General features: G+C 59.2%; 57 protein-coding genes and 1 tRNA gene (2 of these 58 running past the window's edge). 34 read left to right on the top strand and 24 right to left on the bottom strand.

The window, feature by feature from the left end:
* From lon to tgt, 3 genes are all read right to left on the bottom strand, one after another.
* Positions 1-1,955, bottom strand: the 5' portion of a protein-coding gene (gene lon, locus ABD815_RS12375) for an endopeptidase La (RefSeq protein WP_425549859.1). The gene continues 457 nt to the left of window position 1, outside the view; 1,955 of the gene's 2,412 nt are visible here — the first part of the coding sequence; its start codon is at positions 1,953-1,955; the stop codon falls past the left edge of the window.
* A gap of 296 nt (positions 1,956-2,251) precedes the next feature.
* The gene (locus ABD815_RS12370) at positions 2,252-3,277 is read right to left on the bottom strand and encodes a Hint domain-containing protein (RefSeq protein WP_344847506.1); all 1,026 of its coding nucleotides are present in this window, start codon (positions 3,275-3,277) and stop codon (positions 2,252-2,254) included.
* A gap of 261 nt (positions 3,278-3,538) precedes the next feature.
* Positions 3,539-4,669, bottom strand: a complete 1,131-nt coding sequence (tgt, locus tag ABD815_RS12365) for a tRNA guanosine(34) transglycosylase Tgt (protein WP_344847504.1) — start codon at positions 4,667-4,669, stop codon at positions 3,539-3,541.
* 167 nt (positions 4,670-4,836) lie between these two features.
* Here tgt and ABD815_RS12360 point away from each other — a divergent pair, with 167 nt between their 5' ends.
* A complete protein-coding gene (locus ABD815_RS12360) occupies positions 4,837-5,199 on the top strand; it encodes an SUF system Fe-S cluster assembly protein (RefSeq protein ID WP_344847502.1) in 363 nt (120 codons plus the stop codon).
* A gap of 45 nt (positions 5,200-5,244) precedes the next feature.
* Here the strand turns inward: ABD815_RS12360 and ABD815_RS12355 are convergent, their stop codons facing one another.
* A complete protein-coding gene (locus ABD815_RS12355; protein WP_344847500.1) occupies positions 5,245-5,427 on the bottom strand; it encodes a hypothetical protein in 183 nt (60 codons plus the stop codon).
* 93 nt (positions 5,428-5,520) lie between these two features.
* Between ABD815_RS12355 and ABD815_RS12350 the strand changes: the two genes are divergently transcribed.
* The 7 genes from ABD815_RS12350 (at position 5,521) to tpiA (ending at position 9,731) form a co-directional block, all read left to right on the top strand.
* Entirely contained in the window at positions 5,521-6,348 is an 828-nt protein-coding gene (locus ABD815_RS12350; protein ID WP_344847498.1) for a LysR family transcriptional regulator, read from the top strand.
* Positions 6,349-6,460: 112 nt separating this feature from the next.
* Entirely contained in the window at positions 6,461-7,087 is a 627-nt protein-coding gene (locus ABD815_RS12345) for a hypothetical protein (protein ID WP_344847495.1), read from the top strand.
* A complete protein-coding gene (locus tag ABD815_RS12340) occupies positions 7,087-7,785 on the top strand; it encodes a DUF3307 domain-containing protein (RefSeq protein ID WP_344847492.1) in 699 nt (232 codons plus the stop codon). The genes ABD815_RS12345 and ABD815_RS12340 overlap by 1 nt, the downstream gene beginning before the upstream one ends.
* A 45-nt stretch (positions 7,786-7,830) precedes the next feature.
* Positions 7,831-8,205, top strand: a complete 375-nt coding sequence (locus ABD815_RS12335) for a HesB/IscA family protein (protein ID WP_344847491.1) — start codon at positions 7,831-7,833, stop codon at positions 8,203-8,205.
* A complete protein-coding gene (locus tag ABD815_RS12330; protein WP_344847490.1) occupies positions 8,205-8,582 on the top strand; it encodes a TfoX/Sxy family protein in 378 nt (125 codons plus the stop codon). Before ABD815_RS12335 ends, ABD815_RS12330 begins: the two co-directional genes overlap by 1 nt.
* A complete protein-coding gene (locus ABD815_RS12325) occupies positions 8,579-8,887 on the top strand; it encodes a TfoX/Sxy family protein (protein WP_344847489.1) in 309 nt (102 codons plus the stop codon). The genes ABD815_RS12330 and ABD815_RS12325 overlap by 4 nt, the downstream gene beginning before the upstream one ends.
* 97 nt (positions 8,888-8,984) lie before the next feature.
* Positions 8,985-9,731 carry a triose-phosphate isomerase gene (gene tpiA, locus ABD815_RS12320; protein WP_344847487.1) on the top strand — a complete coding sequence of 249 codons (747 nt, stop codon included), beginning with the start codon at positions 8,985-8,987 and terminating at the stop codon, positions 9,729-9,731.
* A gap of 34 nt (positions 9,732-9,765) precedes the next feature.
* Here tpiA and ABD815_RS12315 read toward each other — a convergent pair whose 3' ends face one another.
* Together ABD815_RS12315 and dksA are read right to left on the bottom strand one after the other, a co-directional pair.
* Complete coding sequence (locus tag ABD815_RS12315) at positions 9,766-10,926, bottom strand: FAD-dependent monooxygenase (RefSeq protein WP_344847485.1); 1,161 nt, start codon at positions 10,924-10,926, stop codon at positions 9,766-9,768.
* A gap of 119 nt (positions 10,927-11,045) precedes the next feature.
* Positions 11,046-11,468 (bottom strand): RNA polymerase-binding protein DksA, encoded by a 423-nt coding sequence (dksA, locus tag ABD815_RS12310; RefSeq protein WP_344848639.1) that lies wholly within the window; start codon positions 11,466-11,468, stop codon positions 11,046-11,048.
* Positions 11,469-11,649: 181 nt separating this feature from the next.
* Here dksA and ABD815_RS12305 point away from each other — a divergent pair, with 181 nt between their 5' ends.
* The 7 genes from ABD815_RS12305 to ABD815_RS12275 all read left to right on the top strand — a co-directional run bounded on the left by ABD815_RS12305 (position 11,650) and on the right by ABD815_RS12275 (position 17,014).
* On the top strand, positions 11,650-12,492 hold the full coding sequence (locus ABD815_RS12305) for an AAA family ATPase (protein WP_344847483.1): 843 nt from the start codon (positions 11,650-11,652) through the stop codon (positions 12,490-12,492).
* A complete protein-coding gene (locus tag ABD815_RS12300; RefSeq protein ID WP_344847481.1) occupies positions 12,489-13,835 on the top strand; it encodes a DUF2927 domain-containing protein in 1,347 nt (448 codons plus the stop codon). The genes ABD815_RS12305 and ABD815_RS12300 overlap by 4 nt, the downstream gene beginning before the upstream one ends.
* A 33-nt stretch (positions 13,836-13,868) precedes the next feature.
* Entirely contained in the window at positions 13,869-14,033 is a 165-nt protein-coding gene (locus ABD815_RS12295) for an apolipoprotein acyltransferase (protein WP_344847480.1), read from the top strand.
* A gap of 3 nt (positions 14,034-14,036) precedes the next feature.
* On the top strand, positions 14,037-15,221 hold the full coding sequence (locus ABD815_RS12290) for a vWA domain-containing protein (RefSeq protein ID WP_344847479.1): 1,185 nt from the start codon (positions 14,037-14,039) through the stop codon (positions 15,219-15,221).
* Positions 15,222-15,283: 62 nt separating this feature from the next.
* Positions 15,284-15,664, top strand: coding sequence for a hypothetical protein (locus ABD815_RS12285; protein ID WP_344847477.1), 381 nt, complete (start codon positions 15,284-15,286; stop codon positions 15,662-15,664).
* Positions 15,661-16,290 (top strand): DedA family protein, encoded by a 630-nt coding sequence (locus tag ABD815_RS12280; RefSeq protein WP_344847475.1) that lies wholly within the window; start codon positions 15,661-15,663, stop codon positions 16,288-16,290. Before ABD815_RS12285 ends, ABD815_RS12280 begins: the two co-directional genes overlap by 4 nt.
* Before the next feature lie 40 nt (positions 16,291-16,330).
* A complete protein-coding gene (locus ABD815_RS12275; protein WP_344847473.1) occupies positions 16,331-17,014 on the top strand; it encodes a M48 family metallopeptidase in 684 nt (227 codons plus the stop codon).
* Here the strand turns inward: ABD815_RS12275 and ABD815_RS12270 are convergent.
* From ABD815_RS12270 to ABD815_RS12255, 4 genes are all read right to left on the bottom strand, one after another.
* Positions 17,011-17,553, bottom strand: coding sequence for an RSP_2648 family PIN domain-containing protein (locus ABD815_RS12270; RefSeq protein ID WP_344847472.1), 543 nt, complete (start codon positions 17,551-17,553; stop codon positions 17,011-17,013). The two genes, ABD815_RS12275 and ABD815_RS12270, sit on opposite strands and share 4 nt — an antisense overlap.
* On the bottom strand, positions 17,550-18,749 hold the full coding sequence (locus ABD815_RS12265; RefSeq protein WP_425549870.1) for an RSP_2647 family RNA methyltransferase: 1,200 nt from the start codon (positions 18,747-18,749) through the stop codon (positions 17,550-17,552). The genes ABD815_RS12270 and ABD815_RS12265 overlap by 4 nt, the downstream gene beginning before the upstream one ends.
* 50 nt (positions 18,750-18,799) lie before the next feature.
* The gene (locus tag ABD815_RS12260) at positions 18,800-19,366 is read right to left on the bottom strand and encodes a DUF6778 family protein (RefSeq protein ID WP_344847470.1); all 567 of its coding nucleotides are present in this window, start codon (positions 19,364-19,366) and stop codon (positions 18,800-18,802) included.
* Positions 19,367-19,525: 159 nt separating this feature from the next.
* Positions 19,526-19,672 carry an RSP_7527 family protein gene (locus ABD815_RS12255; RefSeq protein WP_344847469.1) on the bottom strand — a complete coding sequence of 49 codons (147 nt, stop codon included), beginning with the start codon at positions 19,670-19,672 and terminating at the stop codon, positions 19,526-19,528.
* A gap of 330 nt (positions 19,673-20,002) precedes the next feature.
* Here ABD815_RS12255 and edd point away from each other — a divergent pair, with 330 nt between their 5' ends.
* Positions 20,003-21,808 carry a phosphogluconate dehydratase gene (gene edd, locus ABD815_RS12250; RefSeq protein WP_344847468.1) on the top strand — a complete coding sequence of 602 codons (1,806 nt, stop codon included), beginning with the start codon at positions 20,003-20,005 and terminating at the stop codon, positions 21,806-21,808.
* A 22-nt stretch (positions 21,809-21,830) separates the two neighbouring features.
* A complete protein-coding gene (gene eda, locus ABD815_RS12245) occupies positions 21,831-22,472 on the top strand; it encodes a bifunctional 4-hydroxy-2-oxoglutarate aldolase/2-dehydro-3-deoxy-phosphogluconate aldolase (protein WP_344847467.1) in 642 nt (213 codons plus the stop codon).
* A 41-nt stretch (positions 22,473-22,513) separates the two neighbouring features.
* Here eda and ABD815_RS12240 read toward each other — a convergent pair whose 3' ends face one another.
* Both ABD815_RS12240 and ABD815_RS12235 read right to left on the bottom strand, forming a co-directional pair.
* Complete coding sequence (locus tag ABD815_RS12240; protein WP_344847466.1) at positions 22,514-22,807, bottom strand: hypothetical protein; 294 nt, start codon at positions 22,805-22,807, stop codon at positions 22,514-22,516.
* Positions 22,808-22,834: 27 nt separating this feature from the next.
* Positions 22,835-25,621, bottom strand: a complete 2,787-nt coding sequence (locus ABD815_RS12235) for a bifunctional [glutamate--ammonia ligase]-adenylyl-L-tyrosine phosphorylase/[glutamate--ammonia-ligase] adenylyltransferase (protein ID WP_344847465.1) — start codon at positions 25,619-25,621, stop codon at positions 22,835-22,837.
* A gap of 95 nt (positions 25,622-25,716) precedes the next feature.
* On the opposite strand from ABD815_RS12235, the gene ABD815_RS12230 reads away from it, so the two are divergent.
* From ABD815_RS12230 to ABD815_RS12215, 4 genes are all read left to right on the top strand, one after another.
* Positions 25,717-26,199 carry a YbaK/EbsC family protein gene (locus ABD815_RS12230; protein WP_344847464.1) on the top strand — a complete coding sequence of 161 codons (483 nt, stop codon included), beginning with the start codon at positions 25,717-25,719 and terminating at the stop codon, positions 26,197-26,199.
* A 214-nt stretch (positions 26,200-26,413) separates the two neighbouring features.
* Entirely contained in the window at positions 26,414-26,869 is a 456-nt protein-coding gene (locus ABD815_RS12225) for a DUF2852 domain-containing protein (protein ID WP_344847463.1), read from the top strand.
* A gap of 117 nt (positions 26,870-26,986) precedes the next feature.
* Entirely contained in the window at positions 26,987-27,445 is a 459-nt protein-coding gene (locus ABD815_RS12220) for an RDD family protein (protein WP_344847462.1), read from the top strand.
* Positions 27,446-27,602: 157 nt separating this feature from the next.
* The gene (locus tag ABD815_RS12215) at positions 27,603-28,466 is read left to right on the top strand and encodes an arginyltransferase (protein ID WP_344847461.1); all 864 of its coding nucleotides are present in this window, start codon (positions 27,603-27,605) and stop codon (positions 28,464-28,466) included.
* Here the strand turns inward: ABD815_RS12215 and ABD815_RS12210 are convergent.
* The 4 genes from ABD815_RS12210 to ABD815_RS12195 form a co-directional block, all read right to left on the bottom strand.
* The gene (locus ABD815_RS12210) at positions 28,463-28,861 is read right to left on the bottom strand and encodes a hypothetical protein (protein ID WP_344847460.1); all 399 of its coding nucleotides are present in this window, start codon (positions 28,859-28,861) and stop codon (positions 28,463-28,465) included. The genes ABD815_RS12215 and ABD815_RS12210 overlap by 4 nt on opposite strands.
* Positions 28,862-28,997: 136 nt before the next feature.
* Complete coding sequence (locus ABD815_RS12205) at positions 28,998-31,352, bottom strand: TRAP transporter large permease (RefSeq protein ID WP_344847459.1); 2,355 nt, start codon at positions 31,350-31,352, stop codon at positions 28,998-29,000.
* 17 nt (positions 31,353-31,369) lie between these two features.
* Entirely contained in the window at positions 31,370-32,299 is a 930-nt protein-coding gene (locus ABD815_RS12200; protein ID WP_344847458.1) for a TRAP transporter small permease subunit, read from the bottom strand.
* A 185-nt stretch (positions 32,300-32,484) separates the two neighbouring features.
* Entirely contained in the window at positions 32,485-33,573 is a 1,089-nt protein-coding gene (locus ABD815_RS12195) for a TRAP transporter substrate-binding protein (RefSeq protein ID WP_344847457.1), read from the bottom strand.
* A 410-nt stretch (positions 33,574-33,983) separates the two neighbouring features.
* Between ABD815_RS12195 and ABD815_RS12190 the strand changes: the two genes are divergently transcribed.
* From ABD815_RS12190 to ilvN, 6 genes are all read left to right on the top strand, one after another.
* Positions 33,984-35,378, top strand: coding sequence for a cache domain-containing protein (locus ABD815_RS12190; RefSeq protein ID WP_344848637.1), 1,395 nt, complete (start codon positions 33,984-33,986; stop codon positions 35,376-35,378).
* Positions 35,375-36,028: a response regulator transcription factor gene (locus ABD815_RS12185; RefSeq protein ID WP_344847456.1), complete on the top strand. Its 654-nt coding sequence runs from the start codon at positions 35,375-35,377 to the stop codon at positions 36,026-36,028. The genes ABD815_RS12190 and ABD815_RS12185 overlap by 4 nt, the downstream gene beginning before the upstream one ends.
* A 95-nt stretch (positions 36,029-36,123) precedes the next feature.
* Complete coding sequence (locus ABD815_RS12180) at positions 36,124-36,930, top strand: hypothetical protein (protein ID WP_344847454.1); 807 nt, start codon at positions 36,124-36,126, stop codon at positions 36,928-36,930.
* Between the two features lie 340 nt (positions 36,931-37,270).
* Positions 37,271-39,019: an acetolactate synthase 3 large subunit gene (locus ABD815_RS12175; RefSeq protein WP_344847452.1), complete on the top strand. Its 1,749-nt coding sequence runs from the start codon at positions 37,271-37,273 to the stop codon at positions 39,017-39,019.
* Between the two features lie 9 nt (positions 39,020-39,028).
* Positions 39,029-39,313, top strand: a complete 285-nt coding sequence (locus tag ABD815_RS12170; protein ID WP_344847450.1) for a hypothetical protein — start codon at positions 39,029-39,031, stop codon at positions 39,311-39,313.
* The gene (gene ilvN / locus ABD815_RS12165) at positions 39,313-39,876 is read left to right on the top strand and encodes an acetolactate synthase small subunit (RefSeq protein ID WP_344847448.1); all 564 of its coding nucleotides are present in this window, start codon (positions 39,313-39,315) and stop codon (positions 39,874-39,876) included. Before ABD815_RS12170 ends, ilvN begins: the two co-directional genes overlap by 1 nt.
* Before the next feature lie 178 nt (positions 39,877-40,054).
* On the opposite strand, the gene ABD815_RS12160 is transcribed toward ilvN, so the two are convergent.
* Positions 40,055-40,570, bottom strand: a complete 516-nt coding sequence (locus tag ABD815_RS12160) for a VPLPA-CTERM sorting domain-containing protein (protein WP_344847446.1) — start codon at positions 40,568-40,570, stop codon at positions 40,055-40,057.
* Positions 40,571-40,863: 293 nt separating this feature from the next.
* Positions 40,864-41,220 (bottom strand): hypothetical protein, encoded by a 357-nt coding sequence (locus ABD815_RS12155; protein WP_344847444.1) that lies wholly within the window; start codon positions 41,218-41,220, stop codon positions 40,864-40,866.
* Positions 41,221-41,484: 264 nt separating this feature from the next.
* On the opposite strand from ABD815_RS12155, the gene ABD815_RS12150 reads away from it, so the two are divergent.
* Positions 41,485-42,228 carry a helix-turn-helix domain-containing protein gene (locus ABD815_RS12150; RefSeq protein WP_344847443.1) on the top strand — a complete coding sequence of 248 codons (744 nt, stop codon included), beginning with the start codon at positions 41,485-41,487 and terminating at the stop codon, positions 42,226-42,228.
* Between the two features lie 120 nt (positions 42,229-42,348).
* Here ABD815_RS12150 and ABD815_RS12145 read toward each other — a convergent pair whose 3' ends face one another.
* The 6 genes from ABD815_RS12145 to pdxH form a co-directional block, all read right to left on the bottom strand.
* The gene (locus ABD815_RS12145; protein WP_344847442.1) at positions 42,349-42,891 is read right to left on the bottom strand and encodes a VPLPA-CTERM sorting domain-containing protein; all 543 of its coding nucleotides are present in this window, start codon (positions 42,889-42,891) and stop codon (positions 42,349-42,351) included.
* A gap of 544 nt (positions 42,892-43,435) precedes the next feature.
* Positions 43,436-47,125 carry a vitamin B12-dependent ribonucleotide reductase gene (locus ABD815_RS12140; RefSeq protein ID WP_344847441.1) on the bottom strand — a complete coding sequence of 1,230 codons (3,690 nt, stop codon included), beginning with the start codon at positions 47,123-47,125 and terminating at the stop codon, positions 43,436-43,438.
* 796 nt (positions 47,126-47,921) lie between these two features.
* Positions 47,922-47,998: transfer RNA gene (locus tag ABD815_RS12135), tRNA-Pro, on the bottom strand.
* A gap of 43 nt (positions 47,999-48,041) precedes the next feature.
* On the bottom strand, positions 48,042-48,407 hold the full coding sequence (locus tag ABD815_RS12130) for a DUF192 domain-containing protein (protein ID WP_344847439.1): 366 nt from the start codon (positions 48,405-48,407) through the stop codon (positions 48,042-48,044).
* Between the two features lie 103 nt (positions 48,408-48,510).
* A complete protein-coding gene (locus tag ABD815_RS12125; RefSeq protein ID WP_344847438.1) occupies positions 48,511-49,092 on the bottom strand; it encodes a cold-shock protein in 582 nt (193 codons plus the stop codon).
* A 139-nt stretch (positions 49,093-49,231) separates the two neighbouring features.
* Positions 49,232-49,837: a pyridoxamine 5'-phosphate oxidase gene (pdxH, locus tag ABD815_RS12120; RefSeq protein WP_344847436.1), complete on the bottom strand. Its 606-nt coding sequence runs from the start codon at positions 49,835-49,837 to the stop codon at positions 49,232-49,234.
* A gap of 216 nt (positions 49,838-50,053) precedes the next feature.
* Between pdxH and fabI the strand changes: the two genes are divergently transcribed.
* The 6 genes from fabI to trpE all read left to right on the top strand — a co-directional run.
* Positions 50,054-50,857, top strand: a complete 804-nt coding sequence (fabI, locus tag ABD815_RS12115) for an enoyl-ACP reductase FabI (protein WP_344847434.1) — start codon at positions 50,054-50,056, stop codon at positions 50,855-50,857.
* A 4-nt stretch (positions 50,858-50,861) separates the two neighbouring features.
* Positions 50,862-51,482: a LysE family translocator gene (locus ABD815_RS12110; RefSeq protein WP_344847433.1), complete on the top strand. Its 621-nt coding sequence runs from the start codon at positions 50,862-50,864 to the stop codon at positions 51,480-51,482.
* A 10-nt stretch (positions 51,483-51,492) separates the two neighbouring features.
* Entirely contained in the window at positions 51,493-51,996 is a 504-nt protein-coding gene (gene gpt / locus ABD815_RS12105) for a xanthine phosphoribosyltransferase (protein WP_344847432.1), read from the top strand.
* 74 nt (positions 51,997-52,070) lie between these two features.
* Complete coding sequence (locus ABD815_RS12100; protein WP_344847431.1) at positions 52,071-53,255, top strand: aminotransferase; 1,185 nt, start codon at positions 52,071-52,073, stop codon at positions 53,253-53,255.
* Positions 53,256-53,323: 68 nt separating this feature from the next.
* A complete protein-coding gene (locus tag ABD815_RS12095; RefSeq protein WP_344847430.1) occupies positions 53,324-55,174 on the top strand; it encodes a peptidyl-prolyl cis-trans isomerase in 1,851 nt (616 codons plus the stop codon).
* A 6-nt stretch (positions 55,175-55,180) separates the two neighbouring features.
* On the top strand, positions 55,181-56,321 hold the 5' portion of the coding sequence (gene trpE / locus ABD815_RS12090) for an anthranilate synthase component I (RefSeq protein ID WP_344847429.1). 374 nt of this gene lie beyond the right edge of the window; 1,141 of the gene's 1,515 nt are visible here — the first part of the coding sequence; its start codon is at positions 55,181-55,183; its stop codon lies beyond the right edge, outside the window.

Genomic DNA, 56,321 nt, shown 5'->3' with positions numbered 1-56,321 from the left:
TTGACCCCGATCTGCGGCGCAATCGAGCGCACATAGGATGAGGCCGCATCGATGCTTTCCTTCATCACGTCGCCGAGCTTGCCGGTGGTCTTCATGCGACCTTTTCCGGGCAATTTCAGCGCCTCGATCTGCAACAGATCGCCGCCGACCGATGTATAGGCCAGCCCTGTGACAACACCGATCTGGTCCTCTTTCTCGGCCAGACCGTGACGGAATTTTCGCACGCCGAGGTAGTCTTCGATCACTTCAGGCGTGATCTGCACCGACTCGACCTCTTTCTTCACGATCTGCGTCACGGCCTTACGGGCGCATTTGGCAAATTCGCGTTCGAGGTTCCGCACACCGGCTTCGCGGGTGTAGTAGCGGATCACGTCAAACACCGCCTCATCCGTGATCGAGAACTCTTTGGCTTTCAAACCGTGGTTCTTGATCTGTTTGGGGATCAAGTGCTGCTTGGCGATCTCGGCCTTTTCGTCTTCGGTGTAACCCGAAAGCGGGATGATCTCCATCCGGTCGAGAAGCGGTCCGGGCATGTTGTAGCTGTTCGACGTGGTCAGGAACATCACGTTCGACAGATCATATTCCACCTCGAGATAGTGGTCGATGAAGGTCGAGTTCTGTTCCGGGTCCAATACTTCGAGCATGGCCGACGCGGGATCGCCACGGAAGTCCTGCCCCATCTTGTCGATCTCGTCGAGCAGGATGAGCGGGTTCGTGGTTTTCGCCTTTTTCAGCGCCTGAATGATCTTGCCGGGCATGGAGCCGATGTAGGTCCGGCGGTGGCCGCGGATTTCGCTCTCGTCGCGCACGCCGCCCAGAGAGATGCGAATAAACTCGCGCCCCGTGGCCCGTGCAACCGATTTACCGAGCGAGGTTTTACCCACGCCTGGAGGCCCCACAAGGCACATGATCGGGCCTTTGAGTTTCTTCGATCGCTGCTGAACCGCAAGGTATTCGACGATGCGTTCTTTAACCTTTTCAAGGCCATAGTGATCGTTGTCGAGAATATCCTGCGCGCGGGAGAGATCCTTTTTCACGCGGCTCTTAACACCCCACGGAACGCCAAGCATCCAGTCGAGATAGTTGCGAACCACCGTGGCCTCGGCGCTCATCGGGCTCATGGATTTGAGCTTTTTGACCTCGGCATCGACCTTTTCACGGGCCTCTTTGGATAGCTTGGTCGCCTCGATTTTCTCTTCGAGTTCGGCGATTTCATTCGCGCCGTCCTCACCATCGCCGAGTTCCTTCTGAATGGCCTTCATTTGCTCATTCAAATAGTACTCGCGCTGGGTGCGCTCCATTTGGGTCTTCACGCGGGTCTTGATCTTTTTCTCGACCTGCAGGACCGACATTTCGCCCTGCATCAGCCCATAGACCGCTTCCAGACGTTCATCGACGCCAAGCGTTTCGAGAAGCTTCTGTTTTTGCTCGACTTCCACGCCGAGGTGACCGGCCACGAGATCGGCGAGCTTATTGGGCTCGCGCGTATCGGTGACGGCAGCCAGCGCCTCTTCGGGGACGTTCTTTTTCACTTTGGCGTAATGTTCGAATTCTTCGCGCACCGAGCGTTCCAGCGCAGCGATGGCGGCAAGATCACCGTCGATTTCGTCGAGCGGCTCGATCTTGGCTTCAAAGAACACAGGGTTCTCGACGAACTCGGTCAGACGCACGCGGTGTGCACCTTCGACCAGCACCTTCACGGTGCCGTCAGGCAATTTCAAAAGCTGCAGAACGCTCGCCAGCACGCCGACGCGGTAGATACCGCTTTCGTCGGGATCGTCCACCGAAGGGTCGATCTGTGCCGACAACAGGATCTGTTTATCCTGCGCCATCACTTCTTCGAGGGCTTTCACCGATTTTTCACGTCCGACAAAGAGCGGCACGATCATGTGGGGAAAGACCACAATGTCGCGCAGTGGGAGGACGGGGTAGGATTGGTCTTGCTCGTGCATCATATTTCCTTCTTGGCAAAAGGACCTTGTCCCGAAGATCGGCAACTGGGATCCCTTCCTGTCTTGGTTTCTATATCTGGGGCGGGTGCCCCCCAATTGCAACCAATCCAAGTTTTCCAGCGAGTGTGCCGATGCAGGGTGTATCTCGCAAGGGTGGAAATTCGGTTATCCCCACCCTTTTCACGTGGAATTTGTGAAAACGGCATGATTTCGCCTGCACAACCTTAACGCGAGCGTGCAAAATGCGGGAGTCGGGTTAACGATAATCCGAAAAATGGGGCCGCGTGCCGCGAGGACGCTCAGGCGGCGCTCAAAAGATGAGCGTGGGTGGTGCGCACGACCGGATATGCGGTCGGCAAGTCACCCAATTGCCCGTCGAGTTCGGGGAAAAGCGCGAATAGTTCAGCGCGCGCATCACGTGCAAGTCCCTCTACATTCTGCGCAGCCGGATCGAAACTCTCCGACCACAGGCCACCCGAGGAAATGACCTCATGGCTCTTGAACAGCAGGTGGACATAGGTGACCGGACCGGTTGCCTCGGGTTGTGTGACACCCACGCCATCGATCAACGCCTTGGCCGCGACCAAGACTTCGGCATGCGCAAACAGCAGCTCCGCACGCCACCCGCCAACCAACACCCGATGCTGTGGCGAAACGGTCAGCGCTTCATGCTCACCCAGCGCGTTGGCACCGATATGGACCGGCAGGAACCGTGGATTGGCCTTCAACTCTTCGAGATCGAGAGTTCTTTGCCCCTGCCACACCACCTTTTGCACCCCGTTGTCGCGGGTCAGGACCTCTGTGCCCACGGTGAGGGATTCAACCGGCTTGGGGCCATCCGGCGTGTCGATCAATGTGCCGGCGGTAAAACAGGCGAGGTCCTCAAACGCGTCTCTCTGCCCATCGAAGGAGTCGTCCAGCGTGTAGGTCGTGCCCGGTTGCGGCAGGACCGTGCCGCCCATCCCGATATTTACACCGTCAATGCGGACAAAATAGAAATTCTCGCCAGTGGTTGTGTTGACGCGGAATTCCAGTTCGACAACGGAGTCTTTTTCAAAAAGCTGTCCATTGATGGTCACGGGCTCGGCCAGCAATTGCGGTGCGCCCGTGTCGATATAGGCGTCGTCGAAGGTGGTATCGCTATCTGGAACTGGGTTTCCATCGCGATCCTCATCCACGTCGTTGACATAGATGCGGATCGGCGACGCATTGTCGTTCACCGTGAACGTGCCACTTGCGCGTTGCGTGTGGTTCGTCGTCAGGGGGTTGCCCTGGTTCACGCTCATATCTTCGAAAGCGACGATGCCGAAAGAGTACGTTGCCATTGCGCCAGACCTGATTGGGTGTCCAAAAACGGACCAGTTTGTAAAACTACGTGTCATGTGGACGCCAAAGCGGCCCGCGACACGGGGAAAACAGGGTTATTTGGCGCAAATATGACGAATATAGGTGAACGAAGCTCTATGACCTGACGTTACGGCCACAATTCGCCGATTTCATCGGTGCAGTTGCAGCAATCCGCCTAGGCCAAGGCCCCTTTGCCGCCTGTCCCGCGTTTTTTCGGGCGTGCGGAGACCGTAGCGTTGTCAGATCGGTTCAATATCGCCTTCGCCACGCTTGGCATGGAAATCGCTTTCCCATGCCGCAAAGGTGCCCGATGCGATCGCGTCGCGCATGCCCTGCATGATGACCTGATAGTAATGCAGGTTGTGCCATGTCAGCAGCATGCCGGAAATCATCTCGCCGGAGCGGAAAACGTGGTGCAGATAGGCGCGCGAATAGTTGCTGCATGCCGGACAGCTACAGGTTTCGTCCAGAGGGCGCGGATCATCGGCGTGGCGGGCGTTTTTGATGTTCACCTGACCACGATGCGTCCACGCCTGCCCCGTGCGACCGGAACGTGACGGCAGAACGCAGTCCATCATGTCGACGCCGCGCTTGACGGCCCCGACGATATCATCGGGTTTGCCCACGCCCATCAGGTAACGGGGTTTGTCGACCGGCAGTTGGTCGGGCGCATAGTCGAGACAGGCAAACATCGCCTCCTGCCCTTCGCCCACGGCCAGGCCGCCGATGGCATATCCTTCAAAGCCGATTTTGGTCAGAGCCTCGGCGCTCTCGGCGCGCAGGTCCTGCTCCAACCCGCCCTGCTGGATACCGAACAGCGCATGACCCGGGCGATCACCAAAGGCGTCGCGGCTGCGCTCGGCCCACCGCATCGACAGGCGCATCGATTCCGTTATCCGGTCACGGTCGGCAGGCAGCGCGGGACATTCGTCAAAGGCCATGACGATGTCGGAGCCAAGCAGGCGCTGGATTTCCATCGACCGCTCCGGCGTCAGCTCGTGTTTGGACCCGTCGATGTGAGAGCGGAATGTCACGCCCTTTTCCGTCAGCTTTCGCAGGTCCGCGAGGCTCATCACCTGAAACCCGCCGCTGTCGGTCAGGATCGGTTTGTCCCAGTTCATGAATTTGTGCAGCCCGCCAAGACGGTCGATACGTTCCGCCGTGGGGCGCAGCATCAGATGGTAGGTATTGCCAAGCAGGATGTCCGCGCCTGTGGCGGCGACGCTTTCGGGCATCATGGCCTTGACCGTTGCGGCGGTGCCCACGGGCATGAAGGCCGGCGTGCGGATGTCGCCACGCGGGGTGGAAATAGTGCCGGTGCGGGCGCGTCCGTCTGTGGCCGCGAGGGAAAACGAGAATCTTTGGGTCATGGCGCGGGACATACCCCTAATCATTTCTCTGGGCCAGTGTTCGGGTGGCGCAAAATATGGATCCGCAGGGTCGCAGGCTTGCGCGTAGGCAATTAGCCCCATCGCGCGGGGTGGACGTCGCCCACCGCTATCCCTATATATTCGGTCAGAAATGGACGAGGATCGACATGACCGCCGAGCAGAGCCCAATCGAGGGTGCCCCTCTCATCAAACCATCGAGCACGGATCATCCGCTTCACGAAGTGGTGGTTGAGGCATGCCGTTCGGTCTATGACCCTGAAATCCCCGTAAACATTTACGACCTCGGCCTCGTGTATACGATCGAGATCGATGACGAAAACGCGGTTCGGGTGATCATGACGCTGACCGCGCCGGGATGTCCCGTGGCCGGCGAGATGCCGGGATGGGTCGCCGATGCGATCGAACCCCTGCCCGGGGTCAAACAGGTCGACGTCGATCTGACGTGGGATCCGCCCTGGGGCATGGAAATGATGTCTGACGAGGCGCGCCTCGAATTGGGCTTCATGTAACGCCACTCGACAATGCGTGATCAAGCGGCTCCTTCGGGGGCCGTTTTAGTCTGTGCAGACTTGTCGGCCCACCTGAATGCCTCTGGGTGCGCGGCGGGCCACATGCCACCACGGTTTGCGGTCGCGTTCGATCTGGCGAAGCCTTTCGCGGTATATTTCGCGTTCGGCGGCAAAGCCGTATTTCGGGATTTCGGGCGGCGACGGGAGACGCATGGGAAGAATGTGCATTTCGTTTTCCTTGCATTAATGAAACTACTTGCCCCAATGTATGCGTCGTGCCGCCCCTGAATAGCGGCAGATTTCGCAAGGTGAGTTTCATTAATGGAAGACAATCCGAAACTGGACGATTTCCTTCTGTTCCTCGCCGTCGCAGACGGGGGCGGATTGTCAGGTGCGGTGAAATCGACGGGCACCCCTGCCCCGACCCTGTCTCGGCGCATGGCAGAACTGGAACGACGGCTGGGCAAGCGATTGTTTGAACGCGGCAAACGGGGCTACTCGTTGACCGCGGATGGGCGTGCCCTTGTGGTGCAGGCTGAACCGTTGCGCGCGGCGGCGCGTCGCCTGTCAGCGTTCAACGCCGTTCAAACCCGACCCCGCGTGCGCATAACGGCGGGGCATTGGACGTCGCAGTTCATCTCCAAGCGCATGGGGACGGTTTGGACGCCGGACGCGATCTGGATTCCGGAACTCGTCGCCTCCAATGCCATGGTCGATATCGCGCGGCGCGAGGCCGATATCGGCATTCGCAAACGCCGTCCCGATCAGCCGTGGCTCGCCGGACGGCGCACCGGCACCATCACCTACGCCGAATTCGCCACATCCGAGGTCGTTCAGGGCTATATCACCCTTCCGGAAACCGCCGCTTCGGCGCCGTCGCAACGTTGGCTTCGGGATGCAAAACCGGATGAGATTGTGACGACCGCGTCGGATACGCGCGCGGAGGCCGATCTCGCCCTTGGCGGTATCGGTCGTGTGGTTTTACCGGTTTTTGTGGGCAAATCTCTGGACGGTCTGGTTCAGGTTTCGCCTGTGATCGACGAGCTCACCCATGACGAATGGCTCGTCAGCCACCATGACGCCCGCCACGATCCGCCGGTGCGCGCGGCGTTGGAGGCGGTTGCGACAATCCTGATGGCGCGCACTTAAACGCATCCCAAATAGGGTGCATAGGGCAAATAGCATCCGCATTTGATTGCGACTTCGATACGCAACCCTTTTTGGTTGCATATTTACCATTGCACCCTATATTGGTTGCACAATGAGTCAGAAAACACACCAGATCGCCGTCTTGACCGGAGACCTCGTCGGGTCGACCAAACTCGGGGCGCAAAAAATCGAGCGCGCGTTCGCCGCGTTGGAAAATTGCGCCCGACTGCAAGAGGCATGGATGGGCGCGCCGCTCCATTTCACCCGCCACCGCGGCGATGGCTGGCAAGTGGCGCTGGCCGAGCCGAAATACGCGCTGCGCTCGGGTTTGGCCTTTCGCGCGGCCCTCAAGGCGCTGGGCCCCGAATTCGACAGCTACATCGGCATCGCGCAGGGCACGGTGACGGGCGATATAGCAACGGACCTGAACGACGCCACCGAAGAGGTATTTCAGGCATCCGGACGCTCACTAGAGGCAGCAAAATCGTCAAAACACCGCCTCAAATACAATAAGGGCGGCGCACATGAAGGCATGGCCATCCTTCTCGGGCGCGTCAGCGGTGAATGGACCGCCAATCAGGCAGCGACGATCCTCTATGCCCTGCCCCCGAACAGCTCTGTCAATTCGTCCCAAATCGCCCGCGAATTGGACAAATCCCGCCAATCCGTCTCCAAAACCCTAGAAGCCGCATGGGTCGACGAGGTTCGCGACGCCCTCATGACGATGGAGAACACCTGATGCCCAGCACCCTCGCCGCGCTTTTTCTCGCCCATGTGCTCGCCGATTATGTGTTTCAGACGCGCACCATGGTCGCCAATAAACGCGCGCCAAAAGTTCTGCTTGGCCACGCCCTCGTCGTGTTGTTGACGGCGATGGCCTGTGTCGGGCAAATGCCGGTGACGGCGTTGCTGATCGTGGCGGGGGCGCATTTGGCGATTGATACGATCAAATCGCATCTACTCGCCGATACCGCAGGGCCGCATGTGGTCGACCAGACATTGCACCTCGCAACGCTGGCCCTCGTCGCGATCCTGTTCCCTGCCCTGTGGCATGATGGTGCATGGGGCGCCGCACCGGCCTGGGTGGCGCATGCCATGTTGCTCCTCGCGGGCTTCATCTACGTCACGCGTGCGGGCGGTTTCGCGGTTGGAATGCTCATGGCGCGCTTTGACGAGACCGAAAAGCCCGAAACCCTGCCGCAGGGCGGGTTCCTCATCGGGACCCTCGAACGCGGGCTTATTTTCCTTTTGATGCTCGGCGGTATGGCCGCGGGGATCGGTTTTCTGGTCGCGGCCAAATCGGTGCTGCGCTTTGAAGCCACGCAAAACAGCAAGATGGCCGAATACGTGATTATCGGCACGCTGGCGTCATTTGGCTGGGCCATTGCGGTCACAATTGGCGTGATGGCGCTGCGAGACGCTCTGCCCTCCTTGTGAACCCGCCCTACGCGCCTTACATTAACGCCCAAAGGAGACCACTGCATGTTCGGCATTCCCGGAAAACAGGCGATCACGATCACCGATCGCGCCGCCACGCAAATCGCCAAACTTATGGCGAAAGACGGCTCTAAGGGGCTGCGCATTGGCGTGAAAAAGGGCGGCTGCGCAGGCATGGAATACACGATGGCCTACGTCAGCGACATTGATCCGCATGACGAGATTGTCGAACAGGATGGTGCACGGGTGATGATCGCCCCGATGGCGCAGATGTTCCTCTTTGGCACCGAAATCGACTACGAGGTCTCGCTCCTCGAAGCGGGGTTCAAGTTCAAGAACCCCAATGTCGTGGACGCCTGCGGGTGCGGCGAGTCGATCAAGTTCGACGAAAACATCGGACAGGCTGCAGGTCAGCCCTGATGCCCGCCTCCCCTGATCAGATCGCCCATGCGCGCGACCTATTTGGGGATCTCGGCGACATTTCAACCGGTGGAATGTTTGGCGGCACGGCGCTCTATGCTGAGGGCGACGTCATGTTCGCCTGCATCCTTGGCGGCACAATCTGGATGAAATCGGATGCGACAACGCGGGCGGCCTATGAAACCGCCGGGGCACGCCCCTTCACCTATGCCAAGGCAAAGGGAGATCAGGTCGTCACATCGCTGATGGCCCTGCCCGATAGTGCGACCGATGATCCCGATGAGGCCATCGAATGGGCACGCCTGTCCTATCCACCGGCGCTCGCCGCCGCACAAAAGAAGCGCCGAGAAAAGGCACGAAAGGCCGCGCGCGCATGAGCATCACACCTGAAATGATCGCCCGCGCGGAGGACCTCTTTGCTCCGCTAGGCCAAATCACCACGCGCAAAATGATGGGCGGCTTGGCGATCTACCACGCGGGCACCATTTTCGCGTCCCTCGATAGTGAAGGTGCCGTGTATCTCAAGGCCAAAGGCCCCTTTGCCGCAGAGTTGGAGGCCGCCGGCGCGCGGCAATTCATAACCCCGCGCGGTCCGATGGGCTATTGGACGGTGCCCGATGACGCCCTTGATGATCCCGAAATGGCCAGCGATTGGGGCCGCCGCGCGCTCGCAGCCCTCTAGGCATTGCGCCAGATCAGAGCATCCCGCGTTCGACAATGGTTGACTGCCTGCAACAGGCTGCAATGATGCGGCTGAAATTTCATTGGGAGACAGGCACATGACACGCAAACTGGCGGCGGGAAACTGGAAAATGAATGGCGTCAAAGCGTCCCTTGCCGAGGCAAAGACGCTCGCTGACATGTTTCCGACCCCCACAATCGACATCCTTTTGTGCCCGCCTGCGACTTTGGTCACAGCAATGGCCGATGTGCTCACAGGAACAAAGGTGTCCGTGGGCGGTCAGGATTGCCACATGAACACATCGGGCGCCCATACCGGCGATGTGTCGGCGCAGATGCTCGTCGATGCGGGTGCGGACTATGTGATCCTCGGCCACTCCGAACGTCGCGCCGATCATGGCGAAACCGATGCTATTGTCGCCGCAAAAACCGTGGCGGCTCTGGAGGCCGGGCTGACGGCGATTGTCTGTGTGGGTGAAACTTTGGCGCAGCGCGAGGCGGGCGAAACGCTCGACGTGATCCGCGCCCAACTCGCAGGGTCCCTGCCCGACGGGATCGACCTGTCGCGCCTCGTCGTCGCCTATGAACCGGTCTGGGCCATTGGCACGGGAAAGGTTCCTACGCTCGAACAGATCGGCGAAGTTCATGACGACATGCGCGCCACCCTCACCGCGCGTTTTGGCGGCGGCGCGGACACTGTGCCGCTCCTATACGGCGGCTCTGTCAAGCCATCAAATGCCGCCGAAATCTTTGCGACGTCGAATGTAGACGGCGCATTGGTTGGAGGGGCATCGCTCAAGGCGGCTGATTTCTCGGGCATTGTGAGTGCGCTTCAGGACGCCTGAGGGCGCAGGTCAGAAACGGGTGTGATCGCCGGGACTAACCGGCGGTAACATCAAAGTCGTAGAGCCATGCGAAACGTTCAACCACCTGTTTTGGCGCAATTTTTCCGGTCGCGCGCAGAGCCGTATGCGCCAGCGTTCGCGCCACCCCAGACAGGTGGTAGTTGCGCGCATTTGCGTTGGCGGCACCAATGACTCGTTCGACACGCGCATGGCGTTTCGCCTGATAAGCCACCAGCGCCTGATCGAGCGGCAGGGTCGCGAGGCAATCGGAGAGCACCCATGCATCCTCCAACGCCATATTCGCGCCCTGTGCCAGAAAGGGGAGCGTTGGATGGGCCGCGTCGCCTAGCAAGGCACAGCGCTGCGAATGCCATTTTCGTGCGACGGGATGGCGGAAAAGCCCCCAGCGCGAGACCTCTTCAACCCGTGACAGCAGCCCTTTGACACCTGGGCAGAAATTGGTGAAATGCGACATCATCTGCGAGACATCGCCTGCATGGTGCCACCCTTCGTCGGACCATTCTGGGCGTTCTTCGACGGCGACGATGTTGACCAGCGAGGCGTCGCGCAACGGATAGGTGACGACGTGGCGACCGGCGGCCATATGCACCATCGCGACCGGTTCTTCGGTGCCCATCGCGGGCACCGTGGCCCGCCATGCTGTTTGGCCGGTGAAAAACGCTTTCTCAGGCCCGTTCAGCATCGGACGCAGAATGGAGTGCAGCCCATCCGCGCCGAGCACCACGTCATGCCGCGCCTTTCCCCCCATCTGGAAAGTCAGCGTGACGTCATCTGCCTCTTCATCGATCGCGCGCACATCGTGGCCCAAACGGATATCGACACCCGCCTCGCGCGCGCCCTCTTCCAACAGGGCGATGAGGTCCGCGCGATGCATGAGCAGGAAATCGGACTGCGGGCGGAAACGCGCAAAATCGAGCGTCAGAACATCGGTGCCCAGATAGCCATCCATCAAACGGACAGCGCGCGATCGCATGGCGCGCGACGGCGCATCCAAGCCTAGTGCAGCGAGGACGCGTGCACCATTGGGGGTGATCTGCAGACCCGCACCGACTTCCGCAATCTCGGGCGCGCGCTCATAGAGCGTGACCTTTGCGCCGCGCAGAGCGATCGCGCGGGCAACCGCGAGGCCTGCCACACCGCCTCCGAGTATGCCGATGTCCTGACCGATAAGCATATCGGCTCCCCTTTTCGCTGCGCCCTGCCGGACGAAAAACACCGGCGCTTTGGCACCGGTGTTTTTTCATGTTTTTACCGTTCCGTCATCGGGACGAATTGACGCCTATCAGGCACCGATCAGTCGTCGCGATGAACCTTCTCGCGGCGCTCGTGGCGTTCTTGCGCCTCAAGCGTCATGGTCGCGATTGGACGAGCGTCCAGACGTTTGAGAGAAATCGGCTCGCCCGTCTTTTCGCAATACCCGTATTCACCCTCTTCGATCCGGCGCAGGGCCGCGTCGATTTTGGTCACCAGCTTGCGCTGACGATCCCGCGTGCGCAATTCGAGGGCGCGATCGGTTTCCTCGGATGCACGGTCGGTGATGTCGGGAATGTTTCGGGTGCCGTCCTGAAGGCCTTCAATGGTGTGCCGGTTTTCGTCCTGCAACTCGGCCTTCCAATTGACCAGTTTGCGGCGAAAATATTCGAGCTGACGCTCATTCATAAATGGTTCGTCATCAGCTGGACGGTAATCGTCGGACAGAAATACTTCTGCTTTCATCGTGCTCCCCACTGCTCCGTCATGGACACCCTCATTTGCGTTTTCTGCCATTTGGGGTCCTCCTTTGGCCGCCCGTTTAGCGCGTCAGCACGGGATTGTCACTACTAGATGTGCCTTGTATTCCTAACTAATACACAACGCCGGTCGCCCATTGATTTTCCCACCACAAGGCTCTGACAACATGTCATTTTCATCCACCACAACCTATATCGCCCCACCCGATCTAACGGTCGCGGTCAATGCGGCCGTGACGCTAGAGCGCCCCCTGTTGGTCAAGGGCGAGCCCGGCACCGGCAAGACGGAACTGGCACGTCAGGTGGCGACGCATCTGGGGTTGGAATTTGTCGAATGGAACATCAAATCGACCACCCGCGCACAGCAGGGGCTCTACGAATACGACGCCGTGTCGCGCCTGCGCGATAGCCAGTTGGGCGATCCGCGCGTTGAGGACGTAAAGCATTATATTAAAAGAGGAAAACTCTGGCAGGCCTTTACATCCGACGCCCGTGTTGTGTTGCTGATCGACGAGGTGGACAAGGCCGATATCGAGTTCCCGAATGACCTTTTGCAGGAACTCGACCGCATGGAGTTCCACGTCTACGAGACAGGTGAGACGATCCGCGCCAAGCATCGCCCAATCGTCATCATTACCTCGAATAACGAAAAGGAATTGCCGGACGCTTTTCTGCGCCGTTGCTTTTTCCACTACATCCGCTTTCCGGACGCTCAGACGCTCAAACAGATTGTTTCTGTTCACTTTCCCGACATCAAAGAGCGCCTTTTGACGACCGCCCTGACCCAGTTCTACGAGATCCGCGACACGCCGGGGCTCAAGAAAAAGCCGTCGACCTCCGAGGTTCTCGATTGGCTCAAACTTCTGCTGGCCGAAGATCTCACGCCCGAAGACCTCGCGCGAGACGGTGCAAATGCCTTGCCCAAACTGCACGGTGCCTTGCTCAAGAACGAACAGGACGTCGCGCTTTTCGAACGCCTCGCTTTCATGGCGCGGCGTGACGGGCGATGATATTTGCCCGCGCCATTTGCGCCCTCCTCGCCCTGACATCACTAAGCGCCTGCGTGCCGAGCACGCGCGAGGTTCCCGCAAACGGGGCTGCGCTGGACTTGCCCGCAATGGCGCAGTTCAGGGCGTTCACCCCTGCCCCCGTCACGCGTTCGAACGCAGAGCTCGCGCGCGATTTCATCGACCTGTCGTTCAATCTGGAAAACGGGGTCGCGCTGGAACGGTTCACGCGCATTGAGGGGCCGATCACGTTGCGCGTGCTTGACGCGGGGCGCATCCCGACACTGCGGGCCGATCTGGACGGGCTGCGCATGCGGCTGGCGCGGGAGGCAGGGATCGATATCACTGTGGTTGCGTCCGACCGCCCCGCGGTCATTTCCATTGAGACGGTGCCAGCCCGCGAACTGGCGCAACGCGCGCCCAATACCGCCTGCATCGTCGCGCCAAATGTGGGTTCTTGGTCGGAGTTTCGCAGCGCACGGCGCGCAGCGGTGTCATGGACCCGCGTCACCGAGCGTCGCCAACTGGCCATTTTCCTACCCGAAGACAGCCCGCCCCAAGAAGCGCGCGATTGCCTGCACGAGGAACTGGCACAGGCGCTCGGGCCCCTCAATGATCTCTACCGCCTGACGGACTCCGTGTTCAACGACGACAATATGCACTCGGTTTTGACCGGTTTTGACATGTTGATGCTGCGCGTGACCTACGCGCCCGACCTGCGAAACGGGATGAGTCGCGCCGAGGTCGCGCGCGCGCTGCCGACCGTTCTGGCCCGACTGAACCCGCGCGGTGAAGGCATGGGGTCACGGCGCATATCGCCAACGCCACAGTCGTGGGTCGAAGACATCCAGCGCGCCATGTCAGGCACTGCGACCGACCAACGTCGGGCCGCCGCCGCCCGCGCGCTACGCTATGCGCAGGATCGGGGTTGGGACGACGGGCGCATCGCATTTGCATGGTTCCTCATCGGGCGTTTGTCGCTCGGGGCGGATCGTGATGCGGCGCGCGAGGCATTGTTGAGCGCAAAGGCCCTTTATGCGCGCCACGGGGGTGACATTCAGGAGTCGCATGTGGCCATGCAACTGGCCGCGCTTGCCTTGGCAGAACGCGACTATGCCGACGCCGAACGCACCGCCGCCCGCGCAATTCCGGCGGCGCGAAACGCCCAGAACGCAGCCCTTTTGGCCACGTTGGGATTGACGCAGGCGGCGGCATTGGACGGATTGGGACGCCCCGGCGAGGCGCGTGCTGTGCGTCTCGACAGTTTGGGCTGGGCGCGATATGGGTTTGGCTCTGACGCGGCGATCCGCGCGCGGGTGGTCGAAATCAGCGGCCTTGCGCGCTAGATCGCGCATCACGATGGTGACGGAGAGAGAACTTTGATCGCAATTCTTATGACCCTACTTGGCGGCTATGTCGGATGGCGAACCGCGTCGAAACGGGGCGGCGACCGTAACGACAAACTGCAATATATTGCGGTCTACGCGCTGTTGTTTTCCATCCTCGGGCTCTTTTTCGGGGTCCTCGTAGACCGGTTCAACTAACCCATGTTCCTGCCGTTCTTTGAGCAATTGCGCAAAGATGGCGTGCCGGTTTCGCTGCGGGAATTTCTGTCGTTTCTAGAGGCGATGAAAGCGGGTCTTGTCACCTATGACGCCGAGGCGTTCTACTACCTCGCGCGCGCGACATTGGTCAAAGACGAACGCTTCATCGACCGCTTTGATCGAGCCTTTTCCAAATCCTTTGAAGGGCTTGAAGCAATTTCTTCAGAAGATGTCTTAAATGCACTCGATCTCCCGGAGGATTGGCTGCGCCGCGAGGCAGAGAAATTTCTGTCGGCCGAGGAACTCGAAGAGATCGAGCGACTGGGTGGGTTTGACGCCCTCATGGAGACGCTCAAGAAGCGGCTCGAGGAACAAAAGGGGCGCCATCAGGGTGGCAATAAATGGATCGGCACCGGCGGCACATCGCCCTTTGGCGCCTATGGATCCAACCCCGAAGGCATCCGGATCGGTCAGGACACATCGCGCCATCGCCGCGCGGTCAAAGTGTGGGACAAACGGGAATTCCGCAATCTGGCCGATGACGTGGAAATCGGCACCCGAAACATCAAGATGGCGATGAAGAGGCTGCGCAAATGGGCGCGCGATGGGGCGCATGAAGAGCTCGACCTTGACGGCACGGTCAGGTCCTCTGCGCAACACGGGTATCTCGACGTGAAAACCCGCTCCGAGCGGCGCAATGCGGTCAAGGTCGTCATGTTCTTCGACATCGGCGGCTCCATGGACGATCACGTCCGTGTGGTAGAGGAATTATTCTCTGCCGCGCGATCCGAGTTCAAACACCTCGAGACATATTATTTCCACAACTGCCTCTACGAGGGCGTGTGGCGCGACAACAAACGGCGCTGGACCGAACAGACCGCCACGAGGGATGTGCTCAACACCTTCGGTCGCGATTACAAAGCGGTCTTTGTGGGCGATGCATCGATGAGCCCCTATGAGGTCGCCATGCCCGGTGGGGCGAACGAGCATTGGAACGCGGAGGCCGGCGAGGTCTGGCTGCGGCGGGCCTGCGCGACATGGCCCGATCACATGTGGATCAATCCGGTGCCCGAGGCCCATTGGGGCTACACGCCGTCAATCAGGATGATCGGGGAGATTTTCGAGAACCGCATGGTGCCGCTCACCCTGAACGGGTTGGAGCGCGGCATGAAGATACTTGGAAAGTGACGGAATTTTCGCCTTTGGGCGTATAAGGTCGCGAGAGCGGCGGTAAAAAGAGGCCCATCTTTATGTTCACTCGTTTGCGCCGGTTCTGGAGAGCGGCCCCGATTGCCACTGTTGTGCTCGTGCTGTCGATTGCGATGGCGGGCTTTTTCACGGTGCGCAGCTTGGCATTTTGGTTCTACTGGCATGGGGCCGAGAGCCGCCAACAGCCCATCGAGCCATGGATGACGCCGGGGTATATCGCCCATAGCTGGCACGTGCCCCCCGAGATTGTGCTGGAGGCTGTCGGCGCGCCGATGCCGCCCCCCAAAGGCCCTATGAACCTCATTGATATCGCCCATTTGCGCGACGTTCCCGTAGAGACGTTGGTCGAGGCCGCGCGCGTTGCCGTTGAAGACTTTCGTGAGAACCGCCCCGAGCGTGGAAACGGGGCAAAGCGTCCATGACCGATCAATTCCTCGCACTTGTCGGCAGTTACGGCACATGGGCGGTGTTCATCTCCGCGTTCCTATCCTGTCTGCTCGTCCCGATCCCGACCTCTCTGATGATGTTGACGGCGGGCGCATTGGCCGCCGCGGGAGACATTTCGATCCCCCCCCTGCTCGCAGCGACCTTTGCCGGCGCGGTATTGGGAGATCAGGCCGGATATATGGTGGGACGATTTGGCGGCGCCCCCGTCATCGAACGCCTTGAACGCGCGCCGTCACGGCGTGCGGTTGTCGCGCGGGCGCGCAAACTGGTCGACGAACGCGGTGGCATCGGCGTGTTCTTTTCAACATGGGCCCTCGCCCCGCTCGGCCCCTATGTGAACATCGTGGCGGGCGCCACGCGCCTCCAATGGCGCCGTTTCACAGTCTGGGACATTCTGGGTGAGGCGATTTGGGTCAACCTCTATGTCTGGCTCGGCTATGCTTTTTCGGGGTCTGTGGCCACCGTCGCAGAGATCCTTGGCGATGTGATCGGCCTGCTCGTGGCAATTGTGGTCGCGTTGATCGCCGCGCTCTGGATCCGGTCGGTCATGGCGGCGCAAAGGGCCGCGCGCAGAGGTAGCGTGAAACGCGCCACCTCCTGACCCTCTTCCCCTCGGCCCCGCTCTACCCCATATAATGGGCATGCTTCGTCTGACTCCGATCCTGCTCGCCTTGGCCTATGGCTTTCTGATGTTCCATTTTTCGGCATGGAACCAGAAGCGGCAGCTTGATGCGAATTCTGTGGATCTGGTCGACCCGACCCTGAACGATGTGTTGAAACGCCTCGCAACCGCGCTCGACGTGGCCCGCGTGCAGGTCAAAATCCACGAAGTCCCGACGGTCAATGCATTGGCCGCCCACGACGGGCGGGTCTTTATCACGCGCGGGATGTACGACAAATTCCGGTTGGGGGACATTACGGCGGCTGAACTGGCCTCGGTGGTGGCCCATGAAATCGGCCATGTCGCACTGGGCCATTCAAAAAGGCGGATGGTGGATTTCTCGGGCCAGAATGCGCTGCGCACTGGCCTCGCGATGATCCTGTCGCGCTTTATCCCCGTGATCGGACCATGGATTGCCAATCAGGTGATCCGCCTGCTGACCGCCAAGCTGTCGCGCAATGACGAATTCGAAGCGGACGCCTATGCGAGTGCCTTGATGATCAAGGCCGGATTGGGAACGGAGCCGCAAAAAGCGCTCTTTGAAAAACTGCCCCGCCTGACGGGAAACCGTGGTGCCTCGATGCCTGCGTGGCTTTTGACCCATCCAAAGTCGCAGGAACGGATTGCGGCAATCGAAAGCAATGAAGAAAAGTGGCAGGGCTAACCCGCCAGCGCTTTGCCCAATCGTGGCAGGCGCGCCTTTTTGAGCAACCGTCGAACTTCCCACGGCTCGCCCGAGAGGCGTTCGGCCTGTGCGCGCACCTCTTCAACGGCACCCGCGACGACATCGGGATGATCCGACCAGATGCGCCACAAAAAGCTATCGGGATCGGCGCGGTCGAGTCCCTCTTCGGCGAGGACATGGCGTGGAAAATCTTTAGCATTCATCGTGATGATCACATCGGCATCCCCCACGACGGCGGCGGCGAGAACATGGATATCGTTTTCGTCCGATAGGTAGAGACGCTGTGCGACGCCTTCCCAATTCCCGATCGACGCTTTGGGAAATCCCGCGCGCACCATGGCGATTTCGCCCCGCGCCTGAACTTCGCCCTGTGGACCCAGTTTGCGCGCCGCGCGGGCCCATTCTTCGAGGATGCGATCGGACCACAGGGGCGTAAAGAGACCTTTTGCGGCCACGGACAACAGGATTTCGCGCATCACCGTGGGGTAAAGCACGCAGGCGTCCAGCAGTGCCTTCACGGCATCATCCGGTAGAACAGCGCTTTGAGATACCCGCTTTCGGCCAGTTGCGGCATGAGCGGGTGATCCGCCCCCGCAAAACCGGTGTGGATCAACTGCGCGGACCGCGCCGCACGACCGATGCCGCGATTGCAGGCGGTGCGGAATTTTTCCAGATCGGCGGCGTGGGAACAGGAACACAGACCGAGGTATCCGCCCTCGCGCACGAGTTTGGCCGCCATTAATGCCACGCGTTCATAGGCGCGCAGCCCCTTTTCAAGCGCGGGTTTCGAAGGTGCGAATGCGGGCGGATCGCAGATCACAACGTCGAAACGACGCCCCTCTTCAAAGAGCGCGGACATGACGTCAAAGGCATCGCCTTTGCGGGTCTCAAAACGATCTGATGCACCCATTTCATGTGCGCCGCGCGTGGCGAGGTCGAGCGCAGCAGCCGAGCTGTCCACCGACATCGCCGTGGCCGCGCCACCCGCCAATGTGGCGAGAGCAAAACCGCCGACATGGGAGAAGACGTCGAGCACCTCCCCCCCCTTGGCTAGACGCTGCGCAAAGGCGTGGTTGGGCCGTTGATCAAAGAAGAGACCGGTTTTCTGCCCCTCCATGAGATCGGCAATATAGGTCGCCCCGTTCATCTGCACAGGGATCGGCGCAGTGATCGAACCCGCCAGAAGCGAAGACTGATCCGTCAGCCCCTCAAGAGAGCGCGCCCGACCCGAGCCGTTCAGCAGGACGTTTGACACGCCGGTGACTGATTGCAGAGCTTCTACAAAAAGGTCCGCGCGCGCATCTGCCCATGCTGCGTTGGGCTGCAACACGGCAGTATCGCCAAAGCGATCGATAACCACACCCGGCAGGCCATCTGCCTCGGCGTGCGCGAGGCGATAGAACGGCGCATCATAGAGGTGGTCGCGGTGGGCCAGAGCCGCTTTGATCCGCGCCGCAATCCAGTCTCTGTCGATGTCCGCTTCTTCATCACGGTCAAGCACACGCGCAAAGATACGGCTGTTGGGATTAACTGCCACGAGCGCGAGAAAGCCGTTTTCGGCATCCGCGAGGCGCGCAATCGACCCTGGTGCCAGCGCCTTGGTGCGCCGGTCCGTGACGATTTCATTGTCATAAACCCACGGCGCGCCGTGACGAATGGCGCGTGCGTTGGCTTTGGGTTTCAGACGGATGGTGGGCAAAGAAATGGGGGGCATAGACATGCCCCCCTCTTAGCGGTGTTCTGTGCGGCCGAAAAGAGGCCGATTTAGATCGGGCGACGAAGCTCTTGGGCGATGACCGTTTTGACATACTCAACGATGCGCATGCGCTGGGTGATCCCCTGTTTGTCAGCCGCAACAGCGGTCGCGCCATTGTAGGCTTTGAATGTTGCATCAACGTGGCGGCTGGACAGGACTGCGCCGGTCGCCGCATCGCGGATTGTCAGGTTGAATTCGGTTTCATGTTCGCTGGGATAGCCGGAATAACGGACCCGATTGGTCTGTGCGTGGAACCGTGTCACCACGACATCGAGGCTCACGGCGCGGTTTCCGGTCGCCGTCTTTGCACCGGCTTCGATTGCTTCGCGCACAACACTCTCTACTTGTGCGTAGCGATCACCCATGGGGTCCTCGTGCCAGACGATATCTGCCACAGGTTTGATTGTGTCTGCCTCAGACACGGTCAAAGTGCGTGGCACCTCAACATTGACACTCACAACGCGCAGGTCCGACACGACGTCTGCGGGAACGGGTTCCTGCATTTGGGTCGTGCACCCTGCAATGGCGAACATAGTTACGAGAACCAGTCCGAAACTTTTAAAAGTGGTGATCATTGATTTTTCCTACGAACCGAATTTTCAACTGTGTAAACCGTCTTCGGTCACTTATCTACATGATGAAATGGGGGAAAAAGGTAAAAATCACACCACAAACAGCAATTCTACGCATTTTTGTCGCGCAATCGGCGCTAAACCCACCGATCCGCGCAGCAATCAGACCAGCTTTGCGCGCCGCATAGACCGGCTGCGCAGCCACGAACGCAGCGATTTGACCAAGTCACGCGCAGCTTCGGCGCGCATTTCATGCGCGCGGCGCTCAATGGCTTCAAAATCAGTATGATAGGTTGTGCGGCTTTTCATTTGATCACTCTCAGGTTGCCTCGGGTCAGTGCAATTCGCGAATCACCCGACGGAAAATTGTTGTTCGACCGGTCACGCCACGAACGCTTTTGCAGTCATGGGCGGCCATCATTCTCCCCCGCTCCAAACATTTAGGTCATAAAGATTGACATAACCATAGCGGAACGGGAAAACCCGCCATGCGCTCACATCAAGGCTGGGCGAGTGTGGACATCATGTGCGGCGCAGGTTACGTTAGCGCTAACGAGCGCTGGCCGTTTCGGGCTATCCATTTTAGATTGGGTCATCGGACCCAAAGCGCGCACCGACACATATGCATGGAGTCACCGCATGCCCCTCAACGCCCAGATCGACGCTGTCACAAAACGCATCATCGAACGCTCGCGACCGACCCGCTCGGCGTACCTCGAAAAGATCGGCCAAGCCGCCGAAGACGGCCCTGTGCGCGCGCATTTGTCCTGTGGCAATCAGGCCCACGCCTATGCCGCGATGGAGGGGGAAAAGGCGCGTCTTGCAGAGGGGCGTGCACCCAATATCGGAATCGTAACGGCCTACAACGACATGCTGTCGGCGCATAAACCCTATGAGAATTTCCCAGAGTTGATCCGCGAAGCGACCCGTGACAGCGGCGCGACGGCACAGGTTGCCGGTGGTGTGCCTGCGATGTGCGATGGCGTAACGCAGGGCCAGCCCGGGATGGAGCTGTCGCTGTTTTCGCGCGATGTGATTGCGTTGGCCGCCGGTGTGGCGATGTCGCACAACTGTTTCGATTCCTCGCTCTACCTCGGGGTTTGCGACAAAATCGTTCCCGGCCTGATCATTGCCGCCGCAACCTTTGGCCATATCCCTGCGGTGTTCGTGCCCGCCGGACCAATGACCTCCGGTCTGCCCAACGACGAGAAATCAAAGGTACGCCAGCAATTTGCCACCGGTGAGATCGGCCGTGAAAAGTTGATGGAAGCGGAGATGGCCTCCTATCACGGGCCGGGCACCTGTACGTTCTATGGCACCGCGAACACCAACCAGATGCTGATGGAAGTGATGGGTCTCCACCTTCCGGGCGCGTCGTTTGTGAACCCGCACACGCCCCTGCGCGACGCCCTGACAAAGGCGGCGGCCAAACGGGCCACCGAAATCACCGCGCTTGGCAATGATTTCCGCCCCGCTGGACGTATTCTGGACGAAAAGGCCTATGTGAACGGGATCGTCGGACTGATGGCGACAGGCGGCTCGACCAACCTCGTGCTGCACCTGCCCGCAATGGCGCGCGCCTCCGGTGTGATCCTCGATCTCGAAGACTTCGAAGCGATTTCTTCCGCCGTGCCTTTGATGGCGAAGGTCTATCCAAACGGCATGGCCGACGTGAACCATTTCCACGCCGCGGGCGGGTTGCAGTACATGATCCGCGATTTGCTCGAACAGGGTTTGCTGCATGACGATGTGGCGACTGTCGCCGGAGACGGGCTATCGCTCTACACCAAAGAACCGGTGCTGACCGAGGATGGCATTTCGTTCCGTGAGGGGCCGACACAGACCCTGAATGACCGCATCCTTCGCTCGGCTGCCGATCCTTTCCAGAAATCGGGTGGCCTGAAACAACTCGCCGGCAATCTCGGTCGCGGCGTGATGAAGGTGTCTGCCGTCGCCCCCGAGCGGCGCGTTATCGAAGCCAAAGCTCGGATTTTCCACGATCAGAAGGACGTCAAAACCGCCTTCCAGAATGGCGAGTTCACCGAAGACACGGTTGTCGTCGTCCGCTTTCAGGGTCCGCGCGCCAATGGCATGCCGGAGCTGCACTCTCTCACCCCGACCCTGTCGGTGCTTCAGGATCGCGGGCTCAAGGTCGCGCTCGTCACCGACGGTCGCATGTCGGGCGCATCGGGTAAGGTTCCTGCCTGTATCCACGTGTCACCCGAAGCCGCGATTGGCGGACCGCTGTCGCGCCTGAGGGACGGTGATCTGGTGCGCGTTGACGCCGAGGCCGGTATTCTGACGGTTCTGGCCGACGATTTTGAAACCCGCGAACCCGTCGTTGCCGATTTGTCCGCAAACAAGAGCGGCATCGGGCGCGAGATGTTCGAGGTCTTCCGCCAAAACGCCTGCTTAGCCGCCGACGGCGCGTGCACAATTCTCTAACCCAGTCTCGAAGGACATTCCCATGACCCCGCAGGAAGCTAGCCTGAAAACCGCCGAAGTCTGTGGCCTCGCCCCCGTTGTCCCCGTTCTCGTGATCAAGGACGCATCAAAGGCACGCGCACTCGCCGAAGCCCTCGTGGCAGGCGGTCTGCCCGCATTGGAAGTCACGTTGCGCACGCCCGCAGCGCTCGACGCGATCCGCGAAATGGCAAAGGTCGAAGGCGGCGTTGTTGGGGCGGGCACATTGTTGAGCGCAGCTGACGTAAGCGCGGCTATTGCGGCAGGCGCCAAGTTCGGCGTTTCACCCGGCGCCACGGACAAACTGCTCGACGCCTGCGAAGAACAGGGATTGCCATTGCTGGCAGGAACCTCCACGGCGTCCGATGTGATGCGCCTTCTGGAGCGCGGCTATACCGTGGCCAAATTCTTTCCCGCAGAGGCCAACGGCGGGGCACCCGCGCTTAAAGCCATCGGGGCGCCGTTGCCGCAGATGAAATTCTGCCCGACTGGTGGCATCTCTTTGAAAAATGCCAATGATTACCTGTCCCTATCCAACACACTTTGTGTTGGCGGCAGCTGGGTTGCACCCGCTGATCTGGTGGACAAGGGCGATTGGAAAGCGATTGAGGAAATCGCGGCAGAGGCCGCAGCCCTTTCACGCTAAGCATTTATCACCCGAAACGAACCGGCAGCTCGCGCATGGCTCTAACGTCGTGCGCGCGCTCCGCCGCGCCGCCCGAGCGGCCCGGTGGTTGCGCCGAGCCCCTCACGCAGCACCGCTGCCATGGGGTGCCCTTCCGCCGCATGTCCGCTATAGAGCGCAATCAGCCTGCGGATGGCGATATGGGGATCGAGGACGGGATCGAGCTTGATGGCCCAGTCGAGAAAGATCGTGCGCGCATCGGGGGGCGTCAAATCCTCCATCTCGAAGGCCGTGCGGATAAGTCCGCCGGGATCGAGGTTCGCGTCAACATCGGGTAGGGATTTCGAGACCGGCATGGGCCACCTCACATGTGAAGCGCGAGTTTACGGCGCGCCGAAGGGGCGGTCCAGTACCAGATCGATCACTTTCGCGGCTTGCGCGGCCTGCGTTGCGGCCAGGTCCGCCAAAGCATCCAGACTCGCCGTGCCCGTCGAACGTGCAAGGAACCCCCGACCGCCCGCCCCGATCGTGTCGGGATCGAGCTTTTCGCCCGTCAGCAGCCGCGCGCCCGATTGCATGCGCCACATCAGCCGGTAGGTTTCGCCCAAGGTCGCCGCTTCCTCATCGGTGAACCACCCTGCCCTCTGGCCTGCCGCGATTTGCGCGTAGACATCTGAATCCATGGTCGCGCTCAAAAGCGCCGCGGTCTCTGCGATCAATTCGATGTCCATCATCCGGCCCGCGCCGTTTTTTGGATCCCAACGGTCACCGGGCTTGACCTCGGAGAGGCGCAGGCGCATGGCGTTGGTTTCATGGCGGACATGGGCGTCGTCTTTCGGGGCGCCGAGCACAGATGCGCGCACCTTTTCGACCGCCACGACCAGCGCGTCGTCACCTGCCACGGGCGTCGCACGGGTGAGTGCGAGATGCTCCCAAACCCATGCTTCGTCGCGCTGATAGCGCTCGAACGACTGCAGAGAGGTTGCCACAGGCCCCTGATTGCCCGACGGGCGCAGGCGCATGTCGACCTCGTAAAGTTTGCCCTCGGCGGTTTGGGTGGTCATGGCAGTGATCAGGGCCTGCGTGAGGCGACTGTAGTAGGTGCGCGCGGGCAGCGGGCGGCGGCCATCGGAGGCCTCGACCCCGTCTGCATTGTAAATCACGATCATATCGAGGTCCGAGGCCGCCGTGAGACGCCCCGCGCCGAGCGACCCCATGGCCAGAACCATCGCGCCCAATCCGGGCGGGGGGCCGTGTTTGCGCGCAAATTCGGCGACAACTTGGGGATAGAGGGCGGCAACGCAGGCGCGCGCGATATCGCAGTATTGGCGGCCCGCCTCGTCGGCGCCGATCAGATCGCGAAGGTGATGGACGCCAACGCGGAAATGCCATTCCTTGGACCAGCGCCGCGAGAGGTCGAGTTTCTTTTCGTAGTCGTCCTGCGCTGCCTCGAGTTGCGCGCCCAAGGCCGCGGTGAGCCCCGCGACACCGGGCCAAGGTGAAAAGAAATCACCACCGATCACGGCGTCGAGGACACCGGAGTTCTGCGACAGATACCGCGCGAGATGGGGGGCCGTACTGGCCACGTCGAGGAGGAGATCGACAAGCGGTGGATTGGCGTCGAAGAGAGAGAAAAGTTGGACCCCCGCAGGCAACCCGCGCATGAAACCGTCGAGATGGGTCAGGGTTTCAACCGGATTGTCGAGCTTTTCGAGCCGCGAGAACAGCGCCGGTTTCAACCGGTCAAAGATGGTCTGTGCGCGCTCCGAGCGCAGACAGGGATAGGTGTGCCATTCCGCCGTGATCTGCGCAAAATCGTTCTCCCGTTTAACCTGCGGGCTCGGCGCGGTTGTGGGCGCAAAAAACGCTTCCGTCATCGCGTCGACACGCTCGGTTCTCTGTGCCACATCGGCGCGCAGGGTATCGGTGTCGGTGCCCATGAGCGCGGCAAGCCTGTCAAATTCATCGGGCGTTGTCGGCAGGCTATGGGTCTGCTGATCGCGCATCATCTGCAGGCGGTGTTCGAGTTCGCGGTGGGCTCGGTAGTCGTCGCTCAGCACCTGCGCAGTCTTGGCGTCAATCCACGCCTTTTGCGCCAGTTTGGCGAGTGCTGTGATCGTGCCCCTCTCGCGCAGCTCGCGGTCCCGCCCCCCCGCGATGAGTTGTCGGGTCTGCGCAAAGAACTCGATCTCTCGAATACCGCCCTGCCCGAGTTTGACGTTGTGACCTTCGAGGTGAAAATCACCGCCAAGACCTTTGTGGTCACGGATTTTGCGGCGCAGGTCGTGGATTTCCTCGATGGCGGCAAAGTCGAGGTGGCGCCGCCACACAAACGGCGACAGATCGTCGAGAAACCGACTGCCGGCGTGGATGTCACCTGCGGCGGGGCGCGCCTTAATAAAGGCTGCGCGCTCCCACGTGCGCCCGACGCTTTCGTAATACCGCTCGGCGGCCTCCATGGCGAAACAGACCGGTGTGGTGGAGGGATTCGGGCGCAGGCGCAGGTCAGTGCGAAACACGTACCCGTCACCGGTCGGCTCACTGAGCGTGGTCATCGCACGCCGTGTCGCGCGGATAAAGGCGGCGCGCGCATCCATTTGATCGGACGCCTCGAACCGGTCCTGATCAAACAGGCAAATGAGATCGATGTCGGACGAATAGTTCAGCTCATGCGCGCCATGTTTGCCCATGGCGAGCGCAACCATCCCGCCACAGGTTTCGATATCCGCCTCGACTTGCCCGGGAAGTTTTCCCTTTGCAATCTCGCGCGCGACTTCGGCGCGCAGGGCCACATGTGTCGCGGCATCGGCCAAGTCACTGAGCGCGCCGGTTACATTTTCGAGCGCCCAAATCCCACCCAGATCGCACAGAGCCGAGAGCAACGCCACGCGCCGTTTGCCCTGCCGTGTGCCCGCGGCAACATCGCCTCCTGTCAGGGCGCGCGTCTGTGCCAAAGTATGTGCCAGAGCGGCCTCCGGATCGGCGAGCGCCCCTTCGAGCCATGCGTGTTCCTTCAGGATCAATCCATGCAGATAGGGTGCGCAGGACGCCGCGCCCGTGATCAATTCGCTCACCGCCCCACTCGCCCACGGTGTCACGGCAGCTGCTTCGGCAGCGCGATCGCTCTCGTAAATGCGTGGCAGGCGTGTGATGCGGTTTTCGGTCGTCATGGGGTCTCCCTTCGGACCCCAAGCGTTGGCGATTTCCACCACCTTGTGCAAGGGCAAAGCCCATGCCAGAAACCTGTAAAACCAACGGGGAAATCATGGCAAAGAGCAAATCAAAAAGCCTGACACGTGTCGAACAGGCCCTCGCGCGGGCGGGCGTGCCTGCGCATATCCTCGAGATGGACGGGGAAACGCGCACGGCCGAACAGGCGGCGCAAAAGGCAGGGTGCGCGCTGGACCAGATTGCCAAGTCCATCATTTTTCAGGGCGAGAAAAGTGGCGCGATCTACCTGTTCATCACCGCTGGCGCAAATCGGGTGGATAGCGCGCGTGCGGCGCAGCTGACAGGAGAGCCACTCATGCGTGCGGACGGGAAAACTGTGCGCGATGTGACGGGGTTTGCGATTGGAGGCGTCGCGCCGATCGGGCATCTGTCCCCTATTGTGGCCTTCTATGATCCGCGTCTGAGCGACTTTGACACTGTCTGGGCGGCGGCGGGGACACCGCGGCATATTTTCGAGATCGCGCCTGCGATCCTGCGCGAGATTTCGGCGGCAAAAGAGGCCGAATTCGTGTGCTGATCGTTGAAAAACGGGGGTTTCCACCCCTTCAGCGCAGCGCGGATCAAAAAATACTTTATGATTAAGTAACTGATTTTATTTAGATATCACGATTTATGTGAAAAAGATTTACATAGGCCCTTGTGGTTGCAGGTTGCCCCACCCATCTTGGTAATGTGAACGGCATTCACATACCGGCACAAAGGAAACGCAACCTCAACAAAGAGATGACCCGATGACACATACCGCCACAAACTATCCCTCCACCGACACTCCCTCAGGCTGGCTTCGACGCGCCGAATACTGGCTCGACGACAAAGGCAAAGGCGCCTGGATCGCCGCAATGGTCCTCGGCTTCATCTTTGTTTGGCCAGTCGGCCTGTTTCTCCTCTTTTACATGATCTGGGGCAAAAAAATGTTTAGCAACAAATGTACCTCTCGCTCGTCACGCCATTCCTACCGTCGCTCCGCAGCCATGGCGATGAAATCCAGCGGCAACACAGCGTTTGACGCCTACAAAGCCGACACCCTGCGCCGCCTCGAAGAAGAGCAGAACAGCTTTGAAAGCTTCCTCGACCGCCTGCGTGCGGCAAAGGACAAGGCCGAATTCGACCAGTTTATGGAAGATCGCGCCAAATCGTCCCCTGCCGATGACGAAAAGGCAGAAACCGAGGAAAAAGAGGAGGCTTAACCCACCTCCTGACCAGACGGCGCGCGGTTCCCCCCCTGACCGCGCGTCGCTCCAATGTCCCGCTCCCACATCCCTAATTGCAGAGCCGCACAGATGAGTTATCAAGAGATCAACCCCATGTCAGACAATCCACATACCCATTGGGGTCTCCCCGACCCGGAACGCCAGCCCGGCTTTTATGAATCGGTGCCCATCAAGCGTCTGTTGGCCTTTGTGGTCGATTTGATCATCACTGTGGTTCTTGCCGCGCTTCTGGTCCCGCTGACCGCTTTCACGGGGATCTTCTTCTTTCCATTCCTCGTCGCGGTGGTCGGTTTTGCCTATCGCGTTGTGACCATCGCCAACGGGTCCGCAACGTTGGGAATGCGGGTGATGGGGATCGAATTTCGCACCTCGCGCGGTGAACGTTTCGATCTCGGGATGGCGATCCTGCATACATCGCTCTTTACGGTTTGGGGCATGTTCGTGATCGCGCAAATCGTCTCCGTGGTGCTCATGCTGACCTCGGCGCGCAAACAGGGTCTGTCGGACTTCATTCTCGGCACGGCCGCCATCAACCGCGCGGCTGACATCTGAGAACACGGCTGACGCGCATAGTGCGAGACCGGATTTGCCGGCGTCCCCATGAAGGGCGCCGGTTTTTCATTTGCATCGAGACTTGGCGATCCGTCGCATTGTTGTTACGCTCCGCCAAATCTAGCACCGTTAAAAAACAGTTTCGTACCCTTAGCCCATGCGACACTCGCTCCCGCTCGCGCCCCAGTTTTATGTGACGGCCCCCCAGCCCTGCCCCTATCTAGAGGGCCGGATGGAGAGAAAGCTGTTCACCGCACTGCAGGGAGAAAATGCCGAGGCGCTCAATGATTCCCTGTCCAAACAGGGGTTCAGGCGTTCGCAAAACGTGCTTTATCGCCCGACCTGTAGCGACTGTGCTGCCTGTATGTCCGCACGCATCCGCGTGGCCGATTTCAACCCGACCAAAAGCCAGCGACGCACCCTGAACAAAAACGGGAACCTCACACGGTCATCCACATCGCCCTGGGCCTCGGAAGCGCAATACGCGCTGTTCCGCGAATATCTGGAAACCCGTCACGCCGATGGCGGCATGGCGGATATGGATGTGTTCGAATTTGCGGCGATGATCGAGGAAACCCCGATCCGCACCCGTGTGATCGAATATCATGCCACCGATCCCGACACCGGCGAGCGCGAATTGGTCGCGACCTGCCTGACCGACATTCTCGATGACGGGTTGTCGATGGTGTATTCGTTCTACAAACCCGAACTCGCGCGGGACTCGATCGGTACCTATGTGATCCTCGACCATATCGACATCGCCCGTGAGGCGGGGCTACCCTTTGTCTACCTCGGCTACTGGGTGCCCGGGTCGAAGAAGATGGGATATAAGGCGCGCTTTTCCGCGCTTGAGGTCTATAACAACGACCAGTGGGATGAGCTTAGCGATCCGTTGGACTATGCAGCGGAACGCCACCCGTTGGAAAACGAACCCGTCGCGGCTCAGGTTGCAAAGATCAACCTGCCCGACATGCAGTCCACGCCGAGGACTGCGCCCCCCGACCCCAAAACCGAATACTAGTGGAGCGGCCCGCTACCGATCCGGATGTCCAGCCGGATCAGGAGCGCCAATTGCTCGGCCATGGAAACCATGAGCGGCGCGACCTCGGCCGACACGAGCATAAGCGCCATGAGGGTCGCGTCGGAACGTGCCCCCGACCCGGCGCGCTGGACGAGTTCGACGATGGTCGCTTCATCCGCGCCAAGGCAATTACAGGTTTTTGAATGGTGCAGGAGCGCGCGACGACCGTGGCTCTGAACAATTCCCATCATCTGGCCAAAGACCCGTGCGAGGTCGTCTTCCCAGTGGCCATGATTGCCGCGCATGAGCGCCACGACCATCCGCCCCTCTTCGTCGAGATGGTCAATAGTGCCAACGGGGGCGGCGCCCCGAGAGGCGAGAGATGGGTAGGACATAACAGACTCCATATTTTCCGATAGTTTTTATCGGATTTATGATTCTTGGCAAGTCCCTTCTCAAAACAGCACCAAACATGACAAAAAAGACCCCGCAAACTGCGGGGCCTTTTGGAATTTTCGTGGAGCTTGGTGGCTATCGCCCGAGGAGGTTCGGGACGATCGTCACAATGTCCGGGAAGGTCCAGAGGATCGCGAGACCCAGAACCTGGATCAAGACGAAGGGTATGATCCCGCGGTAGATATGTCCCGTCGTGACTTCCTTGGGCGCAACGCCGCGCAGGTAGAAGAGCGCAAAGCCGAAGGGCGGCGTGAGGAAGGAGGTCTGCAGGTTCACGGCGATCATGATCGTCACCCATTTCGGGTCCATCGTGCCACCGTAGATCACCGGTCCGACGATGGGGACGACAATGTAGATGATCTCGAGAAAGTCGAGCACGAAGCCGAGCAAGAACAACACCGCCATCACGAGCAGGAAGACCGTGAACTCATTGTCAAACGAGCGCAGGAACTGCTGGATATAGTGTTCCCCGCCGAAGGAGATGACCACGAGGTTGAGCAGCTGCGAGCCGATCAGAATGGTGAACACCATCGAGGTGACCTTGGCCGTTTCGCGCACCACGATGCCGAGCGTGCCGTCCGAGAAGAGCACCCAGCAGGCATAGAGAATACCGAACATCGAATAGTAGAACGCACCGAGGGCGATCAGATAGGCCACCCAATCCTCGAAGGGCACGTCGCCGCGCGCCACACGCAGATCGAAGTTCGCGCCGACCAGCAACATGATGATGATCGCGAAGGCGGCACCGAGGATGATTTTGCCGGAGCGGTGATGATCCTGGAGTTTGCGGAACGCCGCGAGCAGGATTGCGCCCCCAGCCCCGAGACCGGCCGCCGGCGTCGGGTTGGTTACCCCGCCGAGGATCGATCCGAGCACCGCCACGATCAGCACGAGCGGTGGGAAGACGACGCGGAACAATTCATTGCGCCCGAGCGCGATCGCGGCGAACCGCAACCCGTAGAGCACGAGGAAGAATGGCAGCGCGTAGATCACCGCGGCGGTGCCTGCGGTGGTGAGCGGGGAGACGAAAAGCGCGTCGAGAGCGAGAAGTAGCGCAATTCCGACGGCACCAATCACGAACGGGCGCCCGCTTTCGGAGGGGGCAACGCCGCGACCCAGCGTGAGGATCAGGGCGAAGAGCGCCATGAAAGTCATGATGCCCGACCCGATTTTGGGTGCGTTGGCTACAGCCTGCGCACTGAGGGTCGTCATTTCGTCGTCGGTGCGACGGACGGATTGCTGTGCGCCGCCCGCATCCGCGATTGCCTGTGCTTCGGCAACGGCTGTGTCCCATGCGTCCTGACCGTGGAGGTCGATCATTGCGCTCTGACATTGCTCGGACACGCTGGTGCGTAGGCTGGGCTGTACGCCACTGTCGCTGAACTGGTTCACATGGACCGATTGCGATCCCGAAATGCCCATCTGACCGGACATGATCGCGCCGCCGATGATGAGGACCGGCACGGCGAGGAACCACAGCAGACCGTCACGGCGCGTGATGGTCTCATGGCTGGTGTGGGTAAGGTGCACGGGGGGCGCTTTGTGCGGGTTCAGCAATGCATAGCCAAAGGCATAGAGCGCGTAGAGGAAGGCCAAAAAAATCCCGGGCAGCATCGCGGCCTGAAACAGCGTGCCGACGGAAACGACCGCCGGTTGACCGAGGTAGGTGAGCGCATCGGTACAGCCCACGGACTGCGCACGCGCCTCCTGAGCGGCCGAATAGAGATCACCTGCCAAAGTGCCCAGCAAAACAATGACGATGGAGGGCGGGATAATTTGCCCGAGCGTTCCGGAGGCCGCGATGACACCCGTTGCCAGTTCAGGCGAATAGTTGTGGCGCAGCATGGTCGGCAGGGACAAAAGCCCCATGGTCACCACGGTGGCGCCAACAATACCGGTCGAGGCCGCGAGAAAGGCCCCCACGATCACCACGGAAACGGCCAAACCACCGGGCAACGGGCCAAACACCCGCGCCATGGTTGTCAGAAGGTCGTTGGCGATTTTGGAGCGTTCCAGCACGATCCCCATCATCACGAACATCAACACCGCCAACAGCGTCTCGATCGAAGCGCCTGCAAAAACGCGTTCGTTCATGCGGTTGACGATAAAAGACAGGTTGCGGTTGACCGCCTGCTCCCAGCCACCTTCAAACAGCGGCTGCACCACAGTGGGCAATTCCGGATATCGGAAATGGCTGATGGTGACAGGATTGACCCCCGCATTCACGAGGTCGCGATAAGCCTGCGCGCCGGTATCGAGCGCCTGATGAACGAGGATCCCCGCACTATCGAGCGCGGCAATGATCCCGAAGGACAACAGCCCCGCGCCGCCAATCGCAAAAGCGACCGGAAAGCCCGTCAGGATGCCCGCGAACAGGCTGAGAAAAACGATAATGAGGCCAACTTCAACGCCATCAAGTCCGAAAAGCATGTCCCACTGCCCCTAAATTAGTGTGTGCCTTCAAAGGCTTCTTCGCCTTCGCCGAGCGTGTCTTTGTCGAGGTATTTGTCCGCACTCTCTTCGCCTTCGATGTATTCGAGGTAGGAGCGGTAGAAAAAGGCCAGCGCCTGCAGGATCACCAGCGACACGAAGGCGAGCATGAGCACTTTGAAGAGGAAATAGCCGTTAAACCCGTTTGCCGAGAACGACACGGTTTCCACGTTCCACTTAACAATGCGCGCTTTGCGCAGCATCGCATCGAGCGCATCGGAGGCCGACACCTTTGGCGTGATGAGATGGCGCCACAGGAAATACCACGCATACATCCATGTCAGGAACGCCACCGGCAGCATGAAGAAAAGCGATCCGAACATGTCGATTGCCCGCTTTGCACGGTGGCTTACCCCCGCGTAGATCAGGTCGACGCGCACATGGCTGCCCTGAATAAAGGCGTAGGAAACGCAGAGCGCCACAACAATGGCGTTCTCGAATTTCAACGTGTCCGAGTACCACCCGACCGACTGGGTAAAGCCCGTGCCGAACGGGGAAATGGTGATCTCGCCGACACGGAAGATCGACTGCAGGAAGATGACGATGATCTGTTGGAGCACCATCACCAGCCCGGCCCAGGCCGCGATGCGGCCAATACCGTTGTTCACCTTTTCAATGCCACGCACCAGTGCCCACAGGAAGGGACGGTAGAAAAACCCGATTAGGGTAACGACGATGATGATATCGATGAAAACGAACAGGAACTCTTTGGAGCCACCGTAGTAAACAAAGCGCAGAAGGCTTTCTTTATCCGCCCAGTTCAACCATTGGCCCGGATGGCTCAGCGCATAAAAGAGGTTGTAAAACCCGAGCGCGATATTGGTCACAAGCGACCAGAGCGCGCCAAAAATCATTCCGATTCCGTTGGTTGCGGCTACTTCTTCCATGAAGGTGCCCCCTCTCTTCCCATCCGTCGATTGGTTAGGTGCGGTTCGTTTTGGTGACCGTCTTTGTGGTGGGGTGCGCAGAGGCGCCCATGGCCCCGGCCCTCACCCGACAACAAAAAGGGTCTACAAAGAAAAACAGGGATGCGCACACGTGGCGCGCATCCCGTCGTTTCTTTATCCGCGCCTTAGAGCGTGGACAATACGCGATCGCGCTGTGCGGTGTAGACGCTGTCGGAACGACCGGACCAGCCGGAGGTTGCAGACATCGCCGATTCCGCAGAGTTACGGATATCCGCAAACAGCGTATCGTCCATGTAGCCGTCGAGCACCTCTTTGGAGGCGGACCCATAGGCGTCCCAGACATCGTCGGAGAAGGACATCACCTGAACACCGGCAGAGATCAGACGCTGCAGCGCCGGACCGTTGTTTGCCATGAACAGGGAGTAGTTGTGCTGGTGCGCATCGCCGGCTGCAACTTCGATGATCTTCTGCTGTGCTGGTGTCAGCTCATTGAACACATCGAGGTTGGTCGCAACAGACAGCGCTGCACCGGGCTCGTGGAAACCGGCAGGGTAGTAGAAGTCACAGACTTCCTGCAGGCCGAGTTTCTCATCGGACCACGGGCCAATCCACTCGGTGCCGTCAAGCGCGCCGGAGGACAACGCCTGGTAGATTTCACCACCTGGAAGCGTCTGGACAGATGCGCCGAGTTTGGAGAGCGCTTCGCCACCGAGGCCGGGCATACGGAACTTGAGGCCCTGGAAATCGGTCGCAGAAGAGATCTCTTTGCGGAACCAACCGCCACCCTGCGCACCGGTCTGACCGGCGATAAAGGATTTGAGGCCGAAGATTTCGCCCAGGGAGTGGTGCATTTCCATGCCGCCCATTCCATAGTACCAAACCATCATTTCCGGCGCGGTCATGCCGAAAGGAACGGTTGTGAAATAGGCCCAGCCCGGGTGCTGACCGGTGAAGTAGTAGTCCGCACCGTGGTACATATCGGCCTGACCTGCGGTCACGGCGTCGAAGACTTCGAGACCACCGACGAGTTCGCCGGCTGCTTTGGGCTCAACAATGAGGGAGCCGTCGGACATGGCGTTCACGGAGCTGGCAAAACGCTCAACAGAGTCCCAGACACCGGCAAGACCACGTGGCCATGTGGTGACCATGGTCAATGTACGCGTGCCTTGGGCCAGCGCAGGTGCCGCCAGACCGGTAGCAGCAGCAGTCGCACCGCCAAGTGCGGAAGTTTTTAGAAAAGAACGACGATCCATAGATAGTTTCCTCCCGAATGTTCTATGGCAATTCATCCAGCCGGGTCTCACGCGCGAAGGGTAAGATGTCCAGAACCGGCCCCTATGGGTTACCGGTCACACAGGCCCGAAAGGCCAATGCGTGTCTTTAGGACAGACTCCTCCCACGCGGGCAGGCCACGGCCAGCTCGCACTTGGACGTTACCGAGCGCGCTCGGGTGAATAAATACCCAACTCTACGCAGAACGAAGTTTTTTACGCCTAACTGCTCCTTTTCAGGCGGAAATTTCGTGCGCTGGGGGCCGATCCCCTTATAGCGCCTGATTGACCCGCCTATTGTGGCCATTATCGTGCGACTCGATATCGCGCCGCCGCCAGTGAATAACGGACCCGAGGACACCTGACAGACCGTGGATCGCCACCTGCCCCAGATGACATATGCGAGAAAGCTGTTCTTGCTGGCCGTAATTCCCTTGGCTCTGGCTGTGGCTGCCATTGCCTTTCTGGTGGCCCATCAGGCCCGCGCCATGGCGGAACGCGAAATCGCGGATCTGGAGACCCAGTTGATCACCGCCAAAGAGGAGGAGTTGCGCAACTACCTCCAGATCGCGCGCGCAGCGTTCTACGCCGAATACGCTGCGGCGGGCCCCGATGATGTGCGCGCCAAACGGGACGTGACGCATACGTTGGCGGCCATGACATTCGGATCCGAGGGCTACATTTTCGTCTACGATTACGATGGCACGAACCTTGTGGCGCCGCGCCAGACCGAGTTGATCACCCGCAACTGGTCCGACCTCGCCGACAGCGAAGGGACCCCTGTCGTCTCGCGACTGATCGAGATTGCCAAAACCGGCGGCGGGTATCATTCGTTTTTGTGGCCCAAACCCTCCACCGGCGAAGAGGCGCGGATGATGGCCTATGTGACGGGGCTTCAGGATTGGGAATGGGCGATCGGCACAGGTGTCTTTGTCGACGATGTTCTGACATCCGTCGCCGCTGCGCGCACGCAGGTCGAAACGCGGGTCCAGCGCACCTTTCTCTACATCGGTGCGATCGCCTTGGCGGCGGTTCTGATGGTCTTCATGTCCGGGCTGACGATCACGATCCATGAACGCCGCCTTGCGGATGCGAAACTAAAGGCACTCACCCAACGGGTTTTTGACACACAGGAAGAAGAACGCGGGCGCGTGGCGCGCGAGCTGCATGATGGGATCAGCCAACTCTTGGTCGGGGCCCGCTATGCGCTCGATCTGGGGCGGCGGCGGATTGCGAATGGCGACGCACAAGCCAGTGAAAGCGTGGACAAAAGCGCGCAAATCCTGCGCACGGCCATCGCCGAGGTGCGCCGCATATCCCACGCCCTGCGCCCCGGTGTGCTCGATGATCTCGGTCTGGGTCCCGCTCTCAAAACCCTGACCGAGGATTTTCAGCGCCGCACAGGGATCGTGACCGATTTCGAAACCGTGGTGTTTCGCAACCGCCTCGATGAAGAGGCAAAGACCGCGCTCTACCGGATCGCGCAGGAGGCGCTTACCAATATCGAACGCCACGCGAAGGCCACAGAGGTTTCCGTCCGCCTCGCGGGGCACCGCAAAGGTGCCACGTTGAAAATCTGTGACAACGGTTGCGGCATTCGCGACGGTGATGCGCGCGGGCTCGGCCTTCGCAATATGGCAGAGCGGATGGAGCACCTCGGCGGCACATTCACGATTCAACGCCTCACGCCGGGGACGGCAATTGACGCCTCTGTGCCACTACGCCATATCCTGCCGCCCGCAAGCAACCAAAGCCACCCGCCCGAGCCCGTGAAGGCCGCTGAATGACAAATCCCCCTGCCCCACCTACCCGCATCCTGATCGTGGACGACCATCCGATGGTCGCCGAAGGCATCCGCGCGCTTCTTGAAACTTTCCCCGATCTCGAAGTGGCGGCATGCCTCACTAACGGGCGTGAAGCGGTCGACCGACTGATAGAGCTCGCGCCCGATGTGGTGCTACTGGACCTCAACATGCCGCATATGGGCGGGCTAACGGCGACCGAGCTGATCCTCGAACGTGCGCCCGCGACCCGCATTCTGATCCTGTCGATGCATGACAGCCCCGAATACATCGGCGCGGCCCTCAGCCACGGCGCCATGGGATACGTCCTCAAAGACGTGCCCACCGAAGACGTCAAGGACGCCATCGACACCGTGATGCGCGGTGATCGCTACCTGTGCGACGGCGCGAAGGCGGCCATTGGCCCGAAAACCCGCGACGGTCGCGAGGCCCTGACCGAGCGCGAACAGACGATCCTCCTCGAACTCGCGCAGGGGAAATCGAACAAGGACGTGGCCCAGGTCCTCGGTATTTCCGTGCGCACCGTCGAAACCCACCGCAAAAACATCCGCCGCAAACTCGGCATCTCCTCAACCGCCGGGCTGACGCGCTATGCGCTCGAAAACGGGGTTCTGCAGGGCACAGGGCACTTTTAGAGCGCCTGAACGGTCGATTACCTTACTTTGCGTCAACTTTGCATTGTGCAACCCTGCCCGCGGTTCGTTTTCAAAAAAACCAAAGGGGAGAGATAATGGGGTTTCCACGTGATTATGCAAAAGCAATGGAGAAACAATTCGGCTACCAAGTGGTCTGGCCGCCAACGGCACCACTGAAACTCGGCGACTTCGGAATCGTAAAGCGCTCAAAAAGTCCGGACGGATATGCGTTCGATCGCATGGGCAACATCACCGACAAATTCAAAATCAAATTCAAAACGCTGTCGGGCGCCAAAGCCGGCGTAGAAAAGCTCGAGTCCGCGGGCGTGTCGATCACCAAGGCATCCGGCGGCGGCGCTAAAGACGGAATCGAAGTCGAGGTCTCGGTGGGTTTCGAGAAGAAAAACTCCATGGTCTATCACGGGTCGGACATGACGATCCTGACCATCGACGACATGCTCGGGGTTGGCAAGAAACTGGGCGCGCTCCTGAAGAAAGGCTCATGGGACAAGAAATGGGTGGTTGTCACATCTGTGCATGAGACCAGGGGGCTGACCGTCCTGCTGTCGGGGGCGAAAAAGACCACGCTCGGACTGGGCGGTACGGCGGAACTCTTGCCGGGAAATCTCGCGAAGGCTTCGGCAAAGGCGCAGGTCACGGCGCAAAATGCCTCTGTGGCGACCTATCTGTCGACGGGCATATGCACGCCGCTCTTGCAGGCGCGGGTTGTGCGCAAAAAGGGATTCCGCGCCTTTTCCACCGAGGAAGATCCAAACGCATTGGTCTCGGTTCAGGACACGGATGTTCTGGCGCTGGATGACGATGACGAATTCGCCCCCGTCACTTTTAACTATTGTGACATCGAAGCCGGGGCGGACGAGGTCCTGTCAATCACCGATTAAGCCGAAAACACTGCCTGTGCCGCCCATGGATCGGGCGGCGCGGAGCGGTGGCGGATCACATACATGCAAATCAGGATTGATAACATTATGTCGGAGAATGCCCCTCCCGCGACACTTTATTCACAATCAGGGCGGTTTTGCGGTTGACGCCCCTGAGGGGCAGACATAATCTTCGCCCACGCAATAAGGAGCCTGAGACCATGATTGGCCTCGTCGTACTTGTAGGATACACGCGCATGGGCCGGTAACGGACACTCCATAACGGAACCCATGCGCCCCCGCCAAATCGGGGGCTTTTTTATTGCCAAAATTTTAGTTTGACGCGCGAGAGGACCAAAAGATGACACGTCAGATGAGCGGAGCGAAAATGGTGGTTCAGGCCCTGAAAGATCAGGGTGTGGACACAGTATTCGGATACCCCGGAGGGGCCGTGCTCCCAATCTATGACGAGGTGTTTCAGCAAAATGACATCCGTCACATCCTCGTGCGCCACGAACAGGGCGCCGTTCACGCAGCCGAGGGCTATGCCCGCTCCACCGGTAAACCCGGCGTCGTTCTCGTCACTTCCGGTCCGGGGGCGACCAATGCGGTCACGGGTCTGACCGATGCGCTGCTCGATTCCATTCCGCTGGTTGTTCTGACCGGTCAGGTGCCGACATTCATGATCGGCACCGACGGGTTTCAAGAAGCTGATACGGTTGGCATCACCCGCCCCTGCACCAAACATAACTGGCTCGTACGTGATACGGACGAGTTGGCCGAAACGCTGCACAAGGCGTTCTATGTCGCGACCACCGGCCGTCCCGGTCCGGTTCTCGTTGACCTGCCCAAAGACGTCCAGTTCGCCGAAGGCACCTACGTGGGGCCGCAGAAACGCAAACCCAGCCATTACCAGCCAAAGGTGAAGGCATCGATCGAACAGATCAACGATCTGGTCCAGCTGATCGAAAAGGCCGAGCGTCCGGTTTTCTACACCGGTGGTGGCGTCATCAACTCCGGTCCGGCGGCGTCGCAGTTGCTGCGCGAGTTGGTCGATTCAACCGGCATTCCGATCACCTCCACGCTGATGGGCCTCGGCGCCTATCCGGCGTCGGGCAAACAGTGGCTCGGGATGCTCGGGATGCATGGCCTGTATGAGGCCAATATGGCCATGCATGGCTGTGACCTGATGATCAACATCGGGGCGCGTTTCGATGACCGTATCACCGGACGGATTCAGGACTTTTCACCGAATTCGACCAAAGTTCATGTCGATATCGACCCCTCCTCGATCAACAAGGTGATCCATGTCGACCTGCCGATCATTGGCGATGTGGGGCATGTTCTCGAGGATGTGTTGAAGGTCTGGAAGAGCCGCGGTCGCAAGACGGGTGATACAACAAAGTGGCAAAAACAGATTCAGGAATGGCGCGAGGTCAAATGCCTGACCTATCGCAATTCCGACACGATCATCAAACCGCAATATGCTCTGGAGCGTCTTGAGGCGCTGACCAAGAACCATGACCGCTACATCACCACAGAAGTCGGTCAGCACCAGATGTGGGCGGCCCAGTTCCTCGGGTTCGAGGACCCGAACCGCTGGATGACGTCGGGTGGTCTTGGCACCATGGGCTACGGCTTTCCGGCCTCCATCGGCGTGCAATTGGCGCATCCCGAAAGCCTCGTGATCAATGTGGCCGGCGAAGCGTCGTGGTTGATGAACATGCAGGAGATGGGCACGGCGATGCAGTATCGCGCGCCTGTAAAACAGTTCATCCTGAATAACGAACGCCTCGGCATGGTGCGCCAGTGGCAGCAACTGTTGCATGGCGAACGCTATTCCTCGTCATGGTCCGAAAGCCTGCCCGATTTCGTCAAGCTCGCAGAGGCCTTTGGGGCCAAGGGTATCCGCTGTTCGGACCCCAAAGACCTCGACGATGCGATCATGGAAATGATCGAATACGATGGGCCGGTCATTTTCGATTGTCTCGTTGAAAAACACGAAAACTGCTTTCCGATGATCCCGTCGGGCAAACCGCATAACGAAATGCTTTTGGGCGACGCGGCCACAGATGGCGCGATCAAGTCCGACGGCGCGGTTCTGGTGTAGGGGGATATTATGAGCAGATTACTAAAATCAATGCTGATGCCACGTTGGTGGCAACTTCTAGTGTTAATCGCAATGCGGCTCGCACAGCTGATGTTTGTGGTTCCATTTGTCCTGTTTTTTAGCGGTCGAGCTTCGTTCTCTGAGGCCGCAATTTGGTTTATCGGAGTTGTTGCCCTCCAATACGTTCTTCTATTCGTTGTGAACCAGATTGAGACCATGGCAACAAAGACCAAGCTTCAAAATCTCAATGAGCATTCGGAACAAGATTCCTCCACGGAAGGAGATGTTGGCTAATGTCTGCACTACGCATCGAACAAGGCTCCACAAGCCACTCCGCCTATGACCTTCGCGACTACCATCCCGATGTCATCGAAAAACACACGCTCGCGGTTCTCGTGGACAACGAAGCCGGCGTCCTCGCCCGCGTGATCGGTCTGTTTTCGGGCCGTGGGTACAACATCGAAAGCCTTACCGTGGCTGAGGTGAACCATGACGCGCATCTCAGCCGTATCACCATTGTCACCACCGGCACGCGCGACGTGATCGAACAGATCAAAGCGCAGCTCGGTCGGATTGTCCCCGTGCATGACGTGCATGACCTGACGGTCGAGGGGCCATCGATCGAGCGGGAACTTGCGCTGTTCAAAGTTGAGGGCACGGGCAACGACCGGATCGAGGCGCTGCGCCTCGCGGAGATTTTCCGCGCCAATGTTGTGGACTCGACGCTGAAGTCTTTCGTATTCGAAATGACCGGACCGAGCGAGAAAATCGACGCATTCGCCGACCTCATGCGCCCCTTGGGCCTGATCGAAACCGCACGCACGGGTGTGGCCGCCCTCGCCCGGGGCACGATTTAACCAACAGTCACGACACAAACGCAATGGCCGCCACCGAACAGGTGGCGGCCTTTTTTGTGCCCGGCCCCTACCCCGATGAACTGTACTCTCCCGATTGAAACCGGTGCAGACATGACAAAGGCGCGACCGATACGTCGCGCCTTGTAAAATCTCATCGCCAGTCCCGGATGTGGGCGGCCTATTTCTTGCGGCGACGCTTCAGGCCCAGACTTGCGAGACCACCCAGAAGCAGCAGGCCGGATGCCGGCAGTGGCACCGGTGGCAGTTCTTCGTCAGGCGGGCAGTATTTGCTCAGGTCCGGCTTGGAGTCGCAGGTGTGGAAAAAACCACTGCAGAGGTCGGGTTTGTCCGAATAGGACTTTGGTGCGGAATGCTTTGGATCCTGCGTGTAGCTACCACCCGTCCGGGTTCTATCGCCGGATTTCTCGCGATGTGGCGTCGAGATGCCAAATGAACGACCGCCCGAGGTGCCCTTATAGGAGCTGGTGGTCGTGCCACCGGACCGGCCGTCACGATCGGAGTCTTGCGTCCGGCTATAGGTCGAACCACCGGAACGACGGCCCCCATCGGAAAACGAGGAAACGTGGACAGACTTGACGCCTGACCTGCCATCATAGCCGAACCCGGACGCGGATGCAGACAGCGACGACATCGCCAATACGGCAGCAGCAGCAATTGTCATTTTAACGTGCATATCAAACTCACTTACAATCCTTGGGTCGCCGTCAGAGCCATGTGGCTTAACAACCGACACAAAGTTACCAAATTTCGAACATAAACTTCCAGAACAACCACGATTTCGGCCGCTTTTTGGCCAAAATTGCTCCATTTTCAACAAAACGGTCTCTGGACTGTTTTCGCTAGCGCGACACATTCCATGCACCTTCGCGAATGTCAATTTTTCAGAAACAATCGTTACGTCACTTTTGACGTGTGAAACGGCCACTGCGCGCTCAATTGGAGAGAATCACTCTCTTTGCCGCGCCTCTAACCGTTGGAAGCCTTGTCATCCAGCGCGCTCAGTTTCAGGTCCATAGGCGCGGTCGGGATGTTGTTGGCACCAAGGCTCGCCTGCGCGGAACGCCGGACTTTTCCGGGGCCTTGTGTTTTGGGGGCGGTTATTTGGATGTCCTTGATGAAATCAGGCACATTGGCCAGTCCGATCGCGCGTGTGATCGAACACTTGCGCAAACCGTCGGTTTCTTCGAGTTCAACGTCAACAAGCGTCCCGACCGAGATCCGCAGGCCGGGGCGGTTTTCGGCATAGGCCAAATCCAGGCCATCGGAACAATAGACCAAAGATGTCGGCGTACCCGGTTTCGTCCAGACAACAATGCCCAACATGTGCATACCCTTTAAACAACTGTCCACCTTTTTGGACGGTTTTCCGGGATATGCCTATTTGCTCATTTGGTTAATAACTGACGCCTTGAAAGTACGTCTGTATCACCTACCTTGTGTTATTGTGTCGGCTCTGCGAGATTTAGACACAATTTGTGTCAGTTAAGTCGATCATCTCAAGAGTGGACAGGTAAAACCCGCATGCCCCTATCAGGACGCGACAGCTCGCCTGCCGAAATTCGCCAACACTTCGGCAGGAACCTTAAGTTGCTCGTTAAGAATGAGCAATCCGTCGCTGCCGTCTGTCGCACACTGTCGATTAACCGCACGCAGTTCAATCGTTTCCTCGCCGGTGAAAGCTTTCCTGCGCCCGATGTGTTGACCCGCATATGCCAATATTTTGGCGTATCGGTGCGCATCATCAACGAACCCTTGTCGGACACGCGCGAACCGTCACTTTTAGGGTTTCAGAAAGACTTCGACCCTTCGCCCATATTGAACAAGATCTGGATAGATGACGGACAGCAGTTGCCCGATGGTCTGTATGGCTTCTATTTGGGACATTTTGCCGACCGCGCCAAGTATTCCCGCCAGCTCGTGCGGATCTATACGCTCACTAACGGCTTCAAAGTTTTCAAAGGGGTCGTGTCAGAAGGTTTTGCCAAGTCCTCCGGTCAGTCGACCCTTTGGCGCGACCGCGTGTATCCGGGCATCTTCTTTAAACACGTCAACACATTCTCTCTGATTTTGAGTTCGAACTATGCCGCGCTGACGGTCTACGGCTGTTTTGACTATGGCCTTCACAGTCTCCCGTCGTATTTTCCGGGCTTTTTTGCCGTCACCCAACAGGCCCGCCCGAACGAGCGTCAGATTGTGCCCGGCCTTCTGGAACATTTGCGCGGCGGCATGGAGGAATACAGATACCACCGCCGCAGGGTCGGAAACGTGTCTCTGGAGGATCTGGATCCAATTCAGAGGGACTATTTCGAAAACTGGACGCCCCCCTCCTGAGCGGGCTCATTGGGCACATATGCAGGTTGGGGAAATTCTGACGTGAATATGAATGTGTGAACCGACACACAAAAGGCGCGCCCTTTGGGACGCGCCTTTTTCAATCCTGGCATTGCTGGATCAGGATTTGCGGCGACGTTTCATCGCGAGGCCACCGAGGCCCGCGAGGAGAAGAAGCCCTGATGCAGGTAGTGGCACTTCTGAAATGGTCGAAACATTAATGTCATCGATGCGCGATGAGCCACCGGATTTATTGACGAACAGCACCGACGTCACCCCTGTCAGGTTCGGTTCTGCCAATGTCATTGTGTTTCCGTTGTTGGATTCGGTGTAAGTCGCCGTCACCGCACCACCATCGTAAGAGAAGTCAAACGCACCATCATTTCCCTTACCGTTAAACAGGAACGACATTATGTTGAATGCCCCCCCACTGAAAGTCAGCAAGGCAGATTGATTGTTGCTGAGTTTCAGACAACTCGACCCACAATCATTTGATGTACTGATCGATGTCGGGTTCGCGACAGTAATCGTGAACCCGTCCTGAACGTAGGTCGATCCCGACGCGGTTCCACTACTGAAATCCAGCTTAACGGTCGCGGCCTCAGCTGCCGAACCCACGCCAAGCGCCAAAAGCGCCGCCCCCAGAAAATTCGTAAACTTCATACTATACTCCCAACACTCAAACCGGCGCAGCAAGCGAGCATACCTCTCGTGTTTCGGCCAGCGTGACCCGACGTTAACACATTTTTGACATATTTGGCTCGAATTCGCTCTGTTACCGCAAACGAAAGTTTGTAGACGCAAAACAGGGACACAAACTGCATTTTTTGAGCGCTTTGTTTCCCAAAACCCCGGCATTCTTCAACTTTTGGTTGCGCGCCCAGACACTTCTCGCGGCGGGAGACGTGCGAATCGCGCCGCTAAAACAGGAATATTGTGTCGGAAATGTGGTAACGAGCGCCGAAATGCATTGTGGATTGACGCACAAAAAAATGGGCCCCCGAAGGGGCCCAGTTTCGCTGATCAGGCTCATATTTGATACCGCCCGGTAAGTTATTTTGCCTGCGGCCTGATCCGCGTCTAGGACGAGCGCACCCGCCCCGGAAAGGTGTTCTTTCGAACCCTCACAAGAGCCCCTCGGGTCGAAGGAGAGGCCCCCACCCCGTCCCGCCAAATGTGAGGAATGGCGGGACAGATTTCGTGTCTGTTACGAGCAGCCCGATGTGCCGCCACAGGTGTTGCACTTCATGCAGGTGCCGTTGCGCACCAGCGTGTAGTTGCCGCATTCGCCACAGGGATCCCCTTCGTAGCCCTGCATCTTCGCTTTGGCGCGCGCATCCATCGATACGGTGCCCGTGGACATCGCGGTCTGGCTCGTTGTTGTCGCGCTCGCCTTTACCTCGGGCACGAGCGTTTGCAGCACGGCTTCGGGGTCCATGGCGCCATCGAGCGCGGTAGCCCCCATATTGCCACCCTGCAGCACGACCAACTCTTGGGGCATTCGTTTGCGCAGGTAACCCGTCGAAGAGATCTGTTTGAGCACTTCGATGGATTTCGCCGATGCGGCCTCGGACGGCCGCTGGACGTTGGCGACACCTTCATCATGCCCACGGCCCAGATCGTCAAAGGCGGTGCCTTCGGGTTTGATATGGGCGAGATCGGTGCGGTCGAGATAGGAGACCGCCAGTTCGCGGAAGATATAGTCGAGGATCGAGGTCGCATTCTTGATGCTGTCGTTGCCCTGCACCATGCCCGAGGGCTCGAATTTGGTGAAGGTGAAGGCATCCACGAACTCTTCGAGCGGCACGCCGTACTGCAGGCCCACGGAGACCGCGATGGCGAAGTTGTTCATCATCGCCCGGAAACCCGCGCCTTCCTTGTGCATGTCGATGAAGATCTCACCGAGCGAGCCACCCTCGTATTCGCCTGTGCGCAGGTAGACCTTATGGCCGCCGACGATGGCCTTTTGGGTGTAGCCCTTGCGTCGCTGAGGCAGCTTTTCGCGGCCGCGTGCGACTTCTTTGACGATCACCTTCTCGATGATTTTCTCTGCAAGCACGGCGGCTTTTTCGTGGGTGGACCCGTTGGCGAGGATTTCCTCGGCCTCGTCGTCGTCTTCGATCAGCGCGGTTGCCAATGGCTGCGACAGTTTGGACCCGTCACGGTATAGCGCGTTGGCTTTGACACCGAGCGACCAGGACAATTCGTAGGCGTCGAGGCAATCGGTGATCGTTGCATCGTTTGGCATGTTGATCGTCTTGGAGATCGCACCGGAGATGAACGATTGGGCCGCGGCCATCATTTTGATATGGCTGTCGACGGAGAGGTAGCGTTTGCCCTTTTTACCGCAAGCGTTGGCGCAATCGAAGATGCTGTAGTGCTCTTCTTTGAGATGCGGCGCACCTTCGAGGGTCATCGTGCCACAAACGTGATCATTGGCGAGTTCGATGTCCTTGCGGGTAAAGCCGAGGCTGCGCAGCAGGTCAAACGATGGATCGTTGAGCTTTTCTGCGGGAATGCCGAGCGTGCCGGTGCAGAACTCTTCGCCCAAAGTCCACTGGTTGAAGACAAAGCGGATATCAAAGGCCGATGGCAGCGCCGCTTCGATCTTTTCGATCTGGGCGGGGCCGAAACCATGGCCGATCAACGCAGTGTGGTTGATGCCGGGCGCATTTCCGAGGCTTCCGTGACCGACTGCGTAGGCGACGACTTCCTCGATCTGCGCAGAGCCGTAGCCGAGCTTTTCGAGCGCTGCAGGCACGGAGCGGTTGATGATTTTAAAGTAGCCACCGCCTGCGAGTTTTTTGAATTTGACCAGAGCAAAGTCAGGCTCGATGCCGGTAGTGTCGCAATCCATGACCAGACCGATGGTGCCGGTCGGGGCAATCACGGAAACCTGAGCGTTGCGGTAGCCGTTCTTTTCACCCAGCTCCAGCGCCTCGTCCCAGGACGATTTGGCCAGTTCAACCAATGTCGCATCGGGGCAGTTGCCATGATCCAGCGCGACAGGTTTCACATCGAGACCTTCATAGCCGGTGGTTTTGCCGTAGGCAGCTGTGCGGTGATTGCGGATCACCCGCAGCATGGAGTCGCGGTTGGCATCAAAGCGGGAGAATGCACCCAACTCGCCGGCGATTTCCGCGGATGTCGCATAGGACACGCCGGTCATGATCGCTGTGAGGGTGCCGGCCAGCGCGCGGCCTTCGTCGCTGTCGTAGCCAAAGCCCATGTTCATCAACAGCCCGCCGATATTGGCATAGCCAAGTCCGAGCGTGCGGAAGTCATAGGAACGTTGGGCGATTTCCTTGGACGGGAACTGCGCCATCATCACGGAGACTTCGAGCGTCAGCGTCCACAGGCGTGTGGCGTGCATGTAGCTCTCTGCGTCAAATCTGCCGTCCTTGAGGAATGTCAGCAGGTTCATCGACGCGAGGTTACAGGCCGTGTCGTCAAGGAACATGTATTCCGAACACGGGTTGGAGCCACGGATCTGACCGTCCTCGGGGCATGTGTGCCATGCGTTGATGGTGTCGTGGAACTGGATGCCCGGATCGGCACAGGCCCATGCGGCGTGGCCGACCTGATCCCACAATTCACGTGCGGAAACGGTTTTGGACACAGAACCGTCGGTGCGGCGGATCAACTCCCACGGCGCGTCGTCTTTGACGGCCTGCAGGAAGGAGTCGGTGACGCGCACGGAGTTGTTGGAGTTCTGGCCGGAAACCGATGCATAGGCTTCGCTATCCCAATCTGTGTCATAGGTCGGGAATTCGATGCTGTCGTAACCCTGCTTGGCATAGTCGAGCACGCGTTTGACATAGGTTTCGGGGATCGCACATTTCTTGGCGCCTTTGATGGCGTCTTTGAGCGCGGGGTTCTCTTTGGGGTCAAAGGCCCCCTCTTCGGAGCCGTCCCACTGGCGGATCGCGGTGAAAATTTCGTTCAACTGACGCTCGTGCATTTTGGAGCCGGCGACGATCGAGGCCACCTTTTGCTCTTCAAGCACTTTCCAGTTGATGAATTCCTCAACATCGGGGTGGTCCATATCGATGATCACCATTTTCGCCGCACGGCGCGTGGTGCCACCCGATTTGATCGCACCCGCTGCACGGTCGCCAATTTTCAAAAAGCCCATCAGGCCGGAGGATTTACCCCCGCCTGACAGCGGCTCGTTGGCGGCACGCAGGGAGGAAAAGTTGGTGCCGGTGCCCGAGCCGTATTTGAACAGACGCGCCTCACGCACCCAGAGGTCCATGATGCCGCCGTCGCTGACCAGATCGTCTTTGATCGACTGGATAAAACAGGCGTGCGGCTGTGGGTGTTCGTAGGCAGACGTCGAACGTGTCAGTTCGCCGGATTGGTAGTCGACGTAGAAGTGCCCCTGACCCGGACCATCGATGCCATAAGCCCAATGCAGACCGGTGTTGAACCACTGTGGCGAGTTGGGTGCGGCCATTTGTGCGGCCAGCATGAAACGCATTTCGTCGAAATAGGATTTGGCGTCGTCTTCGGAGGTGAAATAGCCTCCCTTCCAACCCCAATAGCACCAGGCACCCGCGAGGCGATCAAACACCTGCTTGGCAGATGTTTCGCCACCGTAGCGTTCGGCCTCTGGCAGTTTGGCGAGTTTGTCTTCGTCGGGGACAGAGCGCCACAGGAAGGAGGGAACGCCTTTTTCGCGGACTTTTTTCAAAGCTGCGGGAACACCGGCTTTGCGGAAATATTTCTGCGCAATCACGTCGGAGGCAACTTGGCTCCATTTCGCGGGAATTTCGCAATTGTCGAGTTTGAACACCACGGTCCCATCGGGATTTCGAATTTCCGAGGACGTCGTCGTGAAGTCCAGCGCCGCGTATGCGTCTTTCCCAGCTGTCGTGAATTTGCGTTCAATTTTCATTTCCGTGCCCCGTTGTGCGCCCTGTTGGCGATCTCTTGGTTGTCGACCCAGCCGCGGCGCGGACCATATATATAGTCGATGCACGATGAGAGTTCCGACGGCTTCATCAGGGGCAAAAGCACAAGAGCACCTGCTCTGGCACCCTCATTAACCCCCTGATGTCAGTCGCCTACCGGTCGTCCGATCCCCCGTCGTCACCCAAAGGGTGTTTGGCGGGACAATGCGTTCTGGCGACTTCGGGGCCGCTTTTGCGAACGTATGTCTTGGTCTGGATCGGCCATTTCCGGCCTTGGTCCCTCACCGCGTCGAAGCAACTATATGTAGTGGCCTGTCCGTCGGCCTACACAATGTGCAGCGTATGGTTGTCTTGGGTCAACGGCAATTTTCGATAATCCGAACGAAAAATCCATTGACCGAAATTACCCACAGACCCCCGCGATTCGGGCGATCCCACGCGTTCGAAAATCGCATTGATTTCCATGGGTTTCTCGACGGTCGTTGATCAATCGCCTGCACTTGTGTGGATAAATCGGTTCAATGGATTTGAGGGCTAAAAACCGCGCCAGACACCCGCGTGCACAATTTGGACGCACACTACATGTAGTGGGGTATTTTCGGCAGATGGTGCCAAAAGCGTGCCAAAACACCTAGAAACCAAGGTGTTTCAAACAATTTTAGCGATATTTCCCAAAATGAAAGCAACTCATGGTTGATTCGCCCGTTTCACGAATCGAAGCCGCCATCGAAACACCCCTGTGACCAGAGGTGCGATGCGATTTTGATATGTGGTGAAAAGTGGTCGGGGCGGAGAGATTCGAACTCCCGGCCCTCTGTTCCCAAAACAGATGCGCTACCAGGCTGCGCTACGCCCCGACCGTGCGCCTCTCCTACATCGAAGAAACGGCGTTGAAAAGTCCTATTGCGCCAAACATGCGTCTTCTGCGTCAAAACCAAAGGCAGGGTGCCGCAACGTCGCGCCTTTCTGAATGCCCAAGGCGGCCGACAGGCCCCCATTTACCTCCAAAACCGCGCGCACCGGCGCCCCTGACGGGATCTGCGTGCGATCCAATGGCACGGCGTTTTCGTGAACGCGCACAACGATTCCCTTCTCGTCGACAAAAATGATGTCGAGAGGAATCAGTGTGTTCTGCATCCAGAAAGAAACGGGGCGCAGCTCATCATATATAAAGAGCATGCCCGACGAGCGCGGTAGGGTTTCACGGTGCATCAGCCCCAGACTGCGCTCGGAGGCGTCGTCCGCGATCTCGACAGAAAAGCGCACCTGTGTGGCCCCCGAGGTGACGATGACCTCCGAGGGGTCACAGACAGACTGACCAACAGCCGCAGTCCCTAAAAAACAAAGAGCCGCGGCGGTTAAGGCGTGCCTAGTCAACATCTTCGCTAGCTTCACTCGGTTCGTTTTCGCCCCGAAGCGCACTATCCCACGACGTGATCAGCGCGGCCATGCGACCACGGCGCCCGTCGATCACGCGAAGCCCGATAGCCTCGCCGGGTTGCAGATCGGCCAGACCGGATCGACGCAGCACCTCGACGTGAATGAACACGTCTTCGGGGCGCGCGAACACATTGGCAAAACCAAAGCCTTTGCCTTTGTCGAACCATTTCACCCGTGCAGGTTCCAATGGAAGGTCCGAGTGATCGGTGTCCGGAAAATCGAGGTCTTCAAGCGCTGCGCGCCCGTCCCCTTCCGGAGGTACGACCTCATGAACTTCAAGTGCCTGCACGCCGCGATCGGTATGCTGGACAGAAACTGTCACAGCAGAGCCGTCCGCAATCGAGCTTTGCCCGAAGTTGCGCAGTACGTTTGCGTGCAAAAGGATATCGGGGCCGCCGTCTTCGGCAACCACGAATCCAAAACCACGGGTCGGGTCAAACCATTTCACATGACCCGAAATCAAATTTCGGCTGTTGTCTTCGCCCATAATTCCAGTCTCGAACGAGCGCATGCGCTCTTATTTTACTTTTATGGGGCATGCGCCCCTCATCCCACTGACAAACCTGTGACAAACGCGTGCAAGGTGCAAGAGACACTCGCCTATCTTTTTAATCAGGTTACGTAGGGGACATCGAAAAAAAGTTAACTGGTTACGGATTTAGTCGAACAACTTCCCATGAATTTGAAGCTGATGTACGGGTCCATCTAAAACGATCGTGTAGCCGAAAATCGCCCGCGGCCCAGAATTCGACCTCGACCGGCGCAATGCGATACCCGCCCCAATATGGTGGGCGCTCCGGTCGCAATCCGTGGCGCACCCCCTCCTTGGCCACGGCTTCCATCAGAGCGGCTTTTGACGACAGGGGCCGAGACTGATGGCTCGCCCATGCGCCGATGCGACTCCCCAGTGCCCGTGACTGATAATAACTGTCCGAGGCCTCCGGTGTTTCGCGCGTTACTTCACCTCTCACCCTAATTTGCCGCTGTAAACTCTTCCAGTGTAGCACAAATGCGGCCCGACCGCTTGCGTCAATTTCGACGCCCTTTGCGCTCTCGTAGTTGGTAAAAAAGACGAAGGCATCAGTGGCGATTTCTTTGAGGAGCACCATTCTGACATTCGGCATGCCCGCACTATCCACAGTGGCCAGGGCGATAGCGTTTGGGTCGTTGACCTCTGTGGCCTCTGCCTCTGACAGCCACCGCTTGGCGATCGCAAACGGGTCGTCGCCTGCGAATATTCCCTGAAGTTGAACCATCACCGCCACTCCGTTTGTTTTCGATGTCGCGCTGTCACGCCGCGCGATCTGTCGGCACAGAATTATCCTGCAACCGACCTTGGGACAAGCAATGGCGCCGCGCCAAGGTGACGTTACGTAATGCAAATCTTACACGCGCAAGCTGAAACCTTGCGGGGTCTTGGCAAAACGCCTAAAGCCTAATCAATTACAAGATGCTGTGGTGTGAGGAAGCATATGACGGGACTTATGGACGGAAAACGCGGGCTGATCATGGGGCTCGCCAATGACAAATCCATCGCGTGGGGCATTGCCAAGGCAGTCGCCGCCGAAGGTGCCGAGCTTTGCTTTTCCTATCAGGGCGAACAGCTCCTCAAACGTGTGACGCCGCTGGCCCAGCAGCTCGGTTCCGATTTCATGGTCGAATGCGACGTGTCTTCCGAGGAAAGCATGGATGCCCTCTTTGCCGAGATCGAAAAGAAGTGGGGCAAACTCGACTTCGTCGTCCACGCGATCGGGTTCTCGGACAAAAACGAATTGCGCGGTCGCTACGTCGACACCAGCCGTGCCAACTTCAAAATGTCGATGGATATCTCCGTCTACTCCTTTACTGCCGCCTGCCAACGCGCGGTGGGTATGATGCCCGATGGTGGATCGCTCCTCACGCTGACCTATTACGGCGCCGAGAAGGTCATGCCCAACTATCACGTTCAGGGGCTATGCAAGGCCGCGCTGGAATCCTCGGTGCGCTATATCGCAGAAGACGTGGGCAAGGACGGCATCCGTTGTAACGCGATTTCGGCCGGCCCGATCAAGACGCTCGCGGCCTCCGGTATTGGCGATTTCCGCTACATCCTGAAATGGAACGAATACAACGCCCCGCTGCGGCGCACCGTGACCATCGAAGATGTGGGCAAATCCGCGCTCTACCTTCTGTCGGACCTCGGATCCGGCGTGACGGGCGAGGTGTTGCATGTCGACAGCGGCTATCACGTGGTTGGAATGAAGGCGATTGATGCGCCCGACATGACCAAAGCCTGACCGAATGACACTGACGGCGCTCCTCGCGATCTACTTCGTGCATCTGGCGGCAGCGATGTCGCCGGGGCCCGCCGTTTTGCTCGCCGCGCGCACGGCCCTCAATCAGGGCATGCGGCGGGGTGTGTTTCTCGCCATCGGGATCGGTCTTGGTGTTTGTGTCTGGGCGCTCGCCGCGCTTCTCGGCCTTGCCACACTCTTCAAAGTAGCGCCGGAACTTCTGACCGCACTCAAATTCTTTGGTGCCGCCTATCTCGCCTATCTGGCCTACAAGCTGTGGAAACACGCGCCCGAACCTCTCGACAATACGGTGGCTGATGCAACCGCAACGCGCACCGATATCGGCCTGATCTGGTTGGGGACATTGACCCAGCTCTCCAATCCGAAACCTGCGATCTTTTTCGGCACGATCTTCCTGACCTTTCTGCCTGCGAACATTCCATTGTGGGGTTATGCGGCGGTACTTGGGATCGTTTTCGTCAATGATTGCGGCTGGAACGTCATTGTCGCGCGGATTTTCTCGTTCGAGCGGACGCGACGTGGCTACTTGAACTTGAAAAGCATCATCGACAGGGTATTCGGGGGACTGCTTGCCGCCCTCAGTGCCAAACTCGTCCTGACAAACTAAGGATTTCACCATGTCCGACCGCCTGCCCCACGAAAAAGGTTTCCACATCAGCTGGGATCAAATCCATCGCGACAGCCGCGCTCTGGCGTGGCGACTGGACGGACATGGACCTGACGATGGCGCATGGCGCGCGGTTGTTGCAATTACCCGTGGCGGCATGGCGCCCGCGATGATTATCGCACGTGAGTTGGACATTCGCACTGTCGATACGATTTCGGTGAAATCCTACGACCATCAGGACCAGTCCCAAGCACAGGTGCTCAAATCCCCCGACGCAAAGATGATGGGTGACGGCGAAGGCATCCTTGTGATTGATGATCTCGTCGACAGCGGCAAGACGCTCGAACTCGTGCGCGCGCTCTACCCCAAGGCACATTTTGCCACCGTCTATGCAAAACCAAAGGGCCGTCCACAGGTCGATAGCTTCATCACCGAAGTGTCGCAGGACACATGGATTTTCTTCCCGTGGGACATGGCGCTGCAATATGTTCAGCCCTATCGGGGCAAAGACTAACCGCGCCCCTATTTGGCCGTTGAACTCGCCTGCGCTCGCTCCTAGGCTTTGCCGCAACTGCAAAGGAGCCGCCCATGAGCCTGCCACTGTCTGATCTCATTCATCGCACCGACGCCTCACCGGTTGTCGCCGCGCAGGCATTGACAAAGGGTCGGGTTTTCCCTGCCGACAAACCACTTTTGAACGTCTCTCAGGCGGCCCCCGTCGCGCCGCCCCCCCAGGGCCTGCGCGCAGAAATTGCCCGCGCCGCATTGGAAGATGACGATACCCACCTCTATGGCGCGGTTCTGGGTGATGCGAGCCTGCGCTCGGCTCTCGCGCAGACGACCAGCAGCCTTTACCACGCACAGATCGCGCCCGAAGAGGTCGCCATCACCTCCGGCGCGAACCAGGCGTTCACGGCCGTGATGACGACGCTCGCCGCACCGGGGGACGAAGTCATCCTCCCAACGCCTTGGTATTTCAATCATAAAATGTGGTGCGACATGGCAGGCGTTCGCGCGGTGCCGCTTCCCACGGGCGACGATCTCTTGCCGGATCTTGAATCGGCGGCGCGTTTGATCGGGCCACGCACGCGGGCGATCGTGCTCATATCCCCCAACAATCCCGGTGGCGTGGAATACCCGTCCGATCTGTTGAGCCATTTCTTTGCCTTGGCGCGCGATCGCGGAATCGCCCTTATTCTGGATGAAACCTACCGCGACTTTCGCGCCGATGATGCCCCGCCCCATGTTTTGTTTCGCCAACCCGACTGGCGCGGGACCTTCATTCACCTTTATTCCTTCTCCAAGGTCTATCGCCTGACCGGCCACCGCGTCGGGGCAATCATTGCCGATAGAGGCCGGTTGGCGGAGGTGGAAAAGGTTCTCGACACCGTCACGATCTGCCCTTCCCGCCTTGGTCAGCGGGCGGCGTCCTACGGGCTGCTGCACCTGAACGATTGGGTCGCCTCCGAGCGCGCGGAAATTATCGCGCGCGGCGTTGCGATGCGCGACGGGTTCCACGTTCTGGCGGCAAAGGGATGGCGGCTTGCCGGTTTGGGTGGCTTTTTTGCCTATGTCGAACACCCTTTCGATATTCCATCTGACGAAGTTGTCGCGCGCCTTGTCAATGAGGCGCATATCCTCGCCCTGCCCGGCACGGCATTCCGTCCCAAAGGCGATCCGCGCGGCGCGCGCGAGTTGCGCCTCGCCTTCGCCAATCTCGATCGCGACCACTTCCCCGAGCTTTTCGCCCGTCTGGCAGAGTTTGAGGCCTGATCCGCGCTTGCAGCGTCTCTCTCAACCCCCTACACATTCCGCCCAAAGCGATAGGGGGATCCGGTTACATGGCTGGCGACAAAGGCAAACGCGGAAACATCGTGGTTTGGGGCATTCTTGGCCTTCTGATCATCGGGCTCGGCGGTTTCGGCGCGACGAGTTTTTCGGGGTCGGCGCGTGCTGTCGGGTCGGTTGGTGACACAGAAATTAGCGTGACAACCTATGGTCAGGCGCTCCAGAACGAAGTGCGCGCGCTGTCTCAACAGACCGGCCAGGATATCACCGTGGCGCAGGCCGTCGAGTTTGGCGTCGCCCAAGGCGTGCTTGATCGGCTGGTGACGTCAGCTGCGCTGGATGATGAGGCCGCCAATATCGGTCTGTCCGTGGGCGACGATGCTGTGCGTCAGGTATTGCTCGGCATCTCGGCGTTTCAGGGTCTCGACGGAAATTTCGACTCCTTTGCCTATCGCGACTCTCTGCGCCGTGCCGGCCTGACGGAACGCGGATTTGAAACCGAACTTCGCCGCGAACAGGCCCGCCTTCTCCTGCAGGGCGCATTGGCCACCGGCATCACCATGCCCGATGTGATCGGCGACACGGTCATCGAATGGATCGGCCAACGCCGCACGGTGTCTGTTGCGACGGTCTCTGCCGATGACGTGAGTGACGCGATTGTCGAACCTGATAGCGCGGCCCTCCTGAGCTTTTATGAAGCGAACCCGGATAATTACACCGCGCCGGAAACCCGCGCCGTGACCTATGCATGGCTCACGCCAGAGATGCTGGCGGGTGATGTGGCGCTGAATGAAGATGCGTTGAAAGCGCTCTATGAAGAGAACATTGATCGCTACGTGCTGCCTGAGCGGCGCCTTGTCGAGCGGCTGGTATTCGGCAGCGAAGAGGCCGCTCAGGAAGCGGCGGATCGTGTCGCTGCGGGTGAAGCGAGCTTTGACGACGAAGTCGCCGCGCGCGGGCTGGAGCTCGCCGATATCGACCTTGGTGATGTGACTGTGCAAAGCTTGGGCGCTGCCGGCGAGGCCGTTTTCGACAGCACCGAAACCGGCGCGATTGTCGGCCCTGTCATGACCGATCTGGGCCCTGCCCTCTTTCGGGTGAACGGGGTGCTGGCCGGATCGACCACCACCTTCGAAGAGGCACGTGGTGATCTTGCCTTTGAGATGGGTCTGGATGCCGCGCGCCGTGAAATCGACGATCAACTCGAAAACTTCGACGACCTTCTGGCCTCTGGCGCCACGCTGGAAGATCTCAGCGCGGAAACCCTGATGGAGTTGGGATCGATCGACTGGACGCCGCAAAGCGAAGACGGCATTTCCACCTATACCGCATTTCGCGAAGCGGTATCTGTGGCCGAACCCGGCGACATTCCAGAGATCATCGAATTGTCCGACGGTGGCGTGTTTGCCCTGCGTCTGGATGCGATTATTCCGCCCAGCCTGCGCCCCTATGATGAGGTGAGCGATCAGGTTGCGCAGGATTGGCGCGCCGCTGAGACCTCCCGTTTGCTTTCCGAAAAAGCCAATGAGATCGAAGCATTGGTTCTTTCGGGAACAGCCTTTGACGCGCTCGAGTTGCCGACCGAAACATTCGACGAAATTACCCGCCGCGATTTCATCTCCACCATGCCGACGGGCTTTGTGGATGCGGTTTTCGCGCCCGGATTTGACCAAGGCGGCGTGACGACGATCGTCGATGGCGACCGTGCGATTGTGGCCCGCGTCGATGGCGTTTTGCCGCCCGATGTCACCCCGGAAATTCGTGAAATTGCCGCGCAATACATCGAAACCGCTGCCCAAGGTGCAGCCCAGGACGCGATCCAGGCCTTTGCTGCCGCGATCCGCGCGCGTGAGGGTGTCAGCATCAATCAACAGGTGGTTTCGGCCATCCACAGCCAATTCTGATCCCGAATGCCAACCGTTACCCCCGCCTTTCCCGAGTTCGAAGCCGCCTATAACGCCGGTCAAAATCAGGTCGTCTACGCCAAGGTTGCCGCCGACCTCGACACGCCTGTCTCGATCCAGTTGAAACTCGCAGGCGCGCGCGCGGACAGTTTCATTCTGGAGAGTGTGACGGGTGGCGAAGTGCGCGGGCGCTATTCGATCATCGGGCTGAAACCGGACCTCGTCTGGTCATGTCAGGGCACGACATCGCGGATCAATCGCGACGCCCGTTTTGACCCACAGGCCTTTCGCGATCTAGACACCGATCCCCTCTCGGCCATTCGGGCCCTGATCGACGAAAGCCGGATCGATTTGCCGCCCGAGCTTCCTGCCGCCTCTGCGGGGCTTTTTGGCTATCTCGGCTATGACATGATCCGCTTGGTCGAACGTCTTCCGGATGTGAACCCCGACCCGATCGGCCTGCCCGACGCTGTGCTCATCCGCCCCTCTGTGGTTGCGGTTCTGGACGGCGTAAAGGGTGAGGTGACCATCGTGTCCCCTGCCTGGGTCGCCTCCGGTCAATCTGCGCGCGCCGCCTATGCACAGGCAGCCGAACGGGTGATGGACGCGCTGCGCGATCTGGAACGCGCTCCGCAGGACGTGACGCATGACCTCGGTCAGGATTGGACCCCGCCAGAGCCGGTCTCCAATTTCACACATGAGGACTACAAGGCAGCCGTCACCAAAGCGAAAGAATACATCACCGCCGGAGACATCTTTCAGGTCGTCCCTGCACAGCGGTGGACGATGGAGTTTCCGCTGCCACCCTTCGCGCTCTATCGTTCGCTTCGGCGCACAAACCCGTCGCCCTTCATGTTCTATTTCAACTTCGGCGGGTTCCAGTTGGTGGGCGCGAGCCCCGAAATTCTCGTGCGGGTTTTTGATGGCGAAGTCACCATTCGGCCCATCGCGGGCACCCGCAAACGCGGCGAAACGCCCGCCGATGACAAGGCGCTGGAACTGGACCTGTTGTCGGACGAAAAAGAGCTCGCCGAACATCTGATGCTGCTTGACCTCGGTCGCAATGACGTCGGACGGGTGGCCAAAATCGGCACCGTTCGCCCCACCGAAGAATTCATCATCGAACGTTATTCCCACGTGATGCACA

Origin of the sequence: Celeribacter arenosi (assembly GCF_039539485.1) — a bacterium.
In the GTDB taxonomy this organism is placed as follows: Bacteria; Pseudomonadota; Alphaproteobacteria; order Rhodobacterales; family Rhodobacteraceae; genus Celeribacter; species Celeribacter arenosi.
The sequence above is the reverse complement of the archived record's forward strand: the minus strand, read 5'-3'. Positions and strand labels throughout refer to the sequence as shown.

Coding starts and splice junctions, on each gene's coding strand:
- ilvN (WP_344847448.1), top strand. CDS start 39,313: ATGTCTGCACTACGCATCGAACAAGGCTCCACAAGCCACTCCGCCTAT.
- ABD815_RS12265 (WP_425549870.1), bottom strand. CDS start 18,749: ATGCCCCCCATTTCTTTGCCCACCATCCGTCTGAAACCCAAAGCCAAC.
- ABD815_RS12235 (WP_344847465.1), bottom strand. CDS start 25,621: ATGACGACCGAAAACCGCATCACACGCCTGCCACGCATTTACGAGAGC.
- eda (WP_344847467.1), top strand. CDS start 21,831: ATGACCCCGCAGGAAGCTAGCCTGAAAACCGCCGAAGTCTGTGGCCTC.
- tpiA (WP_344847487.1), top strand. CDS start 8,985: ATGACACGCAAACTGGCGGCGGGAAACTGGAAAATGAATGGCGTCAAA.
- ABD815_RS12140 (WP_344847441.1), bottom strand. CDS start 47,125: ATGAAAATTGAACGCAAATTCACGACAGCTGGGAAAGACGCATACGCG.
- ABD815_RS12325 (WP_344847489.1), top strand. CDS start 8,579: ATGAGCATCACACCTGAAATGATCGCCCGCGCGGAGGACCTCTTTGCT.
- ABD815_RS12315 (WP_344847485.1), bottom strand. CDS start 10,926: ATGCTTATCGGTCAGGACATCGGCATACTCGGAGGCGGTGTGGCAGGC.
- ABD815_RS12275 (WP_344847473.1), top strand. CDS start 16,331: ATGCTTCGTCTGACTCCGATCCTGCTCGCCTTGGCCTATGGCTTTCTG.
- ABD815_RS12355 (WP_344847500.1), bottom strand. CDS start 5,427: ATGCACATTCTTCCCATGCGTCTCCCGTCGCCGCCCGAAATCCCGAAA.
- ABD815_RS12210 (WP_344847460.1), bottom strand. CDS start 28,861: ATGTCCTACCCATCTCTCGCCTCTCGGGGCGCCGCCCCCGTTGGCACT.
- ABD815_RS12350 (WP_344847498.1), top strand. CDS start 5,521: ATGGAAGACAATCCGAAACTGGACGATTTCCTTCTGTTCCTCGCCGTC.
- pdxH (WP_344847436.1), bottom strand. CDS start 49,837: ATGGTTCAACTTCAGGGAATATTCGCAGGCGACGACCCGTTTGCGATC.
- ABD815_RS12180 (WP_344847454.1), top strand. CDS start 36,124: ATGGGGTTTCCACGTGATTATGCAAAAGCAATGGAGAAACAATTCGGC.
- ABD815_RS12155 (WP_344847444.1), bottom strand. CDS start 41,220: ATGTTGGGCATTGTTGTCTGGACGAAACCGGGTACGCCGACATCTTTG.
- ABD815_RS12190 (WP_344848637.1), top strand. CDS start 33,984: ATGACATATGCGAGAAAGCTGTTCTTGCTGGCCGTAATTCCCTTGGCT.
- ABD815_RS12170 (WP_344847450.1), top strand. CDS start 39,029: ATGAGCAGATTACTAAAATCAATGCTGATGCCACGTTGGTGGCAACTT.
- fabI (WP_344847434.1), top strand. CDS start 50,054: ATGACGGGACTTATGGACGGAAAACGCGGGCTGATCATGGGGCTCGCC.
- ABD815_RS12240 (WP_344847466.1), bottom strand. CDS start 22,807: ATGCCGGTCTCGAAATCCCTACCCGATGTTGACGCGAACCTCGATCCC.
- ABD815_RS12255 (WP_344847469.1), bottom strand. CDS start 19,672: ATGAAAAGCCGCACAACCTATCATACTGATTTTGAAGCCATTGAGCGC.
- ABD815_RS12225 (WP_344847463.1), top strand. CDS start 26,414: ATGACACATACCGCCACAAACTATCCCTCCACCGACACTCCCTCAGGC.
- ABD815_RS12200 (WP_344847458.1), bottom strand. CDS start 32,299: ATGGAAGAAGTAGCCGCAACCAACGGAATCGGAATGATTTTTGGCGCG.
- ABD815_RS12305 (WP_344847483.1), top strand. CDS start 11,650: ATGTCATTTTCATCCACCACAACCTATATCGCCCCACCCGATCTAACG.
- gpt (WP_344847432.1), top strand. CDS start 51,493: ATGTCCGACCGCCTGCCCCACGAAAAAGGTTTCCACATCAGCTGGGAT.
- ABD815_RS12260 (WP_344847470.1), bottom strand. CDS start 19,366: ATGATCACCACTTTTAAAAGTTTCGGACTGGTTCTCGTAACTATGTTC.
- ABD815_RS12095 (WP_344847430.1), top strand. CDS start 53,324: ATGGCTGGCGACAAAGGCAAACGCGGAAACATCGTGGTTTGGGGCATT.
- ABD815_RS12330 (WP_344847490.1), top strand. CDS start 8,205: ATGCCCGCCTCCCCTGATCAGATCGCCCATGCGCGCGACCTATTTGGG.
- ABD815_RS12290 (WP_344847479.1), top strand. CDS start 14,037: ATGTTCCTGCCGTTCTTTGAGCAATTGCGCAAAGATGGCGTGCCGGTT.
- ABD815_RS12230 (WP_344847464.1), top strand. CDS start 25,717: ATGGCAAAGAGCAAATCAAAAAGCCTGACACGTGTCGAACAGGCCCTC.
- edd (WP_344847468.1), top strand. CDS start 20,003: ATGCCCCTCAACGCCCAGATCGACGCTGTCACAAAACGCATCATCGAA.
- ABD815_RS12185 (WP_344847456.1), top strand. CDS start 35,375: ATGACAAATCCCCCTGCCCCACCTACCCGCATCCTGATCGTGGACGAC.
- ABD815_RS12360 (WP_344847502.1), top strand. CDS start 4,837: ATGACCGCCGAGCAGAGCCCAATCGAGGGTGCCCCTCTCATCAAACCA.
- ABD815_RS12175 (WP_344847452.1), top strand. CDS start 37,271: ATGACACGTCAGATGAGCGGAGCGAAAATGGTGGTTCAGGCCCTGAAA.
- ABD815_RS12300 (WP_344847481.1), top strand. CDS start 12,489: ATGATATTTGCCCGCGCCATTTGCGCCCTCCTCGCCCTGACATCACTA.
- tgt (WP_344847504.1), bottom strand. CDS start 4,669: ATGACCCAAAGATTCTCGTTTTCCCTCGCGGCCACAGACGGACGCGCC.
- ABD815_RS12285 (WP_344847477.1), top strand. CDS start 15,284: ATGTTCACTCGTTTGCGCCGGTTCTGGAGAGCGGCCCCGATTGCCACT.
- ABD815_RS12335 (WP_344847491.1), top strand. CDS start 7,831: ATGTTCGGCATTCCCGGAAAACAGGCGATCACGATCACCGATCGCGCC.
- ABD815_RS12145 (WP_344847442.1), bottom strand. CDS start 42,891: ATGAAGTTTACGAATTTTCTGGGGGCGGCGCTTTTGGCGCTTGGCGTG.
- ABD815_RS12280 (WP_344847475.1), top strand. CDS start 15,661: ATGACCGATCAATTCCTCGCACTTGTCGGCAGTTACGGCACATGGGCG.
- ABD815_RS12125 (WP_344847438.1), bottom strand. CDS start 49,092: ATGCGCTCGTTCGAGACTGGAATTATGGGCGAAGACAACAGCCGAAAT.
- ABD815_RS12345 (WP_344847495.1), top strand. CDS start 6,461: ATGAGTCAGAAAACACACCAGATCGCCGTCTTGACCGGAGACCTCGTC.
- ABD815_RS12110 (WP_344847433.1), top strand. CDS start 50,862: ATGACACTGACGGCGCTCCTCGCGATCTACTTCGTGCATCTGGCGGCA.
- ABD815_RS12370 (WP_344847506.1), bottom strand. CDS start 3,277: ATGGCAACGTACTCTTTCGGCATCGTCGCTTTCGAAGATATGAGCGTG.
- dksA (WP_344848639.1), bottom strand. CDS start 11,468: ATGAAAGCAGAAGTATTTCTGTCCGACGATTACCGTCCAGCTGATGAC.
- ABD815_RS12195 (WP_344847457.1), bottom strand. CDS start 33,573: ATGGATCGTCGTTCTTTTCTAAAAACTTCCGCACTTGGCGGTGCGACT.
- ABD815_RS12340 (WP_344847492.1), top strand. CDS start 7,087: ATGCCCAGCACCCTCGCCGCGCTTTTTCTCGCCCATGTGCTCGCCGAT.
- ABD815_RS12160 (WP_344847446.1), bottom strand. CDS start 40,570: ATGCACGTTAAAATGACAATTGCTGCTGCTGCCGTATTGGCGATGTCG.
- ABD815_RS12215 (WP_344847461.1), top strand. CDS start 27,603: ATGCGACACTCGCTCCCGCTCGCGCCCCAGTTTTATGTGACGGCCCCC.
- ABD815_RS12220 (WP_344847462.1), top strand. CDS start 26,987: ATGTCAGACAATCCACATACCCATTGGGGTCTCCCCGACCCGGAACGC.
- ABD815_RS12100 (WP_344847431.1), top strand. CDS start 52,071: ATGAGCCTGCCACTGTCTGATCTCATTCATCGCACCGACGCCTCACCG.
- ABD815_RS12205 (WP_344847459.1), bottom strand. CDS start 31,352: ATGCTTTTCGGACTTGATGGCGTTGAAGTTGGCCTCATTATCGTTTTT.